Genomic DNA, 57,671 nt, shown 5'->3' on the forward strand with positions numbered 1-57,671 from the left:
CCGCAGGCTCCGGGCCGCCGCGAGGGCCCGTTCCCCGGTCTCCGCCTCGCCGACGACGGTCATGTCCTCCTGGGCGTCGACGACGGAGCGGATGCCCAGCCGGATCATCGACTGGTCGTCGACGACGAGCACGCGGATCACGAAGCAGCCCCTGGTGCGGCCGCCACGTCGTGGTCGGGCAGGTCGCTCGCGACGGGGACCTCCGCCGCCAGCGGCAGGTGGGCATCCACCTGCCATCCGCCACCGGGTACGGGGCCCGCGCTCGACCAGCCACCCAGCAGCGCTGCGCGTTCGCGGATGCCGATCAGCCCGTGGCGAGCCCGGGTGGGGTCGCGGAGGTCCATGCCGGGACCGGGCGGAACGACCGGGGAGGCGGTCGGTGGGTTGGTGACCGTCAGCTCGATCGCGGGTCCCTCCGGTGCGAGCCGGACGTCGACCGTCGCCGACGCACCCGGGGCATGCCGGACGACGTTGCTCAGCGCCTCCTGGACCACCCGGTACGCCGCCGCCTGCACGATCTCCGGGACCTCCCGGGTCGCCAGCGCCGGGTCCACCGTCAGCCGGGCCGCCGTTCCGCCGCGCGCCGTTCCGGCGACCAGCTCGGGCAGGTCGGCCAGTGTCGGGGTCGGCGTGACCGGGGCGTTCGCCCCGTCGTCCCGCAGCACGCCGAGCAGCTGGCGCATCTCCGCCATGGCGGCCTTGGCCGAACCTGCGATCTGCTGCAGCTCGGCGGCCGCCTCCGGGCCCAGGTCGGGAAGCCGGAAGCGTGCGGTGCTGGCCTGCATGTGCACGACCGACATCGTGTGCGCCACCACGTCGTGCAGCTCCCGGGCGATCCGGGTGCGCTCCTCCACCAGTGCCCGCCGAGCCTGCTCGACCGCCACGTCCCGCTGGGCGGCCGAGAGCTCACCGGCCAGCCGGGACCGCTGCTGCCACACCGACCCGGCCATCAGCACGAGCAGGGCGCTGGCCGCGTAGACCGCGACGGTGATGTCGCCGGCGGTCTCGCTGCCCCACTCCCCTACCTGGACGGCCATCAGGCAGGCGAGGCCCAGCAGCGAGGCGCCCCAGACCAGGGCAGCCGGCCGCCAGCCGCGGGAGACCGCCAGCAGCCCGACGTGCGCGACGAGGAGCAGGACACCGGGGACGGTGAGCGGCCAGGCATGCCCGTCCACGGGGTCGACCGCCAGGGCGGTGGCCGCCGCCGCCACGAACTGGACGGCGGTGGCGAGCAGTGGACGGCGCAACGCGAGCGGGAGCGCGAGGCCCTGCGGCAGGTGGATCAGCAGCGCGGCGGTGAACGGCAGCCCGTAGACACCCGTGGTGGTGGGCAGCTGCAGGAGCACCAGCAGGATCCCGGCGATCGCCGTTCCGGCCGTCCAGGCCCTCGCCGTGGCACGGTCGTCCGGCCGGGTCACCGCCATCCGTCGTCCACCTGCCGCTCCTCCGTCGTCCGGACGGGCACCGGCCCGCCGGCGATCCCCTTCCGCGGGCTCGCCTGCATGCACGCTAGAGCGTCGCGGAGGGACCGTCGTCCCTCTCCCGAGCGGGGAGACCCCCTACCGCGGTACGGGTCCGCGCCCCTGGTGCAGCCACCGCGGAGCCATGCCGAACAGCTCCGCAGGCCGACGACCACGGCGTCCTCGCCGTCCTAGCTTCTCCTCGCCGCCGGACGGTCCGGCGGTTGGTCCGCTCCATCGCCCGGGGCGGGTCGGGAGGGAGCAGCGACCAGGTGCAGCCCTATCTCGTCCTGGCGGTGCTGATGCTGCTGGAGGGACCGGCCACCACGGTGGCGGCGGGTTCGATGGTCGGCGCCGGTGTGCTGGCGCTGGTGCCCGTGTGGCTGCTGGCCGTCTCCGCCGACGTCGTCAGCGACAGCCTGCTGTTCGCCCTCGGCCGGAGCGGGCGGCACGGGCGCATGGAGCCGCTGCTCGCGCGGCTCGGTGTCTCCGGAGCCCGCGCCGCGCGGCTCCGGAAGGACGTGCGTCGACGCCTCCCTCGCGTGGTGGTCGGCGCGAAGCTGGTCGACCTCGGCGCCGTCCCGGCCTTCCTCGCGGCCGGCCTGGCCGGCGTGCCCTACCGCCGCTTCCTCGGCTGGGTCGCGTTCACCAGCTCGGTGCGAGCGGCCGTGCTGGTCGCCCTCGGCCTGCTGGCGGGTCCGCACATCGCGGGGATCACCAGCTCGCCCTGGGCCTTCGGCGCGCTCAGCGCGGCACTGGGCGGCTGCGTGCTCGCCGTCTCGCTCATCGCCAAGAAGCTCATCGCCAAGAAGTCGTCCTCCCTACGAACTCGAGGGGTTCTCCCGTGAAGATCCTGATCGCCGCCGACACCTACGCGCCCGACGTCAACGGCGCCTCGTACTTCGCCCAGCGGCTGGCCGCGGGCCTGGCCGCCGAGCACGAGGTGCACGTCCTCGCCCCGTCCCGGAGCCACCACAGCACCTCCGCGCAGGCCACCGGAGGCGTCACCGAGCACCGGGTGCGTTCCCTGCCGGTGCTGGTCCGCCGCGGCTTCCGGGTGTGCCCCCCGGCCGGGCTGCAGCGCCGGGTCCGGGTGGTGTTGCAGGCGGTCCGGCCGGACGTGGTGCACATCCAGAGCCACTTCCTGATGGGCCGGGCGGTTCTGCGTGCGGCCCGCGCGCTGGGCATCCCGGTGGTCGCCACCAACCACTTCATGCCGGAGAACCTGCTGCACTACGTGCCCGGTGGCGCCGCCGTCCGGCGCCGGGCGCATCAGTGGGCGTGGCGGGACGCCGCCGGCGTGCTCGCCCTCGCCGACGTGGTCACCAGCCCCACGCCGTTCGCTGCGGCGTTGGCCGAGTCGGCCGGGGTACCCGGGCCCGTGCTGCCCATCTCCTGCGGGCTGGACCTGGATCGGTTCTCCCCCGAGCGGGACGGTGCCCGGTTCCGCCGCAGGTACGGACTGCCCTCCGGCCCGGTGCTGGCCTCCGTCGGCCGGCTGGACCCGGAGAAGAACGTGCACGAGCTCATCGAGGCGCTCGCCCTGGTCCGGGCGCGGTGGGACCTCCACCTGCTCGTCGTCGGGGACGGTTCGGAGCGCACGAGGCTCGAGGCGCTGGCCGCCGAGCGCGGCGTGGCGGGTGCGGTGACCTTCACCGGCGTCCTGAGCGACGCCGAGCTGCCCGAGGCCTACGCGGCCGCGGACTTCTTCGGCATGGCCGGCACCGCTGAGCTGCAGAGCCTGGTGACCCTGGAGGCGATGGCCACCGGGCTGCCGGTGCTGGGCGTCGACGCCGGTGCGCTGCCGCACCTGGTGCACCACGGGCGGACCGGCTGGCTCTACCGGCACGGCGACGTCGAGGAGCTCGCCGAGCGGCTGACCGCCCTGCTGGACGACCCGGCCTCCGCCCGGCGGATGGGCCGGCGCGCCCGGGCCGTCGCCGCAGAGCACGACCTGGGCGCCACGCTCAGCGCGTTCGTCGGCCTCTACGACGCCTGCCTCCGCTCCCGCACGGCGGACCAGCCCCGCCGTGACGTCCTGGTGCCGACATGACCGCGCTCTCGGCGCCGCCACGACCCGGGCCCGCGACGGCCGTCGTCCACCCGGTCCCGGGCACGGACAGCCGGTCCGCGCCGTGGTTGCCGGTCGTCCTGCTCGGGGTGGCCGTCGCCGTCCTGGCCGGGATCGGCACCGACGTCGTCGGCGGGAACGCCCTCGATGGAATGCTCAGCGACGCCGTGCACCGGCCCGCCGGCGGCTGGTGGCTCGCGGGGTGCATCGTGGGGCTGGAGATCGCGGCGGCCGGTACGGCCCTCGGGGTGCACCGCCGCCTCGGGGCCGGTGCCCGGCGGACCGCGGTGCTCGGACTGCTGGCGCTGTGGTCGGTCGGCCTCGCCGCGGTGGCCGCGTTCCCCACCGACCTGCCCGGGCTCGACACGACGGCGTGGGGACGGGTGCACCAGGTGGCGGCCGCCCTGGCGACGGTGGTGCCGCCGGTCGTCGGGCTCCTGGTCGCGGCGACCTGCTCGCCCCCGGCTCGCCGCGCCCTGCGCGGTGCGGCGGTCGGCCTCGGCGGGCTGGGCGCGTCCTTCCTGGCCCTGCACGTCCCCGTCGTGTTCGCGGGCGCCGATCCGGTGCAGGGCATCGGGCTGGTCGAGCGGCTGCTGCTGGCCGGCACGGCGGCCACGGCGGTGCTCGTCGCCACGGGCCTGGCCGGCATCGGGGCTCCGCCGCCCGCCGCCGAGGGAGGTCTCCGGTGACCTGGCTGACCGACCTGGTGCGACCTCGAAGACGGTCGCTGGGCAGTCCCGAGCAGGGAGGTGCACGGTCGCTGGCCGGCAGAGTTCCGCGGCCTGAGCAACTGACCTGGCCCGCGCGCAGGCGAGGCGTCGATGCCCCACGGCGAGGGGCACACGACCTCGACCAACGTCTCCGGTCAGTACAGCGACGCCGAGGTCGCTCATGGCCAGGGCGTGCCTCATCCGTGCCTTGAGCACTGGCCAAGGCCCGTGGTCAGTGCTCGACGGGGGTCACACCGTCAGAACGCAGGAGCGGCGCCACAGGCTGGCTGAGCTTCACGAACGGGGATCCGAGCTGGTCAGGACGTGGAGCGGGTGACCGGGATCGAACCGGCATGGCCAGCTTGGAAGGCTGGGGCTCTACCATTGAGCTACACCCGCATGCTTACCGCGCCAGCCTATCCCGTGCCCGCGCGGCGCTGTCCGCAGGCCGTCGGCCTAGACTCGCCGGTGGCCACGGGGTGTAGCGCAGCTTGGTAGCGCACCTGCTTTGGGAGCAGGGGGCCGCAGGTTCAAATCCTGTCACCCCGACACTGCCGCGAGGTCTGGAAGACTCGCGGGCACGATCGGCCGCCGTCCGCGCGGAGGCCACGCCCATCCCCGTCGTACCTGAGGAGCACGCCGCTGTGAAGAGCACCATCGAGAACCTGGGCCCGACCCGGGTCCGGCTCGCGATCGAGGTGCCGTGGAGCGACCTGGACCACGCCTTCGGTGAGGTCTACAAGGAGCTGGGCAAGCAGGTGCGCGTTCCCGGCTTCCGCCCCGGCAAGGTCCCGAACCGCGTCCTCGACCAGCGGGTCGGCCGCCCGGTCGTGCTCGAGCAGGTCGTCCAGCACGCCGTCCCGGAGGTCTACTCCGAGGCGATCCGGGAGAACCAGGTCCGCGTCATCAGCCAGCCGGACGTGGAGGTCACCCGCATCGACGACGGCGAGGCCCTCGCCTTCACCGCCGAGGTCGACGTCGCCCCCACCCTCGAGCTGCCCCCGCTGGACTCCCTGGCGGTGACCGTCGACGACGTCGAGGTCACCGACGAGGAGATCGACCAGCAGATCACCGTCATGCGCGAGCGCTTCTCCACCCTCTCCGGTGTCGAGCGGGCGGCCGAGGACGGCGACTTCGTCTCCATCGACCTGGAGGCCACGCTCAACGGCGAGGTGCTCGAGGACGGCAGCACCACCGGGATGTCCTACGAGGTCGGCTCCGGCAACCTGATGAACGGCCTGGACGAGGCCGTGCGCGGGCTGTCCGCCGACGAGAGCGCCACCTTCTCCACGGAGCTGCTCGCCGGTGACCAGGCCGGTGAGATGGCCGACGTGACCGTCACCGTCCGGTCGGTCAAGGCCAAGGAGCTGCCGGAGCTGGACGACGAGTTCGCCTCGATCGCCAGCGAGTTCGACACCCTGGCCGAGCTGCGCGAGGACGTCCGCACCCGGCTGGCCCGCACCAAGGTGCTGCAGCAGGGCGCGCAGGCCCGCGACAAGCTGGTCGAGCACCTGCTGGAGACCATCGAGGTCCCGGTGCCGGAGAAGCTGGTCGAGCAGGAGCTCAGCTGGCGCAGCCAGGCCATGGAGCGCGAGCTCCAGCAGGCCGGCATGGACTGGGACGCCTACTTCTCGATGACCGAGGTCGAGAACCGCGAGGCCTACGACGCCGAGATGCGGGAGAACGTCGAGAAGGCGGTCAAGACGCAGTTCGTGCTCGACTCGATCGCCGACGCCCGCGAGGTCACCGTCGACAACGAGGACCTCTCCGCGCAGATCATGGCCCAGGCCCAGCGCAACCGGGTCAGCCCCGAGCAGTACGCCCAGCAGCTCCAGCAGGGCAACAACATCGCCGAGTTCGTCGCCGACGTGCGGCGCACCAAGGCGCTGGCCCAGCTGCTCGAGGAGACGACGATCACCGACGAGTCGGGCAACGTCGTCGACCTGGAGGCGCTGCGTCCGCGCACCGTCGCCGCCGACTCGGCCGACGCCGAGGACGCCGAGGACGCCGACGCGGCTGAGGTCGCCGAGGCCGACGCAGTCGAGGCAGACGCCGCCGAGGAGACCGACACCGAGGCGACGGCCGACAAGGCCTGATCCACCCCGGCACACCGCGCCGCCCGTACCCAGCTGGGTACGGGCGGCGCTGCCGTTCCCGAGGCCCTGGCCACGGCGTCGCTGCGCCCACGGCGAACACCGGCCCGCGCCGGGAGGAACCGGTCGGGGGTGCGCGTTAGGGTCGACGTGACACTCAGGCACCCCTGAAGGACGACCACACGAGGCCGCACTGACGACCGGCACCGAGGGTCGTCCGCAGCGTCGTCGGTCGCCCCCGACCACCGGCCAACCCGTTCCACGAGACCGACTGCACCGCAGTCCTACGGAGGTCACCGCACCCGTGAGCAACTCAGACCTGATCACCGCCAGCGCGCCGCTGATGCGCGCCGGCGGCTCGATGATGAACCTCAACGACTCGGTCTACGAGCGCCTGCTGCGTGAGCGGATCATCTTCCTCGGCAGCCAGGTCGACGACGTCATCGCCAACCAGCTGGCCGCGCAGATGCTGCTGCTGTCCGCAGAGGACCCCAAGCGCGACATCCACCTCTACATCAACTCGCCCGGCGGCTCCGTCACCGCCGGCATGGCGATCTTCGACACGATGCAGTTCATCGACTGCGACGTCGCCACCTACGCGATGGGCCTGGCCGCCTCGATGGGCCAGTTCCTGCTCACCGCCGGGACGAAGGGCAAGCGCTACTCGCTGCCCCACACGCGGATCCTGATGCACCAGCCCTCGGCCGGCGTCGGCGGCACCGCCTCCGACATCGCCATCCAGGCTGAGCTGTTCCGCAACACCAAGGCCCAGCTCAACGAGCTGCAGGCGCAGTTCACCGGGCAGACGGTCGAGCAGATCGAGAAGGACTCCGACCGCGACCGGTGGTTCACCGCGCAGGAGGCCCTCGAGTACGGCTTCGTCGACCACGTGGTGACCCGCGCGGAGTCCATGACCTCGACCGACAACCCGGTCACCGACGGACCGGAGAAGTGACCATGTCTGATTTCCCGCTGCCGCAGAGCAAGAGCGACTTCCAGATGCCGCAGAGCACGAACAGCGTCGAGATGCCCTCCAGCCGGTACATCCTGCCCTCCTTCGTGGAGCGCACGAGCTACGGCATGAAGGAGTCGAACCCGTACAACAAGCTCTTCGAGGAGCGCATCATCTTCCTCGGGGTGCAGGTCGACGACGCCTCGGCCAACGACGTCATGGCGCAGCTGATCACGCTGGAGTCCAACGACCCCGACCGTGACATCACGATGTACATCAACAGCCCCGGTGGCTCGTTCACCGCGCTGACGGCCATCTACGACACGATGATGTTCGTCCGCCCCGACATCCAGACCGTCTGCATGGGCCAGGCGGCCTCCGCGGCCGCCGTCCTGCTGGCTGCCGGGACCAAGGGCAAGCGCCTGGCGCTGCCGTACTCCCGAGTGCTGATCCACCAGCCCTCCGGCGAGGCCGGTGGCCAGGTCACCGACCTGGAGATCCACGCCCGGGAGATCGAGCGGGTGCGGGTGCAGATGGAGCAGATCCTGGCCCGGCACACCGGACAGACCCAGGAGCAGGTCCGCAAGGACATCGACCGGGACAAGATCCTCACGGCCCAGCAGGCCATGGAGTACGGGATCGTCGACCAGGTCATCCAGAGCCGCAAGCTCAACGCGCTGCCGCCGGTCTGATCCGGTGACAGGACGGGCCGAGAGCGCGCGTGTCGCGCTCTCGGCCCGTACCGTTCTCCCATCCTCCGTTCCGGCGGTCTCCCGAGGACTCCGCCGGGTCACGGGGGAGGGCCGGGGCAGGTGGTGCGGGCCGGGCGACCCGGGTGAGTTCCTGCCTGGGAACGTCGGATCGGCCGGGTAGGTTCGGTGAACGCCCGATTCCCCGGTCACGACCGCAGGGACACCGAACGCCAGCAGGACGGGCGTCGACAAGGGCATGACACAGCACGAACCAACGGGACCGCGGCAGCGCTGTCCCATTCGAGGTGGAGGTCAGCCAGGTGGCACGTATCGGTGAGAGCGGCGACCTGCTCAAGTGCTCGTTCTGCGGGAAGAGCCAGAAGCAGGTCAAGAAGCTCATCGCTGGCCCTGGGGTGTACATCTGCGACGAGTGCATCGACCTCTGCAACGAGATCATCGAGGAAGAGCTCTCGGAGTCGTCGGACCTCAAGTTCGACGAGCTGCCCAAGCCCAAGGAGATCCACGACTTCCTCGAGCAGTACGTCATCGGCCAGGACCAGGCCAAGCGCACGCTCGCCGTCGCCGTCTACAACCACTACAAGCGGGTGCAGGCCGGCGGCACGGACCGGGGCCGGGACGAGGGCGTCGAGCTCGCCAAGTCCAACATCCTGCTGATGGGCCCGACCGGCTGCGGCAAGACGCACCTGGCGCAGACGCTGGCCCGGATGCTCAACGTGCCCTTCGCGATCGCGGACGCCACGGCGCTCACCGAGGCCGGCTACGTCGGCGAGGACGTCGAGAACATCCTGCTCAAGCTGATCCAGGCAGCCGACTACGACGTCAAGCGCGCCGAGACCGGGATCATCTACATCGACGAGGTCGACAAGATCGCCCGCAAGAGCGAGAACCCGTCGATCACCCGCGACGTCTCCGGTGAGGGCGTGCAGCAGGCGCTGCTGAAGATCCTCGAGGGCACGACCGCGTCGGTGCCCCCGCAGGGTGGGCGGAAGCACCCGCACCAGGAGTTCATCCAGATCGACACCACCAACGTGCTGTTCATCGTCGGTGGCGCGTTCGCCGGGCTGGACCAGGTGATCGAGGCCCGCACCGGCAAGCAGGGCATCGGTTTCGGTGCCGAGGTCCGCGGCAAGGCCGAGATCGAGGAGGCCAACGCCTTCGCGCAGGTCATGCCCGAGGACCTGCTGAAGTTCGGCATGATCCCCGAGTTCATCGGCCGGCTGCCGGTGATCACCAGCGTGCAGAAGCTCGACCGCACGGCGCTGATGAACATCCTCACCGAGCCGAAGAACGCCCTGGTGCGCCAGTACCGGCGGTTGTTCGAGCTCGACGGGGTGGAGCTGGAGTTCACCGACGACGCGCTCGAGTCGATCGCCGACCAGGCGATCCTGCGGGGCACCGGTGCCCGTGGTCTGCGGGCGATCCTGGAGGAGGTGCTCCAGTCGGTGATGTACGACATCCCCAGCCGCGAGGACGTCGCCACGGTCGTCATCACCCGCGAGGTCGTGCTGGAGCACGTGAGCCCCACCCTCGTGCCCCGCAAGCCCGCCCGCGCCCCCCGCGAGAAGTCCGCGTAGCTCACCCGGGCCGCGAGACGGCCCGCTCCCCTCCGGGGGAGCGGGCCGTCTGCGTTCCAGGAGTCGGCGTGCGTGGACTGACAGCTGGCAGCTGCCCGACTGACAGTCCGCGCCCGCCGTCCACAGATGCTCGGCGCGGCTACGGCGCCCAGGCCGGGCGCGCCAGGCTGTCGGGGTGCGGCACGACGTCGAAGGCCTGGTCGGACCGCGAGGATGGACCACGTGGGCGCAGTTGACGGCGCAGGTGAGCCCGACGACCGTCCGCTCCTGGGTCGCGAGTGGCCGGCTGCTGCGTCTCGGTGGTGGCTGCTACGCGGTGCCGGGGTCGACGACCGACTGGCCGGTCCGGGTGGCTGCCGCCGTCCGGTCGCGGGAGGCCGTGGTCAGCCACGCCACCGCCCTGGCGCTCTGGGGCCTCGTCGCGCCGCCCGTTGGTCCCGTCCACGTCACCGTGGCGCCGGGCCGCAGTGGTCGTGGTGCTCCGGGAGTCGTGCTGCACCGGGTGGCCGACGTGGACTGGCACGTGCGGCCGGTCGGCGGGTTGCCGGTGACGTCGGTCGAACGTTCGGTCGTCGACGCGTGGGCTGACCCCTCCGGTGCCGGGCGCCCCGCTGTCCGCGCAGCAGCGATCACCGCGGTCCGCCGGCGGCTGTGCACGGCGCGACAGTTGGCCGATGAGCTGGCTCGACGTCCCCGGTTGCCCGGGCGAGCTGCCTTGACCGAACTCGTCCGGTTGCTCGCCGACGGGTGCCAGAGCGAGCTCGAGATCTGGGGTTGCCTGCAGGTCCTGCGTGCTCCGGGCATGCCAGCGTTCGTCCAGCAGCGTCCGATCACGGTGGCGGGGGAGCGCTTCCTCCTCGACGCCGCCTGCGAGGACGTGCTGCTCGCCGTCGAGATGGACGGTGCCGCCTGGCACGGCTCCCGCGAGCAGCGAGAGCGGGACATCCGCCGAGATGCCCTGGTGGCCACGGTGGGGTGGCAGACGCTCCGGTTCAGCTACCGGAGGCTCACCGCCGAAGCCGCCGCCTGCCAGAGAGAGATCCTGACCGTCCACGCCGCCCGGCGTCGCCTCTTCGGGCTCGACGTCGTGCGCTGAGTGCCAGGTCCAGCGTCGGCACCTGGCACTCAGCGCACACGGTCAGGCCTCGGGCGTCTCGGCGAGGACGACGTCGACGTGGAGCGGGCCGTCGCCGGCGACCACGGTCAGTTCTGCGATCCGGCCGGCGTCCACCAGGTCACCCCGGGCGGCCTCGACCGCGGCCATCCGCGCCTCGGAGACGGTCACCGTCGTCGTCGCGACATCGGTGCGCATCGACGTCTTGGCGTCGGACTTCGCCTTGCGCACCAGCGACAGCACCTCGGCCGCCGCCGACACCACCGCCGGGTCGCCCCCGGCCGGCAGCTCGCTCGCGGTCGGCCACAGCGCCCGGTGCACCGAGCCGGTCTGCCACCAGGACCAGACCTCCTCGGTCACGAACGGCAGCACCGGGGCGAGCAGCCGCAGCTGCACCGAGAGCGCCAGCGCCAGCGTGGCCTGGGCGGAAGCAGCCCCAGGGCCAGAGCCGTAGGCCCGGGTCTTCACCAGCTCCACGTAGTCGTCGCAGAACGACCAGAAGAACGACTCGGTGACCTCGAGCGCCCGGGTGTAGTTGTAGGCCTCCATCGCCGCGGTCGCCTCGTCGACCACCTGCGCCAACGAGGCGAGCAGCCCGCGGTCGATCGGCTCGGTGACCGCCTCGGCCGTCAGGTCGGGAGAGGCGCCCAGCCCCAGCACGAACTTGCCGATGTTGAGGACCTTCATGGCCAGCCGGCGGCCGACCTTCATCTGCGCCTCGTCGAACGGGCTGTCCGCCCCCGGCCGGGCGCCGGCGGCTCGCCAGCGCACCGCGTCGGTCCCGTAGCGCTCCAGCACGTCGATCGGGGTGGTCGCGTTGCCCTTGGACTTCGACATCTTCTTGCGGTCGGGGTCGACCACGAAGCCGGAGATGGTCGCGTGCGTCCACGGCACCGTGCCGTGCTCGAAGTGCGCCCGGACGACGGTGGAGAACAGCCAGGTGCGGATGATGTCGTGCGCCTGCGGCCGCTGGTCCATCGGGAAGACGTGCGCGAACAGCTCCGGGTCGGTCTCCCAGCCCGAGGCGACCTGCGGCGACAGCGACGAGGTGGCCCAGGTGTCCATGACGTCGGGGTCGGCCATGAACCCGCCCGGCACGCCCCGCTGGTCGGCGGTGAACCCTTCCGGGACGTCGGAGGACGGGTCGACCGGCAGCACCGACTCCGGCGCCAGGATCGGGGCGGAGTAGTCGGGCTCGCCCTCGGAGTCCAACCGGTACCAGACCGGGAACGGCACGCCGAAGAAGCGCTGCCGGCTGATCAGCCAGTCGCCGTTGAGGCCCTCGACCCAGTTGTCGTAGCGGTGCCGCATGTGCTCGGGCACCCACTGGATCTCCCGCCCGCGGGCCAGCAGGGCGTCGCGCAGGTCGCCGTCCCGCCCGCCGTTGCGGATGTACCACTGCCGGGTGGTGACGATCTCCAGCGGGCGCTCGCCCTTCTCGAAGAACTTCACCGGGTGGGTGATCGGCTTCGGGTCGCCCGCCAGGTCGCCGGACTCGCGGAGCAGCTCGACGATCCGCTGCTGCGCACTGAAGGAGGTCTTGCCGGCCAGCTCGCCGTACACGGCGGCGGGCACGTCGGCCGGCGGCTCGGCGAGGAAGCGGCCGTCCCAGCCGATGACGGCGCGGGTCGGCAGCTGCAGCTCCCGCCACCAGGTGACGTCGTTCAGGTCACCGAAGGTGCAGATCATCGCGATGCCCGAGCCCTTGTCCGGCTCGGCCAGCCGGTGGGCGACCACGGGGACCTCGACGCCGAACAGGGGAGTGGTCACCGTCTTCCCGAACAGCGGCTGGTAGCGCTCGTCGTCGGGGTGGGCGACCAGGGCGACGCACGCCGGCAGCAGCTCCGGGCGGGTGGTCTCGATGAACACCGGGTCGCCCGAGGGCCCGCTGAAGCCGATCCGGTGGTAGGCGCCGGGGCGCTCCCGGTCCTCCAGCTCGGCCTGGGCGACCGCGGTGCGGAAGGTGACGTCCCAGAGGGTCGGCGCCTCCTGGGCGTAGGCCTCACCGCGGGCCAGGTTGTGCAGGAACATCTTCTGCGCGGTGGCCCGGGAGGACTCCGAGATCGTCCGGTAGACGCCTCCCCAGTCGACCGAGAGGCCGACCCGGCGCCACAACTTCTCGAACTCGGCCTCGTCGACCGCGGTCAGCCGCTCGCACAGCTCGACGAAGTTGCGCCGGGAGATCGGCTGCTGGTCCTTGCCCGCCTTCTCCGGCGGCTGGAAGTCCTCGTCGTAGGGGAGCGAGGGGTCGCAGCGCACGCCGTAGTAGTTCTGCACCCGGCGCTCGGTGGGCAGGCCGTTGTCGTCCCAGCCCATCGGGTAGAAGACGTGCTTGCCGCGCATCCGGTGGTACCGGGCGACGATGTCGGTGTGGGTGTAGCTGAAGACGTGGCCCACGTGCAGCGACCCGCTCGCCGTCGGCGGCGGGGTGTCGATCGCGTAGGTCTGCGCGCGGGGTGCGGACAGCGCGGCGTCACGGTCGAAGGCGTAGGTGTCGCCCTCGGCCCAGCGGGCCACCCACTTCTCCTCCAGCCCGTCGATCGAGGGCTTCTCGGGTACGCCGCCGGTGCTCCCCGGGGGAGTGCTGTCCAGGGATCGGGTGTCGGCAACCATGACTGGCATCCTAAGAGCGATGAGCACCTCCCTTTCCCGTGACCTGGCCCGGGTCGAGCAGGCGCTCCTGGCGCGGTGGCCGGAGAACCGGCTCGAGCCGTCGCTGACCCGCATCTCCGCCCTGGTCGACCTGCTCGGCTCCCCGCACCGGGCGATGCCCGTCGTCCAGGTGACCGGCACCAACGGCAAGACGACGACGGCGCGGATGGTCGACGAGCTGCTGCGCGGCTTCGGCCTGCGCGTCGGCCGGTTCACCAGCCCGCACCTGGAGTCGATGCGGGAGCGGATCGTGCTCGACGGCGAGCCGCTGCCGGCCGAGCGCTTCGTCGAGGTCTACGACGACGTCGCCCCCTACGTGCAGATGGTCGACGCGGGCAGCGACGTCCCGATGTCCTTCTTCGAGGTGATGGTCGCGATGGCCTACGCCGCCTTCGCCGAGGCGCCGGTGGACGTCGCGGTCGTCGAGGTCGGCATGGGCGGCACCTGGGACGCGACCAACGTCGCCGACGCCCGGGTCGCCGTCGTCACGCCCGTCTCGATGGACCACGCCGAGTACCTGGGGCCCGACGTCGCCACGATCGCCACCGAGAAGGCCGGGATCATCAAGCCGGCCACCGGGGACGGCGTGCTGCCCGACGGTCGCCCGGACGGCGGTGTCGTCGCGGTGCTCGCCCACCAGCCGGCCGGCGCGCTGGAGGCGCTGGTGCGGCGGGCGATCGAGGTCGACGCGACCGTCGCCCGCGAGGGCACCGAGTTCGGCGTGCTCGAGCGCCGGGTCGCCGTCGGCGGCCAGCAGGTGCGGCTGCAGGGGCTGGGCGGTGAGTACGACGAGGTCTTCCTTCCGTTGTTCGGCGCGCACCAGGCGCAGAACGCCGCCGTCGCGCTGGCCGCGGTCGAGGCGTTCCTGGGCGCGGGGTCGGCCACCGGCCCGGTCGCCCAGGACGTCGTCCGGGAGTCCTTCGCCTCGGTGCGCTCGCCCGGGCGGCTGGAGCGGGTGCGCACCTCCCCGGCGGTGCTGGTCGACGCGGCGCACAACCCGGCCGGCATGGCGGCGACGGTCGAGGCGGTCCGCGAGTCCTTCGACTTCACCCGGCTGGTCGGCGTCGTCGGCTGCGTCCAGGGCAAGGACGTCAGCGGCATGCTGGCCGAGCTGGAGCCGCTGTGCGCCGAACTGGTGGTCACCCAGAACAGCTCTCCGCGGGCGATCCCGGCCGACGAGCTGGGGGCGCTGGCCGTCGACGTGTTCGGGGCCGACCGGGTCAGCGTGCACCCGCTGCTCACCGACGCGCTGGAGTCGGCGATGGAGCTGGCCGAGGCCGGTCCCGACGACGCCCTCGGTGGGTCCGGCGTGCTGGTGACCGGCAGCGTGATCACCGCGGGGGAGGCCCGCAGCCTCCTCGGCGGCAAGCGGTCGTGACGGCACCCGACCCGGTGCGCGCCGGCAAGGCGCTGGGGGGAGCTGCCGCCGCGATCCTGCTGATGGAGGGGATCGCCGTCCTCTTCGTGCCGCGCGGCATCGCGCAGAGCGGGGAGGGGCTGACCAGCACCCGGCTCACGGTCGTGCTCGTCCTGGCGGTGTTGCTGATCCTGGCCAGCGGGGTGCAGCGCCGCCCGCAGGGTCTGTTCGTCGGCACGGCACTACAGGTGCCGCTGCTGCTCACCGGGCTGATCAGCGGGGCGATGTGGTTCGTCGGCGGCGTGTTCCTGCTGATCTGGCTCTACCTGCTGCAGGTCCGCAAGGAGCTGCTCGGCACGCCCTTCGGGTCGCCGCCGACCGCACCCCCGGGGCCGCCCGCCGGCTGACGGGAGCTCACGCGGCCGAGGCGTCCCCGAGCTGCCCGCGCAGCCGGTCGGCGTCGGTGCCCAGCTGCTGGAGCACCCGCTGCACCACCGGATCGCCGACGGCGAGCAACCCGGCCAGCAGCGCACCGCTGTCGATGACCCGCGCCCGGCGGCGGAGCCTGGACCGCAGGACGTGGCGCAGTGACTCCTCCAGGGCGCGCTTGCTCCCTTCGGCGAAGGGCAGGTGACCAGACGGGTCGCGGCCGCCGCGGTCCAGCGCGCCCTGGCCGAAGGCGGACTCGGCGGCAGCTCGCACCTGGTCCAGGTCGATGCCGATGGCGGCCAGTGCGTCGGCGTCCAGCGCGCCGTTCGAGCGTGCCAGGGCCGACTCGACGGATCCCAGGTCGACGCCGGTCGCCCGCAGCACCTGGCCCCCTCGACCGGGGTCGGCGGTCAGGGCCAGCAGGAGGTGCACCGGTTCGATCTGCTCGGCGCGCAGCCAGCGAGCCTGTGCCTGCGTCATGACGACCACCTGACGGGCCTCTCGGGTGAAGCGCTCGAACACGTCAGCGGTCCCTTCGTGAGGTGGCGTGCTTCTTGTGGACGGCCTGCTTGCTGACGCCGAGGGCGTCGGCGATCTGTTGCCAGGACCAGCCGCGCGCCCGGGCGTTGCCGACCTGCAGCACCTCCAGGCGGTCGGCGAGGTCGCGGAGCGCACGGATGGCACGGAGCCCGGTGTCCGGGTCGTCGGCCGCGGCGGCGGTGGTGACGTCGGTGGGGGAGGCCATGCCGTCAACCTAGATTGACGAATTTCCCTTGTCAACCGGAGTTGACGGGAACCGTCCCGTACGCTCCCGGCCGTGTCTGCACCCACTGCTGAGCGTTCGCTGGTCCTGATCAAGCCCGACGGCGTGGCCCGGGGCCTGGTCGGCCAGGTCATCGCCCGCCTGGAGGCCAAGGGCCTGCGCCTGGTCGCCGCCGAGCTGCGCACCCTGACCGCCGACGTCGCCGAGGAGCACTACGGCGAGCACCGCGAGCGGCCGTTCTTCGGCTCGCTGGTCGAGTTCATCACCGGGGGCCCGCTGCTGGCCCTCGTGGTCGAGGGCCCGCGCGCCATCGAGGCGTTCCGAGCGCTGGCCGGCGCGACCGACCCGGTGAAGGCCGCGCCCGGCACGATCCGCGGCGACTTCGCCCTCGAGGTGCAGGCCAACATCGTGCACGGCTCCGACTCGCCCGAGTCGGCCGCGCGCGAGATCGCGCTCTTCTTCCCCCAGCTCTGAGGAAGGGCCCCCTCGCCCCCCACCGCTCGCGAGCTCGCGGTGGGCCTCTGCCAGGGGGCCTGATGCCGAAGTCGCGACTTCGGCCCCTGGCGGAGCGGCTACCCTGGGCGGGTCATGACTGTCGAGTCTCTATACCCCCGCCTCGAGCCCCTCCTCGCCCAGGTCCAGAAGCCCATCCAGTACGTCGGTGGCGAGCTCAACGCCCAGGTCAAGCCGTGGGACGACGTCGCCGTCCACTGGGCGCTGATGTACCCGGACGCCTACGAGGTGGGCCTGCCCAACCAGGGCCTCATGATCCTGTACGAGGTGCTCAACGAGCGCCCCGACGCCCTGGCCGAGCGCACCTACGCCGTCTGGCCCGACCTCGCCGGGCTGATGCGCGAGCACGGGGTCGGCCAGTTCACCGTCGACGCCCACCGCCCGGTGCGGGAGTTCGACCTGCTCGGCGTCAGCTTCGCCACCGAGCTCGGTTACACGAACCTGCTCGAGGCGCTCGACCTCGCCGGCGTCCCGCTGCACGCCGTCGACCGCGACGAGAGCCACCCGGTGGTCGTCGCCGGCGGGCACGCCGCCTTCAACCCCGAGCCGGTCAGCGACTTCGTCGACTGCGCGGTGCTCGGGGACGGCGAGCAGGTCGTCGGGGACATCACCGACGTCGTCGCCGCCTGGAAGGAGCAGGGCCGCCCCGGTGGGCGGGTCGAGCTGCTGGCCCGGCTCTCCCGGGTCGACGGGGTCTACGTGCCCCGCTTCTACGCGGTCAGCTATGCCGCCGACGGCACGATCGCCGAGGTGCGCCGCACCCGGGACGACGTCCCGGCCCGCGTCGGCAAGCGCACGGTGATGGACCTCGACGAGTGGCCCTACCCCAAGCAGCCGCTGGTCCCGCTGGCCGAGAGCGTGCACGAGCGGATGAGCGTGGAGATCTTCCGCGGCTGCACCCGTGGCTGCCGCTTCTGCCAGGCCGGGATGATCACCCGCCCGGTCCGCGAGCGCACCATCACCGGCATCGGCTCGATGGTCGACGCCGGGCTCAAGGCCACCGGCTACGAGGAGGTGGGCCTGCTCTCGCTGAGCAGCGCCGACCACTCCGAGATCGGCCAGCTGGCCAAGGAGCTCGCCGACCGGTACGAGGGCACCAACACCGGCCTGTCGCTGCCCTCCACCCGGGTCGACGCCTTCAACGTCACCCTGGCCAACGAGCTCTCCCGCAACGGCCGCCGCTCCGGGCTGACCTTCGCCCCCGAGGGCGGCAGCGAGCGGATCCGCCGGGTGATCAACAAGACCGTGTCCAAGGAGGACCTGGTCCGCACGGTCACCACGGCCTACGCCAACGGCTGGCGCCAGGTGAAGCTCTACTTCATGTGCGGCCTGCCCACCGAGACCGACGAGGACGTGCTGGAGATCGCCGAGCTGGCGGTCGAGGTGATCCGCGCCGGCCGGGAGGCCAGTGGCAGCAAGGACATCCGCTGCACCGTCTCCATCGGTGGCTTCGTGCCCAAGCCGCACACCCCCTTCCAGTGGGCCGCCCAGGCCAGCGCCGAGACGATCGACCACCGGCTGCGGATCCTGCGCGAGGCGATCAACGCCGACCGCCGGATCGGTCGCTCGATCGGCTTGCGCTACCACGACGGCAAGCCCGGCGTGATCGAGGGGCTGCTGTCGCGCGGCGACCGCCGGGTCGGTCGGGTCATCGAGCGGGTCTGGCGCGACGGCGGGCACTTCGACGGCTGGAGCGAGCACTTCTCCTACGACCGATGGCAGACGGCCGCGGCCGAGGAGCTCGCTGCGTTCGGGCTCGACCTGGCCTGGTACACCACCCGGGAGCGCACCGAGCACGAGGTGCTGCCCTGGGACCACCTGGACTCCGGGCTGGACAAGGAGTGGCTCTGGGACGACTGGCAGGACGCGATCAGTGAGGACGAGGTCGGCGACTGCCGCTGGACCGGCTGCTACGACTGCGGTGTCTGCCCGACGATGGGCACCGACATCCAGATCGGGCCCACCGGGCGCAGCCTGCTGCCCCTGACCCCCGTCAGCCGGTAGTGGCACGCACCCCGGACGGCCCGCCGCCGCCGCCCACCGTGCAGAAGCTGCGGCTCCGCTACACCAAGCGCGGACCGCTGCGGTTCGCCTCGCACCGCGACCTGGCTCGCGCCCTGGAGCGTGCGCTGCGTCGTGCGCAGGTCCCGATGGCGTTCTCCGCCGGGTTCAGCCCACACCCGAAGATCTCCTACATGGGGGCGGCGCCGACCGGTGCCGCCTCGGAGGCGGAGTACTTCGAGATCGGGCTGTCCGCGCGGCGCGACCCGGAGCAGGTGCGGGCCGCGCTGGACGCCTCGTTGCCGCCGGGGATCGACGTCCTGGAGTGCGTCGAGGCGGTCGAGGGCAGCGGTTCGCTGGCCGACCGGCTCAACGCCACCCGGTGGCGGATCGACCTGCCCGGGGTGGACGCGGACGAGCTGTCCGCCGCCGTGCAGACCTTCCTCGCCCAGGAGGTGGTGCTGGTCGCGAAACGGACCAAGAACGGCACCAAGGACGTCGACGCGCGGGAGGCCGTCGTCTCTGCTGCGGTCGCTGTTGAGGCAGGTTGTGCCATACTGCTCGTGGTCGTACGGCAGCTCACGCCGACCGTGCGACCGGATGACGTGATGGCCGCTCTGGCTGCCGTCGCCGACCTGCACCCGCCGTTGCCCGCCAGGGCCGTGCGTGAGGCGCAGGGCCGGCTCGACGACAGCGGTGACGTCGCCGATCCGCTCGGGCCCGACCGCGTGGCCAGTTCCCGCTGCCAGGGGGAGCCGGCTCAGGTCTGATCCGGTCGGACCCGGATGCGCCCGGCGTCGCCTGCGCCACGTCTGCCAGCCGTGGCGCTGCACCACCCGAACTCGGCACCACCTGATCTTTCGGACCACCGCACCACCCGTGTTCAGCACGCTGCACCACCGGGCCCCAGCCGCACCGGCCGGGGCGCGGACCAGACTTCGCGGGCCGGGCAGAACCGCCGCTCCCAGTGGCCGCCCGACCCGCCCAACCCACGTTCCTGCGCGGCCGCCAGTCGGAGACGATCGGCGCCCGGGGACGCACAGGAGGCGAGCCCTTCGTGGCCGACCACTACGACAACGAGAACAGCACCGACCTCAGCACCGCGGAGGGATCGACGCCTCTCGCCGAGCTGCTCGGCGGTCCGGTGGCTGACCCGGCCGAGGGTGAGGCCCTGCTCGGTGAGCCGGACGCCGAGCCGACCGCCGAGGACCTCTCCGAGGAGCCGGTCGAGACCCCGGTGGCCGAGGCGGTGACGCCCCAGCCGGAGCACGAGCTCCCGAGGTTCGGCGCACAGTTCAGCTCACCCGAGCCCACGACCGTCACCGCCCGGCCCCGCCGTCGCGCGACCCGGCCGGCCGTGACCGCCGACCCCGACTCCGTCGAGCCCCCCGCGCCGCAGCTCTCGCACGTCGCCCCCGCCTTCATCAGCTTCGTGGCCCCCGAGCCCGAGGTCGCTGCGCCGCGCCGCCGCAGCCGCCGTCCCCAGGCCGAGTCGCCGAGCGAGTCGACCGAGACCGACACCAGCCGGACCGACGACCGCCCGGCCACCGACGAGCGGGACGCCGAGGAGGCGCCGCCGCGGCGTTCCCGCAGCCGTCGCCGCAGTGCGGCCGAGAGCGAGCCGGTCGAGGTCGAGGAGACCGAGACCGACGAGCGGGACGCCGAGGACTCCGACGACCGCGACGGCGAGGACGGCGGTTCCTCGGGCAGTCGTCGCCGGCGCCGGGGGCGTCGGGGCCGCGGCCGCGGACGCACCGGTGAGGACGCCACCGACGGCGACCGCGAGGACGAGGACACCGACACCGACGTCGAGACCCCGGTCGGCGCCGACGAGTCCGGCGACAGCAGCGAGCGCGATGCCAGTGAGCGCGACGGCCAGGACGACGACACCGAGGACGACGACGCTGCCGAGGGCGGCTCGGGGTCCAGCACCCGCCGTCGTCGCCGTCGCCGTCGCCGCGGCACCAGCGGCGAGAGCGGCAGCGACGACACCGCCGAGGACGCCGATGACCGGCCGGAGCGCGCAGGACGCAACGGCCGTACCTCCAGCGACGACGACGTCCGGGGCGTGGCCGGCTCCACCCGGCTCGAGGCCAAGCGCCAGCGCCGCCGTGAGGGCCGCGACGGTGGCCGTCGCCGCGCGCCGATCCTGTCGGAGTCGGAGTTCCTGGCGCGGCGCGAGGCCGTGGACCGGGCGATGGTCATCCGGCAGCACGGCGAGCGCACCCAGATCGCCGTTCTGGAGGACGACGTCCTCGTCGAGCACTACGTCACCCAGACGCAGGCGACCTCGTTCGCGGGCAACGTCTACCTGGGCCGCGTGCAGAACGTGCTGCCCAGCATGGAGGCCGCCTTCATCGACGTCGGCAAGGGCCGCAACGCCGTCCTGTACGCCGGTGAGGTCAACTGGGACGCCGCCGGCCTGTCCGGCAAGTCCCGGTCGATCGAGACCGCGCTCAAGTCCGGCGACAAGGTCCTGGTCCAGGTCACCAAGGACCCGATCGGCCACAAGGGCGCCCGGCTGACCCAGCAGGTCAACCTGCCCGGCCGCTTCCTGGTCTACGTGCCCGGTGGCTCGATGACCGGCATCAGCCGCAAGCTCCCGGACAAGGAGCGCCAGCGGCTCAAGGACATCCTGAAGAAGATCGTCCCCGAGGACGCCGGCGTCATCATCCGCACCGCCGCGGAGGGCGCCTCGGAGGAGGAGCTCACCCGCGACGTGGCCCGGCTCCAGGCGCAGTGGGAGGTCATCCAGACCAAGGCGTCCTCGACCAGCAACGCGCCGACGCTGCTCTACGGCGAGCCGGACCTGGCGATCCGGGTCATCCGCGACGTCTTCAACGAGGACTTCAAGCGGCTGGTCGTCCAGGGCGACGACGCCTGGGACACCGTCGAGGCCTACGTCGCGCACGTCTCCCCGGAGCTGTCCGAGCGGCTGCAGCGCTACACCGGCACCGGCGACGTCTTCCGCGACCTGCGGATCGACGAGCAGCTGATGAAGGCGCTGGACCGCAAGGTCTGGCTGCCCTCGGGCGGCTCGCTGGTCATCGACCGCACCGAGGCGATGACGGTCGTCGACGTGAACACCGGGAAGTTCGTCGGGTCCGGCGGCAACCTGGAGCAGACCGTCACCCGGAACAACATCGAGGCCGCCGAGGAGATCGTCCGTCAGCTCCGGCTGCGCGACATCGGCGGGATCATCGTCATCGACTTCATCGACATGGTCCTGGAGAGCAATCGCGACCTCGTGTTGCGGCGGCTCACCGAGTGCCTCGGCCGCGACCGCACGAAGCACCAGGTCGCCGAGGTGACCTCGCTGGGCCTGGTGCAGATGACCCGCAAGCGGGTGGGCCAGGGTCTGCTGGAGGTCTTCTCCGAGCCGTGCGAGCACTGCCGCGGCCGGGGTGTCCTGGTGCAGGTCGACCCGGTGGACGACAAGAAGCGGTCCAGCGGGAACGGCAGCGCGGGCAACGGCGCCGGCAACGGTGGCGGCGGCAACGGTGGCGGCGGCCGCAACCGGGGTGACTCGGGCAACGGCCCGGGCGCTCCGGGCAGTGGCTCCGGCACCGCGTCGGGCTCCGGTCGCGACAAGGGCCGGAACGACCGGGCCAAGGACGCCGACGTCGTGACCCCCGAGGTCGAGGAGGCGGCACCCGCGACGGAGCGGGAGGCCACCCCGACGCCGCCGGCGCTCGAGGCACCGGAGACCGACGGGACCGAGACCGGCGGCGGTCGCGGCCGGCGCAGCCGAGGCGGCCGGGACCGTGGTGCCCGGGACGGCGGCACCAAGGACCGTGGTCCCGCGGGCACCGGTGCGCCGGACGCCGCTCCGCAGGAGGAGCAGGGCGCAGCGGTGACCGAGACGCCGGAGACGGTGGACGGGGGCACCACGACCTCACGTCGCGAGGACCCGGCCGCCGGCTGGGACGTCGCGGACGCCATGGCGCTGCAGGGCGGGGCGTCCTTCGACGAGCCGGCCGCGGCGGAGCAGGCTGCCGAGCCGGACGCCGAGCCGACCCCTGAGCCGGAGAACGAGCCGGTCGACGAGGGTCGCGGTCGCCGCAGCCGGGGTCGCCGCGGACGCGGGCAGTCTTCCGAGGCCCGGGCGGCCGAGGACGCTCCCGTCACCGAGGCTCCCACTGCCGAGGCGCCTGTCTCCGAGGCGCCTGCCGCCGAGGAGCCGACGCCGGACAGCGTCCTGGCGGCGGCGGTGGCCCCACCGGCCGAGCCGGAGGCCACGGCTGCCGCCGAGGACCGGTCGGGGCCGACCGTCGTCGTGGCACCCCAGCCGGTCGCCGAGCCCGCGGCCGTCCAGGACGTCCCGGCGGCCCGGCCGCGGCGCCGCAGGGCCGCCTCACGGCCCGCAGGCCCGCCGGCCTGATCGAGCGGGCCCGGTGCCCCCACCGCGGGTGAGCTCGCGGTGGGGGCACGGGGCCGACCGGGTCGGCCGAACGCGGTTCGACCCGGGCACGATGCCTCGGGTACGCTGGACGGGTTGCTCCACCACGGGCCGTGCACTCCGGTGCCGCCTGGGAGGCGCGAGCAGCACGTCCAGCACTCGGCCCTCGTGGCGGTCGTGCGCGCAGGACAACAGTGCTGGACACATGGAATCGATCGAGGAGTCAGTGGTGTACGCAGTCGTCAAGGCCGGTGGAGCGCAGCACAAGGTGGGTGTCGGTGACACGTTCACCATCAACCGCCTGAGCGGGGAGGCCGGTGACACCGTCACCCTTCCGGCCATCCTGCTGGTCGACGGCGACACCGTCACCTCCGACGCTCAGACGCTCGCCGGTGTCACCGTGACCGGCGAGATCGTCGAGCACGGCAAGGGCCCGAAGATCCACATCCACAAGTTCAAGAACAAGACGGGCTACCACAAGCGCCAGGGGCACCGTCAGCCCCTGACCAGCGTCGTGGTCCGCGACATCACGAAGGGCTGACGACATGGCACACAAGAAGGGCGCATCGTCGTCCCGTAACGGTCGCGACTCCAACGCCCAGCGCCTGGGCGTCAAGCGCTTCGGTGGTCAGGTCGTCAAGGCCGGCGAGATCATCGTCCGCCAGCGCGGCACCCACTTCCACCCGGGTCTCGGCGTCGGCCGCGGCAAGGACGACACCCTGTTCGCCCTCGTCCCCGGCGCGGTGACCTTCGGCTTCCGCCGCGGCCGCCGCGAGGTCGCCATCACCGCCGTCGGCGCCCCGGTGGCCGTCCGCGAGACCGTCTCGGTCTGAGCACCACCCAGTTCCACCAGCTCTGACTGGGTGGCGGCGCCGGAGTCCGGCGCCGCCACCCGTTTCCCTTTCCGGACAGTTCGGCCGTAGCGCAGAGAGGCGGCGATCATGGCCGCTTTCGTCGACCGCGTGACGGTCCACGTCTCGGCAGGCAAGGGTGCCAACGGGGTCAGCTCCGTGCACCGGGAGAAGTTCAAGCCGCTGGGTGGTCCCGACGGGGGCAACGGCGGGGACGGCGGGGACGTCGTCCTCGAGGTCGACCCGAGCGTGCACACCCTGCTGGACTTCCACCACCACCCGCACCAGAAGGCCGGCAACGGCAAGCAGGCGGCGGGTGACTACCGCAACGGCGGGCGCGGGGCCGATCTGGTCCTCGGCGTCCCCTCGGGCACGGTCGTGAGCGTCGACGGCCAGGTCGTCGCCGACCTGGTCGGGGCCGGTGCCCGGCTGGTGCTCGCCCGCGGCGGCAAGGGCGGGCTGGGCAACGCCGCGCTCGCCAACGCGCGCCGCAAGGCCCCCGGCTTCGCGCTGCTCGGTGAGCCCGGCGACGCCGTCGACGCCGTCCTCGAGCTGAAGAGCATCGCCGACGTCGGCCTGGTCGGGTACCCGTCGGCCGGCAAGTCCTCGCTCGTCGCCTCGATGTCCGCGGCCCGGCCCAAGATCGCCGACTACCCCTTCACCACGCTGGTCCCGCAGCTGGGCGTGATCCGCTCCGGCGACACGACCTACACGATGGCCGACGTCCCCGGCCTTATCCCCGGCGCGTCCGTGGGCAAGGGCCTGGGTCTGGAGTTCCTGCGGCACGTCGAGCGCTGCGCCGTGCTGGTGCACGTGGTCGACATGGCGACGATGGAGCCCGGTCGCGACCCGGAGACCGACATCGAGGCCCTCGAGCACGAGCTGCGCGAGTACGGCGGCGAGGAGCTCGACCTGGTCGGCCGGCTGCGGATCGCCGTGCTCAACAAGATCGACGTCCCGGACGGCCGCGAGCTGGTCGACCTGGTGCGCACCTCGCTGGAGGCGCGCGGCCTGCAGGTGTTCCCGATCAGCGCGGCCACCGGGGAGGGCGTGACCGAGCTGGGCTACGCGCTGGCGGCCGCCGTCGAGGAGCACCGGGCCTCGCTGCCCGACCTCCCGTTGGCACCGATCACCATCACCCCGCGCGCTGTCGACGACGGCGGCTTCACCGTCGAGCCCGACCCCCGCACCGACGGGTGGGTCGTGCTCGGGGTTCGCCCGGAGCGCTGGGTCCGGCAGACGGACTTCAACAACGACGAGGCCGTGGGCTACCTCGCGGACCGGCTCAACCGGCTGGGCGTGGAGGAGGAGCTGGCCAAGGCCGGCGCCGTCCCCGGGGACGCGATCACGGTCGGCGACGTCACCTTCGACTGGGAGCCCACCCTCCCGGCCGGCACGCTCACCATCGAGGAGACCGCGGGCCTGGGTGGTCGGGGCACCGACACCCGGCTCGAGGACAACTCGCGGCCCTCGGCCGACGAGCGGCTGCTGGCCAAGAAGGCCCGCCGGCTGCCGTACGAGGTGGCCGAGGGGGACGGCTGGGTCGACGCCGACCTCCTCGACGACACCGACCGGTGACTGCCCGCGCGGAGATCGCCGCCGCGCAACGGGTGGTGGTCAAGGTCGGGTCCTCGTCGCTGACCACGCTGCCCGGCGGGCTGGACGAGACCCGGCTGCGGGCGCTGGTCGACGTCCTCGGCGCGCTCCGCGCCGCCGGCCGGCAGGTCGTGCTCGTCTCCTCGGGCGCGATCGCCGCCGGGCTGGCGCCGCTGGGGCTGGCCGGCCGCCCCCGCGACCTGGCCACGGCGCAGGCAGCCGCGAGCGTCGGGCAGTTGCGGCTGGTGCAGACCTACGCCGACGCCTTCACCGCCCACGACGTGACCGTGGGCCAGGTGCTGCTCACCGCCGATGACCTGACCCGGCGCAGCCACTACCGCAACGCGCAGCAGACGATCGAGCGGCTGTTGGCCCTCGGTGTGCTGCCGATCGTCAACGAGAACGACACGGTCGCCACCGAGGAGATCCGGTTCGGCGACAACGACCGGCTCGCCGCGCTGGTCGCCCACGTGGCCATGGCCGACGCCCTGCTGCTGCTCTCCGACGTGGACGGCGTCTACGACGGCGACCCGCGCACCGGGCCGGCCGCGCTGGTCGACACCGTGCGCAGCCCGGCGGACCTGGCGGCGGTCACGCTGGGCTCGGCCAGCCGCAACGGCGTCGGCACCGGCGGGATGGCCACCAAGGTGGAGGCCGCCCTCATCGCCTCGGCGGCGGGGGTGCCCGTCGTGGTCACCTCCACCGCCCAGGCGGCGGCCGCGCTGGCCGGCGAGCGGGTGGGCACCCTGTTCGCCCCGACCGGCCGGCGTCCCTCTGCCCGGCAGTTCTGGCTCCGCTACGCCAGCCGCCCCCGGGGCCGGGTGCTGCTGGACGAGGGGGCCGTGCGCGCCGTCCGTGAGCGGCACGCGTCGCTGCTGGCCGCGGGCATCACCGGGGTGACCGGGGAGTTCCTCGCCGACGACCCGGTGGAGCTGGTCGGCCCGGACGGCGAGGTGGTCGCCCGTGGCCTGGTCGCCTACGACGCCCGCGAGCTGCCGGCGCTGGTGGGCCGCAAGACCGGTGACCTGGACCCGGAGCACCGCCGTGAGGTCGTCCACCGCGATGAGATGGTCCTCGTCGGGCGCGCCACCCGAGGCTGAGAGACTGGTGCGGTGACCGTTCGCCCCATCCGCGAGATCGGCGACCCGGTGCTGCGCACCCCGGCCGACCCGATCCGCGCCTTCGACAAGGACCTCGCCGCGCTCGTCCGCGACCTGGAGGAGACCGTCGACCACCCCGGCCGGGCCGGGGTGGCGGCGACCCAGATCGGGGTCGGCCTGCGGGTCTTCTCCTACAACGTCGACGGCGTCATCGGGCACATGGTGAACCCGGTGATCACCGAGCGCAGCGAGGAGACCCAGGACGACGACGAGGGCTGCCTGTCGATCCCGGGGCTCTACGCGCCGACCGTGCGGGCGATGCACTGCGTGGCCGAGGGCTTCGACGTGCACGGTGAGCCGATCCGGATCGAGGGCAGCGGACTCATGGCCCGCTGTCTGCAGCACGAGGTCGACCACCTCGACGGGAAGCTGTTCGTCGACCGGCTGACCGGCGATGCGCGCAAGCAGGTCCTCCGCGCCCTCCGCGCCTGAGGGCTCCGCCAACCCAGGCGTAGGAAGCTGTTCACCCGGTCTAGGCTCCGGAACCGGGTGAACAGCCTCCTGTGCCTCCTCGGGCCGCGCGTAACCTCGACGCGTGTCCGACGTCGAGTTCCCGCTGATCGGGGCCGCCGCGGCCCGCGCCCGCGAGGCCGCCCGCGTGCTCCGCACCCTGCCGACCGAGACCAAGGACGCCGCGCTGGCCGCGATGGCCGACGCGCTGGTCGAGCGCACCGACGAGGTGCTCGCGGCCAACGCCGTCGACGTCGAGGCCGCCGCGGCCGACGGGACGCCGGAGTCGGTGCTCGACCGGCTGCGCCTGGACCCCGGCCGGCTCTCCGGGGTGGCCGACGCGCTCCGGCAGCTGGTCGCGCTGCCCGACCCCGTGGGCGACGTCGTCCGCGGGTCCACGCTGGCCAACGGGTTGCAGCTGCGGCAGGTGCGGGTGCCGCTCGGTGTGGTCGGGATCGTCTACGAGGCCCGGCCCAACGTGACCGTCGACGCCGCCGGGCTCTGCCTGAAGAGCGGCAACGCCGCGCTGCTGCGTGGGTCCGGCTCCGCGCACCGCACCAACACGGCACTGGTCGCCGTGCTCACCGAGGCCGCCGAGAAGGCCGGGCTGCCGGCCGGGTCGATCGCGCTGCTGCCCGCGGACCGCGCCTCGGTCGGTGAGCTGCTCAGCGCCCGCGGGCTGGTCGACGTCGTCATCCCGCGCGGTGGGGCATCCCTGATCAACCGCGTGGTGCGGGAGGCGACCGTGCCGGTGATCGAGACCGGCGTCGGCAACTGCCACGTCTACGTCGACGCCTCCGCCGACCCGGCCATGGCCGAGGCCATCGTGCTGAACGCCAAGACCTCCCGGGTCAGCGTGTGCAACTCCGCGGAGACCCTGCTGGTGCACCGGGACGTCGCCTTCCTGCCCCGGCTGCTGGCCGCGCTGGCCGACGCCGGGGTCACCCTGCACGGCGACGAGGCCGCCGCCCGGGCGCACGAGGGCGTCGTCCCGGCCACCGACGAGGACTGGGCCACCGAGTACCTGTCGCTGGACATGGCCGTGCGGGTGGTGGACGACCTCCCCAGCGCCCTGGACCACATCAGCCGGTGGGGGAGCGGGCACAGCGAGGCGATCGTCGCCGACTCCGCCCGGGCCATCGCCGAGTTCACCGCCGGCGTCGACGCCGCGGCGGTGCTGGTCAACGCCTCCACCCGGTTCACCGACGGCGGCGAGTTCGGCTTCGGCGCCGAGATCGGCATCTCCACCCAGAAGCTGCACGCCCGCGGCCCGCTCGGGTTGCCGGAACTCACCTCCACCACCTACGTCGTCACCGGCAGCGGCCACACCCGCTGACCTGGCCCGCCCACAGGCGCGGGCGCCACCCCGCACGCTCAACGAGGAGCCGCATGTCCCGCACGCCCACCCACGCCGCCCAGTTCGCCGACGTGGCGGACGTGACGACGCGGCTGACGGCCGCGGGGTACCTGCCCGACGCGCAGATCGCCACCACCGTCTTCCTGGCCGACCGGCTGGGCAAGCCGCTGCTGGTCGAGGGTCCGGCGGGGGTGGGCAAGACCGAGCTGGCCAAGGCGATGGCCGCCGCGACGGGGTCGGAGCTGATCCGGCTGCAGTGCTACGAGGGCCTGGACGAGGCGCGGGCGCTGTACGAGTGGAACTACAAGAAGCAGCTGCTGCGGATCTCCGCGGCGGGCACCGGCGGTGCCGACTGGGACACCGTGCACGACGACGTCTTCGGTGAGGAGTTCCTGCTCGCCCGGCCGCTGCTGACCGCCATCCGCCGCACCGAGCCGACCGTGCTGCTCATCGACGAGACCGACAAGGCCGACGTCGAGGTGGAGGGCCTGCTGCTGGAGGTGCTCAGCGACTTCCAGGTCACCATCCCCGAGCTCGGCACGATCACCGCCACTCGCCGACCGCTCGTGGTGCTCACCTCGAACGCGACCCGCGAGTTGTCCGAGGCGCTCAAGCGCCGCTGCCTGTACCTCGCCCTGGACTACCCGAGCGCCGAGCGGGAGCGGGAGATCGTGCTGTCCCGGGTCCCCGACCTCGCGCCGGGCCTGGCCGACCAGCTGGTGCGCACGGTGCGGGCACTGCGTGCCCTGGAGCTGAAGAAGTCGCCGTCGATCTCGGAGACGCTGGACTGGGCGCAGACGCTGCTGGCCCTGGGCCTGGACACCCTGGACGAGTCGGCGATGCGCTCGACGCTGGGCGTGGTGCTCAAGCACGCCAGCGACCAGGTGCGCGCCGCCGCCGAGCTCCGGCTGAACTGATGCCGCCGGGAGCCGCCGTCGAGCCGGGTGGGCTGGTCGGGCACCTGGACGGCTTCGTCCGCGCGGTCCGGGAGGCCGGCGTGCCGGTCGGGATCAGCCAGGCCGTGGACGCCGCCCAGGTGCTCACCGTCGTCGACCTGCTCGACCGGGACCAGCTGCGGCACGGACTGGCCGCGGTGCTGCTCCGCCGGGCCGCCCAGCGCGAGGTCTTCGACGTGCTGTTCGACCTCTGGTGGCCGCTCACCGACCGGCCGCTGCCGGTCGCCGACGACGATGCCCCCGGGGACGGCGACGAGGGCGGCGAGCCGGGGGCCGACGGGCCGCTGCCGGTGGGCGACCCGGGTGCGCTGGCCGAGGCGCTGCGCGCCGAGCTGCTGCGGCTGCTGCTGGACGGGGACTGGGAGGCGCTGCGCCGGTTCGCCCGGCTGGCCGTCGATCAGCTCGGTGCCGGGGCACCCAGCCCCTCGGGGCAGTCGTTCTTCAGCTACCGGGTGCTGCGCGCGCTCTCGCCGGACACGCTCGTGGCGCAGCTGCTGGCCGGGATGCTCGGCGGCGGTGAGACCGGGGGGCTGGCCGAGCAGGTGGCCCGGTCGACGGCGAGGGAGCGGATCGCGGCGTTCCGGACGGCGGTGGAGGCCGAGGTCCGGCGGCGCACCGCGGCGGAGAAGGGGCGGGACAAGGTCGCCCGCAACGCCGTCCGCCCGATGGCCGACCAGGTCGACTTCCTCCGCGCCCAGCAGGCCGACCTGGCGGAGCTGCGTCGCACCGTGGCCCCGCTGGCCCGGCGGCTGGCCGTCCGGCTGTCGGCCCGCCGGCGGCTCGGCCGGGCCGGGCGGCTGGACTTCCGTCGCACGGTCCGCGCCTCCCTGGCCACCGGCGGGATGCCGCTGGTGACCCACCACCGGCCGCGAGCGGTGCACAAGCCCGAGCTGGTGGTGCTCTGCGACGTCAGCGGCTCGGTGGCCGGCTTCAGCCACTTCACCCTGATGCTCACCCAGGCGCTGCGCGAGCACTTCAGCGGCGTCCGGGCGTTCGCCTTCGTCGACTCCACCGACGAGGTGACCCGGTTCTTCAGCCCCGGCGCCGACGTCGTCGACGCGATCGCCCGGATCGGCCGGGAGGCCGACGTGGTGAGCTTCGACGGGCACAGCGACTACGGCAACGCCTTCGAGGTCTTCGCCGAGCGGTGGCCCGCTGCCGTCGGCCCGAAGACGTCGTTGCTCGTCCTCGGCGACGGCCGCACCAACTACCGGAACCCGGGCCTGCCGACGCTGGCCGACCTGGTGCGGCGGTCGCGGTCGGCGCACTGGCTCAACCCGGAGCCGCGCCGGTTGTGGGGCAGCGGCGACTCGGCCGCCGACCGGTACGCCGAGGTCCTCCCGATGGTCGAGGTGCGCACGGCGGCCCAGCTGGCCGACTTCGTCACCACCCTCTGAGGACGCCTCCTCCATGACGACACGCCGACGGAATCGTTCCCACGGGCCTGCCTCCTCGCGCGGCCGCCAATGGGACGGCATCGTCCGGTTCAGGCACGGCGGCGGGGTGGAGGACGAGTTGCAGGAGTGGGTGCCATGACCACCCGGCGGACTCACGCCCGCGACCGGCGGCACGGGGGAGCCGGTCGCCAGCCCGAGGGGGCAGGGACCACCCGGCCGTCGTGCCCCTCCTCCTGGCCCCCGGAACCGGTGGTCGGACGACCGGCTCCGGTCGGGCCGGGCTAGGCTCGGTCGGTGGCAGGACGTCGACTCGGGGTGATGGGCGGGACCTTCGACCCCATCCACCACGGGCACCTGGTGGCCGCCAGCGAGGTCGCCGGACGGTTCGGGCTGGACGAGGTCGTGTTCGTGCCGACCGGTCAGCCGTGGCAGAAGTCCGACCGGGGCGTCAGCCCCGCGGAGGACCGCTACCTGATGACCGTGATCGCGACCGCCTCCAACCCGCGGTTCTCGGTGAGCCGGGTCGACGTCGACCGGGGCGGGCCGACGTACACCATCGACACCCTCACCGACCTGCACCGCCTGCACCCCGACGCCGAGCTCTTCTTCATCACCGGTGCCGACGCGCTCGCCCAGATCGTCGGCTGGCGGGAGACGGACAAGCTCTTCCAGCTGGCCCACTTCGTGGGCGTCACCCGGCCCGGGTACCAGCTGGCCGACGCCGACCTGCCGCACGGTGCGGTCAGCCTGGTCGAGGTGCCGGCGCTGGCGATCAGCTCCACCGACTGCCGCGACCGGGTGCGCCGCGGGCGGCCCGTCTGGTACCTCGTGCCCGACGGTGTGGTGCAGTACATCGAGAAGCGCGGGCTCTACCACCCCGGCACCGGGGCCGACGAGCTGCTCGATGGCCCGCGGACCGGTGGGTTCCCGGCCGAGCGGCGGGTGGCCACCGACCACCGCGAGACCGCGGCCGCCGTACCCGGCCCGACCCTGCGCGACGACCCCGTGCGCGACGAACCCCTGCGCGACCCCGACCTGAACGACACCCCCATCACCGGGGACGACCCGTCCCCCGACCTGCAGGAGATTCCCCGATGACCGCCTCGGACGAGGCACGCGAGACCGCGCTGATCGCAGCGCAGGCCGCCGCCGACAAGCTCGCCACCGACGTCTCCATCGTCGACGTCAGTGACCGCCTGGCGATCACCGACGCGTTCGTCCTGACGTCGGCGCCCAACGAACGCCAGGTCCAGTCGATCGTCGACGGGGTGGAGGAGCGCCTGCGCGAGCACGGCGTGAAGCCGGTCCGCCGCGAGGGTGTGGCCGAGGGGCGGTGGGTGCTGCTCGACTTCGTCGACGTCGTCGTGCACGTCCAGCACGCCGAGGAGCGCGCCTACTACGCCCTCGAGCGGCTCTGGAAGGACTGCCCGGTGATCCCGTTCACCGACGGTGCGGTCCCGGCCGCCCCGACGCCGGCCGAGGAGGACGCCGCCGGTGACGAGGGCGGCCGCGCCGAGGACGCCGCGGGCGAGTCCGGCCGGTGACGGGGGGCCCCGACGCCCCGGCGGTGTCCCGCCTGCTCGTGTGGCGGCACGGCCGTACCGAGTGGAACGCCGCCGGACGCTTCCAGGGCCAGCTCGACCCACCGCTGGACGCCGAGGGGCGGTCCCAGGCTGCGCGCACCGCACCTCACCTGGCCGCCCTGCTGAACGGTCAGGAGACGCTGCTCGTCTCCAGCGACCTGCAGCGTGCGGTCGACACGGCCGGGGCGCTCGCCCCGCTGCTGGGTGTGCCGCTGCGCATCGACGAACGGCTGCGCGAGCACGGGTTGGGCAGCTGGGAGGGCCTGACCCGCCACGAGGTGGCGGACCGGCACCCGGGCCAGTACGCCGACTGGATGGCCGGCCGGCCGGTGCCCGATCGTGGCGGGGAGGCGCAGGCCGACGTCGCCGCCCGGGCGCTCGCCGCTGTGGCGGACCTGCCGCCGGCGGCCACGGCCGTGCTGGTGACCCACGGCGGCACGGCCGGCCGGCTGATCGAGGCGCTGCTGGGGCTGGGCGCGGAGCACAAGCGGGTCTTCGGGCCGCTGGGCAACTGCCACTGGAGCGAGCTGTCCTTCCAGGCCTCGGGGTGGCGGCTGATGCGGCACAACCTGTCGGCCCTGGCAGCTGAGCGCATGGAGGGCGGCGTGCGACCGCCCGGTGACCGCGGACCGTTCCCCGAGCTCTCGGCCACCGACGCCCCCGACGCACCGCGGGCGGGAGCCAGCCCCGAGGAGGGTGCGCCCGTGACCGACGCCGACGCGGGCTGACCGCCCGCCCCCGCACCGCTGCGTTGCACGCGGCTAGCCTCGCGCCATGTCCGTCGCCGTGGTCACCGACTCGACGGCCTACCTGCCGGCCGACGTCGTCGAGCACTACGGCATCGAGGTCGTGCCGCTGTACGTGGTGCTCGCCGGGCGTTCGGGTCGGGAGGGCAGCGACGTCACCTCCGCCGAGGTCGCCCGATCCCTCTCCGTGCGGGGCGGGCACGTCAGCACGTCGCGCCCGACGCCGGGGGACTTCGTGGCCGTGTACCGCCGGCTGCTGGACGGCGGTGCCGACCGGCTGGTGTCGGTGCACCTGTCCGGGGAGCTGTCGGGCACCTGGGATGCCGCCCGGGTGGCGGCGGCGCAGGTCGGTGAGCACCTGGTGACCGTGCTGGACTCCCGGTCGGCCGCGATGGGCACCGGGTTCGCCGTGCTCGCCGCCGCCCGGGCCGCCGCCGGAGGTGCCTCGGCCGCCGAGGTGGCCGACGCGGCCCGGGAGACGGCGGCGGCGACCCGCACGTTCTTCGTCGTCGACACCCTGGAGCACCTGCGGCGGGGTGGGCGGATCGGCGCCGCCGCCGCGCTGCTCGGCAGTGCCCTGGCGGTGAAGCCGGTGCTGCACGTGACCGATGGCCAGGTGGTCGCCTTGGAGAAGGTGCGCACGTCCGCCCGTGCGCTCAACCGGCTGGTCCAGCGCGCGGTCGACGTGGCCGGCGACGCCCCGGTGGCCGCCGCGGTGCACCACCTCGCCGCCCCGGAGCGCGCCCAGCGGCTCGCCGACCAGCTGGCCGCCCGGCTGCCGGCGCTCACCGAGCTGTACGTGAGCGAACTGGGGGCGGCCGTCGGGGCGCACGTCGGGCCGGGGGCGGTCGGTGTGGTCGTCGACCCGACCCCGCGTCCGGGCGCGGAGGCAGGCCAACGGGGTGAGGACGGGCCACCGCCGTCGCCGGGCCCGTCGGAGCAGGTCCAGGACTGAGGTCGGGAGGTCGGGCACCCGGTCACGGTCGGGCGGATCCGGCACTCGACGGGCGCCGCCGTCCACAACGGTGCGCTTCGTCCACAACCCGGTCGCGGCCCTCGTCGGGGGCGGAGCCGGCTCCCTAGCGTCCGTGTCGTGCGCCCTCCTGCCCGTCGCAGCGACGACTCCGACGTGATCCGGGCCCGGCTGCGGGCGCTGCTGGCCGAGGGGCAGCGCGGGAGGGGCTGGGTCCCCGACACCGACGAGCCGGACGAGCTCCCCGGTGAGGACGACGCCTGGCCGGCCGACGAGGACGACCGCACGACCCAGCCCGTCGAGCCCGTCCACCTGCCCGCCGGTCTGGGCCGGCACCGCGCACCCGGGCGGGCCGCCCGCGTCGACCCCGGTCGCCCCGGCGCCTCGGCGTTGTGGACGGTCGCGGTGGTGGCGGCCGTCGTGGTCGTCGGCTGGACGTGGATCGGCCGCCCGGTCGTCGACCAGGTGCCGGCCGCTGCGTCGGATGCTCCGGTCGCGTCCATCGCTCCGTCGCCGACCACCTCGGCCGGCCGCCCGCCCGCGGTGGGCGGTCCGGAGGGTGCGAGCACGGTCGTGGTGTCGGTCGTCGGGCTGGTCGGCGCCCCGGGCCTGGTCACCCTGCCGGCCGGCGCTCGCGTGGCCGATGCGCTGGCGGCGGCCGGCGGGCTGTTGCCCGAGGCCGACCCGGCGTCGGTGAATGCCGCGGCGGTGGTCAGCGACGGTCAGCAGATCGCCGTCGGGATGCCCGGGGCGGTGCAGGGCACGGGCGGCCCGGAGGCGGGGGGAGCAGCCGGCGCCGTGCTCGACCTGAACACGGCGACCGTGGCGGAGCTGGACGCACTGCCGGGGATCGGCCCCGTGCTCGCCCAGCGGATCGTCGACCACCGCTCCACCCACGGGCCGTTCACCAGCGTCGACCGGCTGGACGACGTCAGCGGCATCGGTCCGGCGATCTTCGCCGAGCTGGCCGAGCGGGTGCGGGTCTGACGATGCCACCGCCCGGCGCGGGACGGCCGGTCCACCGCGTGCAGACGACCGACCGGTGGTCCTGGCTCGACCTGCGCCTGGTCCCTCCTGCGCTCACCGTGTGGGTGCTGACCCTGCTGGCACCCCACCTGCCCACCCGCCTGCTCCTCGCCCTCGCGGCTGCCTCGGCCCTGGGCGCCGCCGGCCTGCTGCTGGCCGGCCGGTCCCACCGGGCGGGCGCGCTCCGGCAGGTCGCGGCGCGCGGGGTGGTCATCGGCTGCCTGGCCGCGGTCACCGTCACCGGAGCCACCGCGGCGGTCCGGGCCCAGGCGCGGGCGGCCGCCCCGCTGCTGGCGTTCGCCGACCGCGGGTCGGTCGTCGAGGTGCTCCTGGAGCTGACCGACGACCCCCGGCCGGTGGCCGGCGCGGGAGCGGCCCGGGTGCTGGTCCACGGCACCGCCTCCCTGGCCGGGGACGAGACGGGCGGCGATGACCCGGTGCTGCTCTTCGGTGCCGCCGAGGAGTGGGCCGGGCTGCTGCCCGGTCAGTCGGTGCGGCTCCACGTCCTGGTGCGGCCGGCGGAGCCGCGGGACGACGTCGTGGCGGTCCTGTCGGCGCGCTCGCCACCCGCGCCGGTGGGTGGGCCCGGCGCGGTCCAGGACGTGGCCGGGTCCCTGCGCACCGGGCTGGCCGAGTCGGCTGCCCGGACCTTGCCCGACCGCGCCGCCGGGCTGCTCCCCGGCCTGGTGGTGGGGGACACCCGCGCCATGGACCCCGCGCTGGTCGAGGAGTTCCGGCGGGCAGGTCTGGCCCACCTGACCGCCGTCTCCGGGGCCAACGTGGCGATCGTGGTCGGCCTGGTGCTGTGGCCGCTCCGGGCCCGGGCCGTCGACCGGCGGTGGCAGGCGCTGGCCGCGGCGCTGGCGATCGCGGGGTTCGTCGTCCTCGCCCGCCCGGGGGCCAGCGTGCTGCGGGCAGCGGCCATGGGCGCGGTGGCGGTGCTGGCGCTGGCCTCCGGCCGGGCCCGTGCCGCGGTGCCGGCGCTGGCGGTCACCGTGCTGGTGCTGCTGCTCCTCTCACCCGGGCTGGCCAGCGACGTCGGGTTCGCCCTGTCGGTCTCTGCCACGGCGGCGATCGTGCTGCTGGCCCCGGGGTGGTCCCGGGCGCTCCGCCGGCACCGCGCGCCCCGCCCCGTGGCAGACGCCGTGGCGGTCAGCGCCGCCGCCGGCCTGGCCACCGCACCCCTGGTGGCCGGCCTCGCCGGGCTGGTCAGCCTGGTGTCCCTGCCGGCCAACCTGCTGGCCGCACCCGCCGTGCCACCGGCGACCGTGCTGGGCGTGCTGGCCGCCCTGGTGTCGCCCGCAGCGCCCTGGCTGGCCGACGTGCTCACCTGGCTGGCCGGCTGGCCGGTGCGCTGGCTGGTCGTCGTGGCCGAGCGCGCCGCGGCGGTGCCCGACGGCACCACCGGCTGGCCGGCCGGCACCCGGGGCGCGGTCCTGCTCGCGGCGCTCCTCGCCGTCGCGGTCTGGGCGCTGTGGCGGTGGCCCCGGCTGCGCTCGCTGGCGTTGGCCGCCCTGGTGGGCGTCGTGCTGATCGGCTGGCCGTTGCGCCAGGTCGGCCGGGGGTGGCCGCTGCCCGACACGGTCGTGGTGGCCTGCGACGTCGGCCAGGGCGATGCGCTGGTGTTGCCGACCGGTCCGGACGAGGCGGTGCTGGTCGACGCCGGCCCGGATCCCGCGCTCGTCGACGGCTGCCTTCGCCGGCTGGGGGTCGACCGCCTGCCACTGGTCCTCCTCTCGCACCTGGACGCCGACCACGTGGGCGGGCTGGCCGGTGCGCTGGCCGGGCGGCACGTCGGGGAGGTGGCCACCGGGGCGTTGACGCCCGACGACGAACGGGTGCCCCGGCTGGACCGGGCGGTGGCCGAGGCGGCTGCGCGGCACGTGGTCCTGCGGCCGGGGGACCGGCGCACGGTGGGCAGTGCGGGCTTCGAGGTGCTGGCCCCCGATCCGGCCGAGGCCGTCGCCGGGGCCGAGCCCAACGACCTCAGCCTCGTCGTGCGGGCCACCCAGCGCGGCGTGCGGGTCCTGCTCACCGGCGACCTCGGCGCGGGGGCGGAGGCGCGCCTGGTGGCGGCCGGCCTCGACCTGGGCGCCGACGTGTTCAAGGTGCCGCACCACGGCAGCGCCGACGCCGATCCGGGCTTCCTCGCTGCCAGCGGGGCGGCCGTCGCGCTGATCTCGGTGGGCGCCGACAACAGCTACGGCCACCCGACCCGGCGGCTGCTGGACTGGGTGGCCGACGCGGGGATGCGCACCTACCGCACCGACCGGCACGGGGACGTCGCGGTGGTGGGCCGGGCGGGGGAGTGGGGAGTGGCGGTGCGGGGACCGGACGCCGTGCTGCGCGCCGATGCCGATGCCCCGCCGCCGGAGGCAGGCCCGGCGGGGGCACGGCCAGCGGGTGTGGTGGTGAACCGGCGTCGGCGCCCCGGTCCGGTCGGTGCCCCGTGGCAGCATGGGTGCGTGGCAACCGCAGCGCCTCCGGCACCGACCTCCCGGCTCCGGGTCGTGGTGGGCGAGGAGGAGCTGCTGCGCGCCCGAGCCGTCTCCGCGGTGCGCGCCGCGGTCCGCGAGAACCACCCCGACAGCGAGGAGCACGAGCTGCCCGCGGCCGGCTTGGCCGTCGGCCAGCTGGCCGACGTGCTGGCGCCCTCCCTGTTCGGCGGGCACCGGCTGGTCGTCGTCACCGGGGCGCAGGAGTCCGCGGCGGCGCTGGCCGAATCGCTGGTGAGCTACACCAAGGAGCCCGACCCGGAGCTCACGCTGGTCGTCGTCCACTCCGGCGGAAAGCGCAACGAGGCGCTGCTGAAGGCGTTCAAGGCAGCCGGGGCGGCGGTCGACGAGTGCCCGAAGATCAGCTCGGCGGGGGAGCGGGTCGCCTTCGTGCGCAACGAGGTGCGGTTCGCCGGCGGCAAGATCACCCCGGACGCGGTGACCGCGCTGCTGGAGGCGGTGGGCAACGACCTCCGCGGGCTGTCCGCGGCCGCCAGCCAGCTCGTGTCGGACTTCGGTGGGGTCATCGACGCCGACGCCGTCGCGCGCTTCCATCGGGGCCAGGCCGAGGTCACCGGGTTCACCGTCGCCGAACGGGTGCTGGTCGGGGACATGGCCGGCTCGGTCGAGATGCTGCGCTGGGCGCTGGACCGCGGGGTGGCCCACGTGCTGATCGCCGATGCGCTGGCCGACGGGGTCCGCACCGCCGCCCGGGTCGCCTCGCTGAACACGACGAACATCGGCGAGCTGGCCCGCCAGCTCAAGCTCCCGCCGTGGAAGGTGAAGAAGGCGCAGGCTCAGGCGCGGGGCTGGAGCATCGACGCGCTGCAGCAGGCGATCGGGGTGGCCGCCGACCTCAACGCCGACGTGAAGGGCGCCGCCGCCAGCGCCGACTACGCGCTGGAACGAGCGATCCGCCGGATGGTGGACATCCGCGCGGCCGCGGCGGGCGGGCGGGCTCGCGCCCTCCGCTGACGCCCCGACGGCCTCATGGATCCGACCGGATCACCAGACCGGCCGCACCACGGACCCCGGCCGGCTCGGTGGAGAACCTCACCGGATGTGCTGCGCGGGACGGGCACAGACGCGACGAGCCCCCTCCCGTGTGGGAGGGGGCTCGTCGCGGAGCGGTGCGCAGCTCAGAGGCTGGCGACCTTCTTGGCCAGCGCCGACTTGCGGTTGGCGGCCTGGTTCTTGTGGATGACGCCCTTGCTGGCGGCCTTGTCCAGGGCCTTCGAGGCGGTCGCGAGGGCGGCCTCGGCCGCTGCCTTGTCCCCGGCGTCGGCAGCCGTACGGAAACGCCGGACCTGCGTCTTCAGGGCGGAGCGGACAGCGACGTTGCGCTGACGAGCGATCTCGTTCGTCTTGATCCGCTTGATCTGGGACTTGATGTTCGCCACGCGTGAGCCTCGGATGTGTCGCAGGGAGGTGTACTTCTGACAGTGCGTCCACGGCACAACGAAGCGCAGCGCGGACCGGCTTGCAAAGATACCAGCACGCCGCCCCACACCCCAACCGGTGCAGGTCCGGTCCGGCCCGGCAGAACCGCGCGCGACGTCGTCGCCGGGCGATCGTCCTGTCCGGGCGCAGTCCGTGGGACGATGGGCGCACTGTGACGACTCCTGCATCCACCGATCCCGCCCGGATCCGGAACTTCTGCATCATCGCCCACATCGACCACGGCAAGTCGACGCTGGCCGACCGCATGCTCGAGGTGACCGGGCTCGTCGAGGGGCGCAACATGCGCGCCCAGTACCTCGACCGGATGGACATCGAGCGCGAGCGCGGCATCACCATCAAGGCGCAGAACGTCCGCCTGCCCTGGACGCCCCGGAGCGGCGAGGACACGAGCACCGAGTTCGTCCTCGACATGATCGACACCCCTGGTCACGTCGACTTCACCTACGAGGTGTCCCGCTCGCTGGCCGCCTGCGAGGGCGCCGTCCTGCTGGTCGACGCCGCCCAGGGCATCGAGGCCCAGACGCTGGCCAACCTGTACCTGGCGTTGGAGAACGACCTCGCGATCATCCCGGTGCTCAACAAGATCGACCTGCCCGCGGCGCAGCCGGAGAAGTACGCCGCCGAGATCGCCCACATCATCGGCTGCGACCCCGACGACGTGCTCCGGGTCAGCGGCAAGACCGGCCAGGGCGTGCCGGAGCTGCTCGACCGGATCGTCCAGGAGGTCCCCGCGCCGACCGGTGCCGACGAGGGCCCCGCCCGGGCGATGATCTTCGACTCCGTCTACGACATCTACCGCGGCGTCATCACCTACGTCCGGGTCGTCGACGGCCGGATCTCCGCCCGCGACAAGATCAAGATGATGTCGACCGGAGCCACGCACGAACTGCTGGAGATCGGCGTCATCTCCCCGGAGCCCAAGCAGGTGGACAGCCTGGGCGTCGGCGAGGTCGGCTACTTCATCACCGGGGTGAAGGACGTCCGCCAGTCCCGCGTCGGTGACACCGTCACCCTCCAGCACAAGCCGGCCGCCGAGTCGATCGGCGGCTACCGCGACCCCAAGCCGATGGTCTACTCCGGCCTCTACCCGATCGACGGCAGCGACTACCCGCTGCTGCGCGAGGCGCTGGACAAGCTGCTGCTCAACGACGCGGCGCTGACCTACGAGCCGGAGACGTCGGCGGCGCTGGGCTTCGGGTTCCGGGTCGGCTTCCTCGGCCTGCTGCACCTGGAGATCGTCCGCGAGCGGCTGGAGCGCGAGGCCGGCATCAGCCTCATCTCCACCGCGCCCAACGTGGTCTACCGGGTGATCATGGAGGACGGCTCCGAGGTCACCGTGACCAACCCGAGCGACTGGCCCAGCGGCAAGATCGGCACGATCTACGAGCCGATCGTCAAGGCCACGATCATCGCGCCGAGCGACTACACCGGCGTGATCATGGAGCTCTGCCAGGGGCGCCGCGGGCAGCTCGGCGGGATGGACTACCTGTCGGAGTCGCGGGTCGAGCTCCGGTACACCCTGCCGCTCGGCGAGATCATCTTCGACTTCTTCGACGCGCTGAAGTCCCGCACCCGCGGCTACGCGAGCCTGGACTACGCCGAGGCCGGGGAGCAGGAGTCGAAGCTGGTGAAGGTCGACATCCTGCTGCAGGGCGAGGCCGTCGACGCATTCTCCGCGATCGTGCACACCGACAAGGCGTACAGCTACGGCGTGCTGATGGCCGGCAAGCTGCGCGAGCTCATCCCGCGCCAGCAGTTCGAGGTGCCGATCCAGGCCGCCGTCGGCTCCCGGGTGATCGCCCGCGAGACGGTCCGTGCGATCCGCAAGGACGTGCTGGCCAAGTGCTATGGCGGTGACATCACCCGCAAGCGGAAGCTGCTGGAGAAGCAGAAGGAGGGCAAGAAGCGGATGAAGATGGTCGGCCGCGTCGAGGTCCCGCAGGAGGCCTTCGTGGCCGCGCTCTCCACCAACGAGTCCACCGCCAGCAAGCCCAAGTGAACGGGCGGGTCACCGCGGTCTGCGTCTCGGGTGCGGACCTGCTGCCGCTGCCCGACAAGCGCCCCAACCGCTCCGGCATCCGGAAGTCGCCGGTCGAGGGCCGGGTCGCCGTCCACCCGCTCGGGCTGGAGGGCGACGTCCAGGTCAACAAGAAGCACCACGGTGGTGAGGGCCAGGCCGTCTACGCCTACGCCCAGGAGGACGCCGACTGGTGGGTGACCGAGCTGGACCGGGAGCTGCCCCCCGGCCGGTTCGGGGAGAACCTGCGGACGGTGGACCTGGACCTGGTCAACGCCGTCATCGGTGAGCAGTGGCGGGTCGGGACGGCGCTGGTCCAGGTGACGGCCTGGCGCACCCCCTGCGCCAACTTCGCCCGCTACTGGGGCGTGCCGGACCTGGTGAAGCGCTTCTCCGCCCGCGGTGCCACCGGCGCCTACCTGCGGGTGCTGGAGACCGGTGAGGTGGGTGCCGGTGACGCCGTCACGATCGTGTCCCGCCCCGACCACGGCATCACGGTGGCCGGCGCGTTCCGGATCGTGATGACCGAGAAGTCGCGGCTGCCCGAGCTGACGCCCGTGCTCCCGTTCCTCGCGGACAAGGACCGGCCGGTGCTCGCCGCCAAGATCGATCGGGTCACCGCCCGGGCCTGACTCAGACCGTGAAGACGATCTTCCCGGCGGTGCGGCCCTCGAGCATCCGGGCGAAGCCGTCCCGGGCCTGGGACAGCGGCAGCTCGACGTCGATCTGCGGCCGCACCCCGGTGATCCGGCACATCTGGATCAGGTCGTCGAGCTCGTCCCGGGTGCCCATCGTCGAGCCGATCACCGAGAGCTGGGTGAAGAAGACCCGGTTCAGCTCGGCGCCGGGGTTGAAGCCGGTGGTCGCCCCGCAGGTCACCACGACGCCGCCGGGCTTGAGCGACTTGATGCTGTGCGACCAGGTGGCCTCGCCGACGGTCTCCATCACGCCGTCCACCCGCTCGGGCAGTCGGGCGCCGGTCTCGAACGCCTGGTCCGCGCCGAGCGCGAGCGCCGCCGTCCGCTTCTCCTCGGTGCGGCCGGTGACCCACACCCGGTAGCCGGCCGCGCTGCCCAGCTTGACCAGGGCCGTGGCGACCCCGCCGCTGGCCCCCTGCACGAGGATCGTCGACCCCGGCCGCAGTCCGGAGCGGACGAACAGCATCCGGTAGGCGGTCAGCCAGGCGGTGGGCAGGCAGGCGGCCTCGGCGAAGGAGAGCTCGGCCGGCTTGGGGACGACGTTGCGCCGCGGCACGACGACCTGCTCGGCGAGCGTCCCCTGGTGCACCTCCGACAGCAGCGAGCGCTTCGGGTCCATCGTCTCGTCCCCGGTCCAGCCGGGAGAGGTGAGGACCGCGTGCACGACCACCTCGTTGCCGTCGGCGTCGATCCCCGCTGCGTCGCAGCCCAGGATCATCGGCATCCGCTCGGCGGGCAGGCCGACTCCCCGCAGGCTGAACAGGTCGTGGTGGTTCAGCGAGGCGGCCTTCACCTGGACCGTCGTCCATCCCTCGGGGGCCTCCGGCTCCGGTCGGTCACCGACCTCCAGCACGGAGAGCGGGTCCTCGGGGGCGGGGGTGGAGACGAAGGCAGCGAGCATGAGCGGACGCTAACCGAGTACCGCCGCCGCTGCGACGCGGGTCACCCCCGCCCCTGCGAGGAGCGGGCTCAGCAGGCCGTCCGTTCCTGCCGGATGTCGGCGTCGTCCTCGCTGTTGAGCGTGAGCACCGCCGTGCCGACGCCGGGGACCACGGCGAGCATGCCGCCGGTCACCCGGGCCGGGCGCACCTGCAGGGTGACGGTGCACCCTGCCTCGTCGGTCCAGGACTGCTCGGTGACCTCGCCCTGCCCTGTCCAGCGCAGGTGCACGATCGCGTGGCCGCGCACCGTGCCCTCCGCGGAGCCGCACTCGTAGCTGAGCCAGCCGGTGGCCCGGGCGGACTCCAGCCCGGTCACCCGGGCCGGGACCGAGTCGTCGGTCAGGCACTCGTAGCCGCCGATGAACACCTCGCCGCGGCCGAACGCCGGTACGCCGGCCGGGGCGTAGACGCCGAACAGGCTCTCCGCGCCACCCTCCCCGGTCCGGTTCTCGCCGTACAGCAGGGCGTTGGCGTAGCCGGTGGCGCTGTCGGGCGGCCCGCTCCCGGAGTCCGGCGCGGGTGGTGCCGCCGCGGCCGGGCCGGCACCCAGCAGGAGCAGCGCCAGCCCGGTGCTGCCGCAGATCCAGGATCGTGTCGTCGTCCGCATGACCTGTCCTCCTCGACGGGCCGGTCGATCAGTCGGCCGCCTCGTCGCGGCCGCTGGCCCGCCCGGAGGATGGCAGCGGACGGGGCCCGTCGGGGACGGCGTCCGGCGCGCTGGTGACCGGCCGCCCGGCGCGTCGCACCAGACACGCTGGGAGGCGCGTCAGCGGACGACGACGGCGTGCTCCTGCTGCGCCACGAACTCGCCGATCACCGGGGCGCCGGGCACCTCGCCGCCGAGCAGCAGCCCGCCGGAGGTCTGCGCGTCGGCCAGCAGCAGCGCCTCGTCCTCGCTGACCGCCGACAGGTCGGCGTGCGGGCGCACCCAGTCCAGGTTCCGCCGGGTGCCGCCGGAGACCCAGCCGTCGGCCAGCGCCTGCCGGGCCCCGGCGAGGTAGGGGACGGCGGCGGCGTCGACCACCGCGGTGACCCCGCTGGCCCGGGCCATCTTGTAGAGGTGGCCGAGCAGGCCGAAGCCGGTGACGTCGGTGCCCGCCCGGATGCCGGCGGCGACGGCGGCGATCGAGGCCTCGGCGTTGAGCGCGGTCATCGAGGCGACCGCCTCCGCGGACACCTCGCCGGTGTTCTTCTGCCGGCTGTTGAGCACGCCCACGCCCAGCGGCTTGGTCAGCGACAGCGCCGTCCCGGCGACGGCGGCGTCGTTGCGGATCAGCCGGTCGAGGTCGACCAGGCCGGTGACCGCCATCCCGTACTTGGGCTCGGGGTCGTCGATGGAGTGCCCGCCCCCGACGTGGCAACCGGCCTCGTGCGAGACCTCCAGCCCGCCGCGCAGCACCTCCGCGGCCAGCTCGACCGGCAGCACGTCCCGCGGCCAGCCCAGCAGGTTCACCGCCATGACCGGGGTGCCGCCCATCGCGTAGACGTCGGAGAGCGCGTTGGCAGCGGCGATCCGGCCGAAGGTGTACGCGTCGTCGACCACGGGGGTGAAGAAGTCGGTGGTGAGGACCAGCCCCTGGCCGCCGGCGATCCGGACCACGGCGGCGTCGTCACCGTCGTCCAGGCCGACGACCAGTTCGGCCGCCGGGTTCCGGGGGCCGGTGTGGGTGAGGCCGGCGACCACCGCCTCGAGCTCGCCGGGCGGGATCTTGCAGGCGCAGCCGCCGCCGTGCGCGTACTGGGTCAGCCGGACGGTCGAGGTGGTGGTGGTCACGTCGAACCAATCTAGATGGCCCGCCGGACGGCCGGCCGGACACGATGCAGGGCCGGTGCCGACACCGGGGGAGTGCCTCGTCCGGGGGTCCCCGGGGGTCGTGGGCTGTGGCAGTCTCCCGGAGGACCAGGGCGGCGAGCCCGGGGAGACCCCCGATCCGCCGAGGCAGGCGCCGGACCCTGGTCGCAACGGGAGGAGCACACCGGACGTGGCCGCCACACTGCACGACGTGGCCCGCCTTGCGGGGGTCTCCTTCAAGACGGTGTCGAACGTGGTGAACGACTACCCGCACGTCCGCCCCAGCACCCGGCAGCGCGTGCAGGAGGCCATCGCGGAGCTGGGGTACCAGCCGAACCTCTCCGCACGCAGTCTCCGGTCCGGCCGCAGCGACGCGATCAGCCTCGCCGTCCCGGAGCTGCGGCTGCCGTACTTCGCCGAGCTGGCCGACGAGGTGATCCGCGCGGCCGAGCGCCGGGGCCTGGTCGTGCTCATCGAGCAGACCAACCGGGACCGCAAGCGGGAGCTCGACCTGCTGGGCAGCGCCCGGCTGCGGATGGTCGACGGCCTCCTGTTCAGCCCGCTGGGGCTCACCGCCGAGGACGCCTCGGTGGTCGAGATCGACACCCCGTTGGTGTTGCTGGGTGAACGCCTCTTCCACCCCGCGGTCGACCACGTGACCATGCAGAACGTGGCCGCGGCCCGCGCTGCCACGGAGCACCTCCTCGCCCGCGGTCGACGGCGCATCGCGGTCGTCGGCTCGCACCCCGGTGAGGTGATCGGGTCGGCCGGGCTGCGCCTGCAGGGATACCGTGCGGCGCTCGACGCGGCGGGCATCCCGTTCGACGAGCGCCTGCTGGGCCCGGCCGAGCTGTGGCACCGCCGGGAGGGTGCCGAGGCGGCGCAGGCGCTGATGGCCTCCGGGGTGGACTTCGATGCGGTGTTCGCGTTCAACGACACCCTCGCCCTGGGTGCCATGCACGCGCTGATCGCAGCCGGCCGGCGGGTCCCCGACGACGTCGCGGTGATCGGCTTCGACAACACCGACGACGGCATGTTCTCCCAGCCGACGCTCACCACCGTCGACCCGGGGCGCCGGGAGATCGCCGAGCGGGCGGTCGAGACGGTCGTGCAGCGGATCGCCGACCGGGGGATCGCCCCGCAGCACGTGGAAGTGGGCTACTCGATCGTCCAGCGCGAGTCCACCTGAGGCCTCGGCCACGGGTCCGTCCCCGTCGCCGAGCCTGCCGCGGAGCGGTTCGCCGACGACTCGCCGAGCACGGCGCCGCGTTCTGCCGAGCCCTCTTGACACCGGTCGTGGGATGGACCACATTGCTCTTCACAACGTTGTAGAAGGTGCTCCACGGCACAGTCGCCAACGTGTGCGGCGCTCCGGCGCCTCCTCCCGGTCACCACCCAGCGACCGGGTGGACCTGCGCGCGGCGCTGGGCGACACCCTCGCCCACTGCAGCTCGTCGCACCTCGCTCCACCGGGGGCCGGACGTGCAGCCGGCTCCAGCCACCGACGACGGCGTCCGTGGCCGTCACTCCGAGAGGGACCTCCCGTGAACAAGAAGATCATGACCGCACTGTTCGGTGCGGGGACCGTGATGACCAGCCTCACCGCCTGTGGCGGAGGTGGTGACGGCGAGGCCGCCGCCAGCGGCGGCGGCGGGTCGTGCAGCGTGCCGATCGCCAACGAGGAGGCGCCGGTCGTCTCCGTGTGGGCGTGGTACCCCAACATGAAGACGGTGGTGGAGAACTTCAACGACACCCACACCGACGTGCAGGTCTGCCTCACCAACGCCGGCCAGGGGGCCGACGAGTACGCCAAGTTCCAGACCGCCGTCTCGGCCGGCCGCGGCGCCCCGGACGTGATCATGCTGGAGACCGACACCATCCCGGTCTTCGCCCTGCAGGAGGCGCTGGTCGACCTGAGCGAGTACGGCGCCAGCGAGGTCGAGGGCAACTTCGGAGAGGGTGCCTGGCGCGACGTCTCCAGCGGCGACGCGGTGTACGGCATCCCGATCGACGGTGGCCCGATGGCGATGATGTACCGCCAGGACATCTTCGACCAGTACGGCATCACCCCGCCCACCACCTGGGACGAGTACCGGGCCGCGGCGGAGAAGCTGAAGGCCGCCGGTGGGCCGCTGATGGGCGACCTCCCGGCGAACGTCCCGGCCCCCACCGTGGCGCTGATGCAGCAGAACGGCGCGGAGCCGTGGACGTACGACTCGGCGAACCCGACCGAGCTGGAGATCGATCTCAACAGCCCGGAGAGCAAGGAGGTGCTGGACTACTGGGCCGGCCTGGTCGAGGACGGGCTCATCGGCACCCAGGACCAGTTCACCACCGAGTACATCTCCGGTGCGATCAACGGCGACTACGCCACCTACATCTCCGCCGCCTGGGCGCCCGGCTACCTGACCGGCGCCGGTGCGGGTGAGGGCGCGGACGCGGGCACCTGGCGCGTCGCCCCGCTGCCGCAGTGGGACCCGGCCGACCCCGTCTCGGTCAACTGGGGTGGTTCGGTCCTCGCGGTGACCAGCCAGGCGGAGAACCCGGAGCTGGCCGCGCAGGTCGCGAAGGAGCTGTACGCCGACGAGCCGTCGCTGACCGACGGGTGGACGTCGCAGACGATCTTCCCGCTGAACCAGTCGGTGCTGAACTCGCAGGAGTTCATCGACCACGAGTCGGAGTTCTTCGACGGCCAGACCGCCAACAAGGACGTCTACATCCCGGCGGCCAACGCCTACGAGGGGTCGACCTACAGCCCCTTCGGCACCACGTTCTACGCCCAGTTCACCGAGGAGATCGCCGCGATCAACGCCGGTGAGAAGACCGGTTCGGAGGCGCTGGACGACCTGCAGGCGGAGATGGAGGCCTACGCCGAGCAGCAGGGCTTCACGCTCAACTGAGCCTGCCGGCCGAGCCGGACGACTCCGTCCGGTCGCGGGGAGGGAGCACCGCCCTCCCCGCGACCGGGCACCCCCACCTCCCCAGAACGAGAGCGAGACGGTGATGGCAACGCTGGACACGGCACCGCGGCCGGTGTCCCCCGCGGCAGGGGCCACGGCGGCCACCGGACGGCGGGGCACCCGCCGACGCAAGCGGCGCGGCAACGGGCTGGTCGGCTGGCTGTTCCTGGCCCCGTTCGCGGTGGTCTTCCTGCTGTTCCTGGTCGGCCCGCTGATGTACGCCTTCTACCTCAGCCTCTTCACCAACGGGCTGGCCACCGGTGAGGAGTTCGCCGGCCTGGCCAACTACAGCCGGGCCTTCACCGACCCGGCGTTCCTGTCCGGTGTCTGGTTCGTGGTGCGCTTCGCCGTCGTGGTGATCCCGGCCCAGATGCTCGTCGCCCTGCTCGCCGCGCTGGTGCTCGACTCGCTCACCACCCGCTTCGCCAAGTTCTCCCGGCTCATGATCTTCGTCCCCTACGCGATCCCCGCCGTCATCGGCGCGGTGCTGTGGGGCTTCCTCTACAGCCCGAACTTCGGGCCGCTGGAGCAGCTGTTCGGGGAGAGCGCACCGTTCCTGCTCAGCCCGGACAACCTGTTCTACGGGCTGACGAACGTGGTGACCTGGCAGTGGGCCGGCTACTACATGATCATCATCTACGCGGCGCTGCAGGGGATCGACCCGGCCATCTACGAGGCGGCCCGGATGGACGGCGCGAAGGCCTGGCAGATCGCCACCCGGATCAAGATCCCGATGATCAGCTCGGCGCTCGTCCTCATCCTGGTGTTCGCCGTCATCGGCACCCTGCAGTTCTTCACCGAGCCGCAGGTGCTGCTGCCGATCTCCAACGGGTCGATCACCACCGACATCACCCCGAACGTCTACGCCTTCAACCTGGCGTTCCGGTTCGCCCAGTTCAACTACGCCTCGGCCATCTCCTTCGCCCTGGGCATCGTGGTGTTCATCGGCGTCTACCTCTTCCTCTTCCTGACCCGCAAGCGTGGGGGGTTCCTCAAGTGAGCGTCCTGTCCAGCCCCGTCCGCGCCGACGACGCGGTCCACGCCCTCCGGGAGGGCCGCCGTGCCCGACGCCCGCGACGGCGTCGTACCGGCTCGCACCTGTTCCTTGCCTTCCTCGTCCTCTACTTCGTGCTGCCGCTGTGGTTCCTCATCGTGGCCAGCACCAAGAGCCCCGGCGGGCTGTTCAACTCGCCGAACGGTGCGCTGTGGTTCGGGGAGGAGTTCGCCCTCTTCGACAACCTCTCGACGCTGTTCACCTACAACGACGGCATCTACCTCAGGTGGCTCGGCAACTCGCTGCTCTACGCCTTCGGTGGCGGCATCGGGGCCACCGTCCTGGCCGTGCTCGCCGGGTACGCCTTCGCCAAGTTCGACTTCCCGGGCCGCCGGATCTCCTTCGCGCTGCTGCTCGGCGCGGTCATGGTCCCGATGACCGCCCTGGTCATCCCCACCTTCGTGATGCTGTCGGAGGTCGAGCTCACCAACACCGCGTGGGCGGTGATCCTGCCGTCGATGCTCAGCCCGTTCGGCGTGTACCTGATGCGGGTCTACACCGCCGACGGCGTGCCCGACGAGCTGCTGGACGCGGCCCGGATGGACGGCGCGGGGGAGTTCCGCACGTTCTTCCAGGTCGCCCTGCCCCTGATGCGCCCGGCGATCGTCACGGTCCTGCTGCTGTCGGTCGTGGGCACCTGGAACAACTACTTCCTGCCCCTCGCCGTCCTGTCGGACTCCGAGCTCTTCCCGATCACCGTGGGGATCAACCTCTGGCAGGGGCTCGCCGGGGCCAACAACGGCGGCGGCGTCTCCCTGTACACGCTCATCGTCGTCGGCTCGCTGGTGTCGATCATCCCGCTGATCGCCGCCTTCCTCGGCCTCCAGCGGTACTGGCAGGGCGGCCTGTCCATCGGCAGCCTCAAGTAGCTCCCCGGCGGCCCGCCACCGGCGTCGGGCCCCGGCCGGTGCGGCGCACGTCCTCGTGCTGCCCGCCCACCTCCCTCTGACGGACCTGTTGCAGGCCCGTCACCCCATCGCGCGGCCCGGCCGCCCCCACGTCGAGGAACCCTCATGTCGACTGCACACCTGACGCTCGACCCCCGCTTCACCATCGGCGCCGTCCACCGGCGGGTCTTCGGCTCCTTCGTCGAGCACCTGGGCCGCTGCGTCTACGACGGCCTCTACGAGCCCGGTCACCCGACGGCCGACGAGGACGGCTTCCGCGCCGACGTGCTCGAGCTGGTCCGCGAGCTCGGGGTCTCCACGATCCGCTACCCCGGCGGCAACTTCGTCTCCGGCTACCGGTGGGAGGACGGCGTGGGGCCGCGGGAGTCCCGGCCCAAGCGCCTGGACCTGGCCTGGCACTCGCTGGAGACCAACCAGGTCGGCCTGCACGAGTTCGCCCGCTGGAACGACAAGGCAGGCAGCGAGCTCATGCTGGCCGTCAACCTCGGCACCCGCGGCGTCCTGGAGGCCCTCGACCTCCTGGAGTACAGCAACGTCCGGTCCGGTTCGGCGCTGTCGGACCAGCGGATAGCCGACGGCACCACGGAGCCCTTCGGCGTCACGATGTGGTGCCTGGGCAACGAGATGGACGGCCCGTGGCAGCTGGGGCACCGCAGCGCGGAGGACTACGGGAAGATCGCCGCCCAGGCCGCCAAGGCCATGCGCCAGCTGGACCCGTCGGTCGAGCTCGTGGTGTGCGGCAGCTCCAACTCCGCCATGCCGACGTTCGGCGCGTGGGAGCGCACCGTGCTGCAGCACACCTACGAGGACGTCGACTACATCTCCTGCCACGCCTACTACGCCGAGCGGAACGGCGACCTGGCCGGCTTCCTCGCCTCCGCCGTCGACATGGACCACTTCATCGAGTCCGTCGTCGCCACCGCGGACCACGTCAAGGCCGAGCTGCGCAGCGCCAAGACGATCAACATCGCCTTCGACGAGTGGAACGTCTGGTACCAGGAGCGCTTCCACGCCGAGGACCAGATCACCGACATCGAGCAGTGGCCCTACGCGCCCCGCCTGCTCGAGGACGCGTACCACGTCGCCGACGCCGTCGTCGTCGGCAGCCTGCTCATCTCGCTGCTCAAGCACGCCGACCGGGTCACCTCCGCGAGCCTGGCGCAGCTGGTCAACGTCATCGCGCCGATCATGACCGAGCCCGGCGGCCCGGCCTGGCGGCAGACGACGTTCTTCCCCTTCGCGCTGACGTCCCGGCTGGCCCGGGGCACCGCGTTGCGGGTCGAGCTGTCGAGCGAGACCTACCGGACGACCGAGCACGGCGACGTCCCGCTGGTCGACGCGGTCGCCACCCACGACCCGGAGACCGGCGCCACGGCGGTCTTCCTGGTCAACCGGGCGATCGAGGGGCCGACGACGGTGACCGTCGACGCCCGCAGCCTGGGCGACGTGCGGGTCCTGGAGACGCACACCCTCGCCGACGACGACCCCTACGCGGTCAACACCCTGGCCGAGCCGACCCGGGTGGCCCCGGGGGCCAACAAGAGCGCCCACCTGCAGGACGGCGTCCTGACGGTGGAGCTGCCCCCGGTGTCCTGGACGGCGATCTCCCTTGGCTGACCCCCAGCCCGCCTGCACGGCGGCCCGGCCCGCCGCGCAGCCGATGACCCCGCGTCCGTCCGTCCTGTCCGGATCCCCGGCATCCCCGACCACCAGGAGTGCGCCCGATGGCGACCGTCACCTATGACCGAGCGACCCGGCTCTACCCCGGCAGCGACAAGCCGGCGGTCGACCAGCTCGAGCTGCAGATCGAGGACGGCGAGTTCCTGGTGCTCGTCGGCCCCTCCGGGTGTGGCAAGTCCACCTCATTGCGGATGCTGGCCGGCCTGGAGGAGGTGGACGGCGGCGCGATCCGGATCGGGGAGACCGACGTCACCGACGTGGCCCCCAAGGACCGGGACATCGCGATGGTGTTCCAGAACTACGCGCTCTACCCGCACATGAGCGTCGCGGACAACATGGGCTTCGCGCTGAAGATCGCCGGGATGGGCAAGGAGGAACGGCGCACCCGGGTGGAGGAGGCGGCCCGGCTGCTGGACCTGGAGCCCTACCTGGACCGCAAGCCGAAGGCGCTCTCCGGTGGCCAGCGGCAGCGGGTGGCGATGGGCCGGGCGATCGTGCGCAAGCCGCAGGTGTTCCTGATGGACGAGCCGCTGTCCAACCTGGACGCGAAGCTGCGGGTGCAGACCCGCACCCAGATCGCCTCGCTGCAGCGCCGGCTGGGCATCACCACCGTCTACGTCACCCACGACCAGGTCGAGGCGATGACCATGGGGGACCGGGTCGCGGTGCTCAAGGACGGCCTGCTCATGCAGGTCGGCGCCCCCCGTGAGCTCTACGACCGCCCGGCGAACGCCTTCGTGGCCGGGTTCATCGGCTCCCCGGCGATGAACCTCTTCGAGGTGCCGGTGACCGACGGGGGCGTCCGCTTCGGGGACCGCGTCCACCCGGTGGCGCGGCAGTCCCTCGCCGCCAGCCCGGGCGACACGATGACCCTCGGCGTCCGTCCCGAGGACTTCGAGGTCGCCGACTCCGGCGCGGTGGTCGAGGTCGACGTGGTGGAGGAGCTCGGCGCCGACGCCTACCTCTACGGACGACTTCTCCACGGGGCCACCGAGCCCCTCGTCACGGTCCGCGTCGACGGCCGGCAGCCACCCCGCCGGGGGGAGCGGATCCACGTCGTGCCCCGGGCCGGCCACGTCCACCTCTTCGGCAGCGACGGGGCCAGGCTCCCCGGCTGACCCCGGGCGGGTGGGAGCTGCCGGTCCGGCCGCCGGGACGTAGGGTCGGCGGCGGAGACGTCAGGGTGTCTGGTGGCCCCCGCGGCCTCTAAAGCCGACGTGGCCGAGCAACTCGGTCAGGCGGGTTCGATTCCCGTCCGTCTCCGCCAGCCGCTCCGCGGAGCCGGCCCTCGGGCCGGCTCCGCGACGGCCACCTACGCTCGGCCGCGATGACCACGGACGCCACGACCACCGCCGCGACCACCGACCCGCGCCGGCGCGTGCCCCGGACCGACACGGTGCTCGCCGACCCGGCCGTGGCCGCTGCCGTGCAGCGACTGGGCCGGGAACTGGTGAAGCGCGCTGTCCAGGTCGCGCAGCAGCGCGTCCGGGCGGGGGACCTGCCACCGGACGACGTCGTCGCCGCCGTGCTGGCCGGGCTGCCCGGCACCGCCAGCAGCCTCTCGCCGGTGCTCAACGCCACCGGCGTGCTCGTGCACACCAACCTGGGCCGGGCACCGTTGTCCGGCGCGGCCGTGGCTGCGGTGGTGGCGGCCAGCGGCACCACCGACGTCGAGCTCGACCTCGGCACCGGCCGCCGCGGCCCGCGGGGGGAGGGGGCGCTCTCGGCGTTGCTGGCCGCCGTGCCCGCCGCCGAGGCCGCGCTGGTGGTCAACAACTGCGCCGCCGCGCTGGCGCTGGTGGCCACCGCGCTCGGCGGGGAGCTGGTCATCGCCCGCGGGGAGCTGGTCGAGATCGGCGACGGGTTCCGCATCCCCGACCTGCTGGTCAGCACCGGCGCCCGGCTGCGCGAGGTCGGGACGACGAACCGGGTCTCGCTGGCCGACTACACCGACGCCCTCGGCCCGGACACCGGCGCGGTGCTCAAGGTGCACCCCTCCAACTTCGTCGTCCGCGGGTTCACCCGGTCCGCCGACGTCGCCGAGCTGGCTCCGGCGCTGGCCGGCGCCGGGGTGCCGCTGGTCGCCGATGTGGGCAGCGGACTGCTCCGCCCGCACCCGCTGCTGCCCGACGAGCCGGACCTGCAGACGACGCTGGCGGACGGCGCGGACCTGGTGCTGTGCAGCGGCGACAAGCTGCTCGGCGGGCCGCAGGCCGGGATCGTGCTCGGCTCCGCAGCGCTGGTCCAGCGGCTGCGGCGGCACCCCCTCTACCGGGCGCTGCGGGTGGACAAGACGACCCTCGCGGCGCTCGAGGCGACGCTGCGCGGCCCGGTGCCACCGGTCCGGGAGATGCTCGACGCCGACCTGGATGGTCTGCAGGCCCGCGCCGCCGCGGTCGCCGCCGCGTTGCAGGCTCGGGGGATCGAGGCCGTTGCCGTCCCGTCGACCGCGCGGGTCGGCGGTGGGGGAGCGCCGGAGTTCGAGCTGCCCAGCGCCGCCGTCGCGCTCGACCCGCGGTTCGCCGAGCCGCTGCGGCGCGGCGAACCGCCGGTGGTCGGCCACCTGGACGGCGACCGCACCCTCCTCGACCTGCGCAGCCTCCTCCCCGCCGACGACGAGCGGCTGATCGCCGCCGTGACGGGGGTGGCCCGCCGGTGGAGCTGACCCCTGCCGCCCGGATGGACGTCCTGGCGACCGCCGGCCACGTCGACCACGGCAAGTCGACGCTGGTGACGGCCCTGACCGGGATGGAGCCGGACCGCTGGGAGGAGGAGCGCCGGCGCGGGCTCACCATCGACCTCGGCTTCGCCTGGACGACGCTGCCCTCCGGCCGCCGGCTCGCCATCGTCGACGTCCCCGGGCACGAGCGGTTCGTGGGCAACATGCTCGCCGGGGTCGGGTCGGTGCCCGCCGCCCTGGTCGTGGTCGCCGCCGACGACGGGTGGTCCGCGCAGACGGCGGAGCACGTCGCCGTCCTCGATGCCCTCGGGGTGCGGCACGGGCTGCTCGCCGTCACCAAGTCCGACCTCGCCGACCCCGCCCCGGTGCTCGCCGACGCCGCCGAGCGGCTGGCCGGGACGTCGCTGGGCCGGGTCCCGGCCGTGGCGGTCAGTGCCCGCGCCGGCACCGGGCTGTCGGAGCTGGCCGGCGCGCTGGAGCAGGTGCTGGCCGGCCTGCCCGCCCCGGAGCCGACCGCGCCGGTGCGGCTGTGGATCGACCGGGCCTTCACCATCCGGGGCGCCGGCACCGTCGTGACCGGCACCCTGGCCGCTGGGACCGTGACCACCGGCGACCGCCTGGACCTGGGCGGGCGTGCGGTGACCGTGCGCGGGCTGCAGTCCCTGGGCGCGCCGGTGGACTCGGCCTCGGCCACCGCCCGGGTGGCGCTCAACCTGCGCGGTGTGGCGGTCGAGGAGCTGTCCCGCGGTGACGCCCTGCTCACCCCTGATGCGTTCCGGCGCACCGCCGACCTCGATGTGACCCTGGTGCGGCCGGTCGAGGAGAAGCTGCCCGCAGAGCTGGTCGTGCACATCGGGTCGGCGACGGTCGCGGCCCGGGTGCGGCCGCTGGACGGGTCGGCGCTGCGGCTGCGGCTGGCCACCGAGCTGCCGCTGCGGGTCGGCGACCGACTGCTGCTGCGCGACCCCGGTGCCCGCCGGGTGCACGGCGCCGACGTGCGCGACGTGGACCCGCCGGAGCTGCGCCGCCGCGGCGCCGCCCGCAGCCGCGCGGCCGAGCTGGCCGAGCAGCCGACGGGTGAGGCCGGGGCGCGGGCGGACCTGGTGCGGCGACGGTTCGTGCGCCGGGCGGACTTCATCGCGATGGGCTGGCCGGTGCCCGCGGATGCCACCGTCGTGGGCCCCTGGCTCCTCGCGCCGGGCCTGGCCGACGAGCTGGCCGCCCGGGTGCCACAGGTGGTGGCCCGTTACCGGCAGCTGCGCCCACTGGAGCCCGGTCCGCCGACCGCGGTGCTGCGGTCGGCCTTGGAGCTGCCCGACGTGGAGCTGGTGCCCGCTCTCGTCCGGGAGCCCCTGGCGCTGCGGGACGGCCGGGTCGTCTCCGGTGCTGCGGCACTGCCACCGGCGGTGCAGCAGGCGGTGGACGGCATCCGCGCCCGGCTGGCGCAGGAGCCGTTCGCCGCACCCGAGGCCGGTGACCTGGTGGCCGCAGGGCTGGGTCCGCGGGAGCTCGCCGCGGCGGTGCGGGACGAGCAGCTGGTGCGGATCGCCGAGGGCATCTACCTGGCACCCGGCGTCGCCGAGCAGGCCCGCGCCCGGCTGGCGGCGCTGCCGCAGCCGTTCACGCTCAGCGAGGCGCGGAAGGCGTGGGCGACGACCCGCCGGGTCGCCGTCCCGCTGGCCGAGTGGCTCGACGCCCGCGGGGTCACCGTCCGCGAGCCGGACAGCACCCGCCGGCTGCGCTGACCCGGCCCGTCCTCGATCCGTCGCCTCGGCGGTCCGTACCCGTGAGGCGCCGCGGGCTCCGGCGGCCCGACGGCGGGGGGTGAGAGGTGGTCGGCGGATGCTTGTGCTCTGGCCGTGCTGGTGCACCAGAGCACAAGCGTCCGCCGATCACCTGGGTGCCGACGCCCGGCGGGAGCGGCACCGCCCGCAAGCCGGACGGCTCGGTCGCCTGCCCGGACCCGGCGTGGGAGCCGAGCGCGGCCCGGACGGCCCGCTCGCTCAGACCGGGCCGCCACCGGCGGCCAGCTGCCGCAGGTCCACGTGCGCCGGCGTCTCCACCGGCAGCGGGGGGTCGGCGTCGCGGACCTCGACGAGCTGGTCGGGAGTCACCGGCTCCGGGAGCCGGCGGAACTGAGCCCGGGGGTCCACCTGCTCGGTCATGGCCTCAGGGTGCCGCCGTGGGGACGGGCACGACAAGGGGTCGGGCACGCTCGTGCTCTGGCTGCACTGGTGCACCAGAGCACGAGCGTCCGCGGGGCTACTCGCCGGCCGGCACCCAGCGGGCGGGGCGCTTCTCCCGGAAGGCGGCGATGCCCTCCTGGCCCTCCTCGCCCGCGAAGAACCGCGCCGACAGCTCCAGCAGCCCGGGGAACTGCCCGGCCAGGTCGGTCCCCGACCGCAGCAGCCGCTTCGTCTCCGCCAGCGCGGTCGGTGCCCCGGCGGCCAGCGCGGTGACCTGGGCGGCGACGGTGGCGTCGACGTCGTCGTCGGGCACCGCCAGGTCGACCAGCCCGCCGGCGGCGGCGGTCTCGGCGTCGAAGACCTCCCCGGTGAGCATCAGCCGGTGGACGACGTTCGGCAGCATCCGTGGCCGGCACACCGCGGAGATCACCGCCGGGACGACGCCGATCCGCACCTCGGTGAACGCGAAGGTGGCGCCGGCCCCGGCCACCACCACGTCGCAGGCGGCGGCCAGCCCGACCCCGCCGGCGCGAGCCGGTCCGCGGACGGCGGCGAGCACCGGCTTGGGCGCGTGCCAGATCAGCTGCAGCAGCTCGGGGAACTCGTTGACCCCCTGGTCGGCGGCGGCGCCTCCGGTGGCCTCGGTGAGGTCCATGCCGGAGCAGAACACCCGGCCGGTGTGGTCGAGCACCACCACCCGCACGGCGTCGTCGGCGAAGGCCTCGGTGAGGGCGGCACGGAGCTGGGCGCGCATCGCGCGGGAGAGGGCATTGCGGTTGGCAGGGGAGTCGAGGATCAGCCGGGCCACGCCGGCGGACACCTCGACGGAGAGCACGCGGTCGTCATCGGTCGCGGAGGTCACGCCGCCATCTTGCCGGGGGCGGTCACACTGGGAGCAGCGATGACCACGACTCTCCCTCTCCTCGGCCAGACCCCGGCGCTGCCCGCGGACCCCTCGATGCTCCCGGCGTCCGCCCGCGAGGGGCTGTCGACGACGCCGTTCGGGCTGTACGTGCACGTGCCGTTCTGCGCGACCCGCTGCGGTTACTGCGACTTCAACACCTACACCTCCGACGAGCTGGGCCCCGGCGCCAACCGCAGCGAGTACGCCGGCACCGCGATCGCCGAGCTGCGGCTGGCCGCCGAGGTGCTGGGGCCCGACCGTCCGCCGGTGCAGACGGTCTTCGTCGGTGGGGGCACGCCCACGCTGCTGCCGGCGCAGGACCTGGTGGCCGTCATGGACGCCGTCCGTGAGCTCTTCCCCGTGGCCCCGGACGTCGAGGTGACCACGGAGGCCAACCCCGAGTCGGTGACGCCGGAGTCGCTGGCCACCCTGCGGGCCGGTGGCTTCACCCGGATCAGCCTGGGCATGCAGTCCGCCGCCGAGCACGTGCTCGCCGTGCTGGACCGCCGGCACACCCCCGGCCGGGCGGTGCAGGCCGCGCACGAGGCCCGCGCCGCCGGCTTCGACCACGTCAACCTCGACCTGATCTACGGCGCACCGGGGGAGACCGACGCCGACTGGCAGGCCTCGCTCGACGCCGTCCTCGCCGCTCCGGTCGACCACGTCAGCGCCTACGCCCTGATCGTCGAGCAGGGCACCCGGCTGGCCCGGCGGGTCGCCCGCGGTGAGCTGCCGATGCCCGACGACGACGTGCTCGCCGACCGCTACGAGCAGGCCGACCGGGCGTTCGGCGGAGCCGGGCTGGGCTGGTACGAGGTGTCGAACTGGGCCCGTGACCGGGCGGCGCGCTGCCGGCACAACGAGCTCTACTGGGCGAACGCGAACTGGTGGGGCATCGGGCCGGGCGCGCACTCGCACGTCGGCGGGCTGCGCTGGTGGAACGTCAAGCACCCGGCCGCCTACGCCGACCGGCTCGCTGCCGGGCTGCACCCGGCCGCC

At 73.5% G+C, this 57,671-nt stretch carries 50 protein-coding genes and 3 tRNA genes (2 of these 53 running past the window's edge); 41 read left to right on the plus strand and 12 right to left on the minus strand.

From position 1 onward, the window contains the following. Both O2W18_RS06055 and O2W18_RS06060 read right to left on the minus strand, forming a co-directional pair. Positions 1-141: the beginning of a response regulator gene (locus O2W18_RS06055; protein ID WP_269186640.1), read on the minus strand. 537 nt of this gene lie to the left of the window's left edge; only the first 141 of its 678 coding nucleotides appear in the window; its start codon is at positions 139-141; the stop codon falls past the left edge of the window. Further along, the gene (locus O2W18_RS06060; protein ID WP_269186641.1) at positions 138-1,424 is read right to left on the minus strand and encodes a sensor histidine kinase; all 1,287 of its coding nucleotides are present in this window, start codon (positions 1,422-1,424) and stop codon (positions 138-140) included. Before O2W18_RS06060 ends, O2W18_RS06055 begins: the two co-directional genes overlap by 4 nt. Before the next feature lie 260 nt (positions 1,425-1,684). Here O2W18_RS06060 and O2W18_RS06065 point away from each other — a divergent pair, with 260 nt between their 5' ends. The 3 genes from O2W18_RS06065 to O2W18_RS06075 are packed head-to-tail and all read left to right on the plus strand — an operon-like array spanning position 1,685 to position 4,220. Further along, the gene (locus O2W18_RS06065) at positions 1,685-2,308 is read left to right on the plus strand and encodes a DedA family protein (protein ID WP_269186642.1); all 624 of its coding nucleotides are present in this window, start codon (positions 1,685-1,687) and stop codon (positions 2,306-2,308) included. Then, positions 2,305-3,513 carry a glycosyltransferase gene (locus tag O2W18_RS06070; RefSeq protein ID WP_269186643.1) on the plus strand — a complete coding sequence of 403 codons (1,209 nt, stop codon included), beginning with the start codon at positions 2,305-2,307 and terminating at the stop codon, positions 3,511-3,513. Before O2W18_RS06065 ends, O2W18_RS06070 begins: the two co-directional genes overlap by 4 nt. Further along, positions 3,510-4,220 carry a DUF998 domain-containing protein gene (locus O2W18_RS06075; RefSeq protein WP_269186644.1) on the plus strand — a complete coding sequence of 237 codons (711 nt, stop codon included), beginning with the start codon at positions 3,510-3,512 and terminating at the stop codon, positions 4,218-4,220. The genes O2W18_RS06070 and O2W18_RS06075 overlap by 4 nt, the downstream gene beginning before the upstream one ends. 346 nt (positions 4,221-4,566) lie before the next feature. Here O2W18_RS06075 and O2W18_RS06080 read toward each other — a convergent pair. Further along, positions 4,567-4,640 (minus strand) — tRNA-Gly (locus O2W18_RS06080). A 76-nt stretch (positions 4,641-4,716) separates the two neighbouring features. On the opposite strand from O2W18_RS06080, the gene O2W18_RS06085 reads away from it, so the two are divergent. From O2W18_RS06085 to O2W18_RS06110, 6 genes are all read left to right on the plus strand, one after another. Further along, positions 4,717-4,790 (plus strand) — tRNA-Pro (locus O2W18_RS06085). Between the two features lie 95 nt (positions 4,791-4,885). Beyond that, positions 4,886-6,337, plus strand: a complete 1,452-nt coding sequence (gene tig / locus O2W18_RS06090; RefSeq protein WP_269186645.1) for a trigger factor — start codon at positions 4,886-4,888, stop codon at positions 6,335-6,337. Between the two features lie 301 nt (positions 6,338-6,638). Next, positions 6,639-7,289, plus strand: a complete 651-nt coding sequence (locus O2W18_RS06095) for an ATP-dependent Clp protease proteolytic subunit (RefSeq protein WP_442929123.1) — start codon at positions 6,639-6,641, stop codon at positions 7,287-7,289. A gap of 2 nt (positions 7,290-7,291) precedes the next feature. Continuing rightward, positions 7,292-7,978 (plus strand): ATP-dependent Clp protease proteolytic subunit, encoded by a 687-nt coding sequence (locus tag O2W18_RS06100; RefSeq protein ID WP_442929124.1) that lies wholly within the window; start codon positions 7,292-7,294, stop codon positions 7,976-7,978. 320 nt (positions 7,979-8,298) lie between these two features. Continuing rightward, on the plus strand, positions 8,299-9,573 hold the full coding sequence (gene clpX / locus O2W18_RS06105) for an ATP-dependent Clp protease ATP-binding subunit ClpX (protein ID WP_269171385.1): 1,275 nt from the start codon (positions 8,299-8,301) through the stop codon (positions 9,571-9,573). A gap of 244 nt (positions 9,574-9,817) precedes the next feature. After that, complete coding sequence (locus O2W18_RS06110; RefSeq protein WP_269186646.1) at positions 9,818-10,669, plus strand: DUF559 domain-containing protein; 852 nt, start codon at positions 9,818-9,820, stop codon at positions 10,667-10,669. A 42-nt stretch (positions 10,670-10,711) separates the two neighbouring features. Here the strand turns inward: O2W18_RS06110 and valS are convergent, their stop codons facing one another. Further along, positions 10,712-13,300 (minus strand): valine--tRNA ligase, encoded by a 2,589-nt coding sequence (gene valS, locus O2W18_RS06115; protein ID WP_269186647.1) that lies wholly within the window; start codon positions 13,298-13,300, stop codon positions 10,712-10,714. Positions 13,301-13,319: 19 nt separating this feature from the next. On the opposite strand from valS, the gene O2W18_RS06120 reads away from it, so the two are divergent. Together O2W18_RS06120 and O2W18_RS06125 are read left to right on the plus strand one after the other, a co-directional pair. Beyond that, positions 13,320-14,717, plus strand: a complete 1,398-nt coding sequence (locus O2W18_RS06120; RefSeq protein WP_269186648.1) for a bifunctional folylpolyglutamate synthase/dihydrofolate synthase — start codon at positions 13,320-13,322, stop codon at positions 14,715-14,717. Continuing rightward, on the plus strand, positions 14,714-15,103 hold the full coding sequence (locus O2W18_RS06125) for a DUF4233 domain-containing protein (protein ID WP_269186649.1): 390 nt from the start codon (positions 14,714-14,716) through the stop codon (positions 15,101-15,103). Before O2W18_RS06120 ends, O2W18_RS06125 begins: the two co-directional genes overlap by 4 nt. Positions 15,104-15,110: 7 nt before the next feature. Here the strand turns inward: O2W18_RS06125 and O2W18_RS06130 are convergent, their stop codons facing one another. Beyond that, the gene (locus O2W18_RS06130) at positions 15,111-15,605 is read right to left on the minus strand and encodes a Clp protease N-terminal domain-containing protein (RefSeq protein WP_269186650.1); all 495 of its coding nucleotides are present in this window, start codon (positions 15,603-15,605) and stop codon (positions 15,111-15,113) included. Between the two features lie 43 nt (positions 15,606-15,648). After that, positions 15,649-15,870 (minus strand): helix-turn-helix domain-containing protein, encoded by a 222-nt coding sequence (locus O2W18_RS06135; protein ID WP_036336706.1) that lies wholly within the window; start codon positions 15,868-15,870, stop codon positions 15,649-15,651. A gap of 72 nt (positions 15,871-15,942) precedes the next feature. Between O2W18_RS06135 and ndk the strand changes: the two genes are divergently transcribed. From ndk to holA, 18 genes are all read left to right on the plus strand, one after another. Then, complete coding sequence (gene ndk / locus O2W18_RS06140; protein ID WP_269186651.1) at positions 15,943-16,362, plus strand: nucleoside-diphosphate kinase; 420 nt, start codon at positions 15,943-15,945, stop codon at positions 16,360-16,362. Between the two features lie 114 nt (positions 16,363-16,476). Then, the gene (locus O2W18_RS06145) at positions 16,477-18,405 is read left to right on the plus strand and encodes a TIGR03960 family B12-binding radical SAM protein (protein ID WP_269186652.1); all 1,929 of its coding nucleotides are present in this window, start codon (positions 16,477-16,479) and stop codon (positions 18,403-18,405) included. Next, positions 18,405-19,172, plus strand: a complete 768-nt coding sequence (locus O2W18_RS06150; RefSeq protein ID WP_269186653.1) for a TIGR03936 family radical SAM-associated protein — start codon at positions 18,405-18,407, stop codon at positions 19,170-19,172. The genes O2W18_RS06145 and O2W18_RS06150 overlap by 1 nt, the downstream gene beginning before the upstream one ends. 287 nt (positions 19,173-19,459) lie before the next feature. Beyond that, positions 19,460-22,783: an Rne/Rng family ribonuclease gene (locus O2W18_RS06155; RefSeq protein ID WP_269186654.1), complete on the plus strand. Its 3,324-nt coding sequence runs from the start codon at positions 19,460-19,462 to the stop codon at positions 22,781-22,783. Between the two features lie 223 nt (positions 22,784-23,006). Continuing rightward, the gene (gene rplU, locus O2W18_RS06160; protein ID WP_442928894.1) at positions 23,007-23,342 is read left to right on the plus strand and encodes a 50S ribosomal protein L21; all 336 of its coding nucleotides are present in this window, start codon (positions 23,007-23,009) and stop codon (positions 23,340-23,342) included. Positions 23,343-23,346: 4 nt separating this feature from the next. Beyond that, positions 23,347-23,634 carry a 50S ribosomal protein L27 gene (gene rpmA / locus O2W18_RS06165; protein WP_269186655.1) on the plus strand — a complete coding sequence of 96 codons (288 nt, stop codon included), beginning with the start codon at positions 23,347-23,349 and terminating at the stop codon, positions 23,632-23,634. Positions 23,635-23,742: 108 nt separating this feature from the next. Next, positions 23,743-25,230, plus strand: a complete 1,488-nt coding sequence (obgE, locus tag O2W18_RS06170) for a GTPase ObgE (RefSeq protein WP_269186656.1) — start codon at positions 23,743-23,745, stop codon at positions 25,228-25,230. Then, positions 25,227-26,348, plus strand: a complete 1,122-nt coding sequence (gene proB / locus O2W18_RS06175) for a glutamate 5-kinase (protein WP_269186657.1) — start codon at positions 25,227-25,229, stop codon at positions 26,346-26,348. Before obgE ends, proB begins: the two co-directional genes overlap by 4 nt. A 12-nt stretch (positions 26,349-26,360) precedes the next feature. Continuing rightward, positions 26,361-26,840: a peptide deformylase gene (def, locus tag O2W18_RS06180; RefSeq protein WP_269186658.1), complete on the plus strand. Its 480-nt coding sequence runs from the start codon at positions 26,361-26,363 to the stop codon at positions 26,838-26,840. Positions 26,841-26,943: 103 nt separating this feature from the next. Then, the gene (locus O2W18_RS06185) at positions 26,944-28,194 is read left to right on the plus strand and encodes a glutamate-5-semialdehyde dehydrogenase (protein WP_269186659.1); all 1,251 of its coding nucleotides are present in this window, start codon (positions 26,944-26,946) and stop codon (positions 28,192-28,194) included. Between the two features lie 53 nt (positions 28,195-28,247). Continuing rightward, on the plus strand, positions 28,248-29,132 hold the full coding sequence (locus O2W18_RS06190) for an AAA family ATPase (protein ID WP_269186660.1): 885 nt from the start codon (positions 28,248-28,250) through the stop codon (positions 29,130-29,132). Next, on the plus strand, positions 29,132-30,568 hold the full coding sequence (locus O2W18_RS06195; protein ID WP_269186661.1) for a vWA domain-containing protein: 1,437 nt from the start codon (positions 29,132-29,134) through the stop codon (positions 30,566-30,568). Before O2W18_RS06190 ends, O2W18_RS06195 begins: the two co-directional genes overlap by 1 nt. A gap of 294 nt (positions 30,569-30,862) precedes the next feature. After that, positions 30,863-31,666: a nicotinate-nucleotide adenylyltransferase gene (gene nadD, locus O2W18_RS06200; RefSeq protein WP_269186662.1), complete on the plus strand. Its 804-nt coding sequence runs from the start codon at positions 30,863-30,865 to the stop codon at positions 31,664-31,666. Next, positions 31,663-32,112, plus strand: a complete 450-nt coding sequence (gene rsfS, locus O2W18_RS06205; protein ID WP_269186663.1) for a ribosome silencing factor — start codon at positions 31,663-31,665, stop codon at positions 32,110-32,112. The genes nadD and rsfS overlap by 4 nt, the downstream gene beginning before the upstream one ends. Positions 32,113-32,135: 23 nt before the next feature. Beyond that, positions 32,136-32,879, plus strand: coding sequence for a histidine phosphatase family protein (locus O2W18_RS06210; RefSeq protein WP_269186664.1), 744 nt, complete (start codon positions 32,136-32,138; stop codon positions 32,877-32,879). A gap of 46 nt (positions 32,880-32,925) precedes the next feature. Continuing rightward, the gene (locus O2W18_RS06215) at positions 32,926-33,852 is read left to right on the plus strand and encodes a DegV family protein (RefSeq protein ID WP_269186665.1); all 927 of its coding nucleotides are present in this window, start codon (positions 32,926-32,928) and stop codon (positions 33,850-33,852) included. Positions 33,853-33,990: 138 nt separating this feature from the next. Then, positions 33,991-34,857 carry a ComEA family DNA-binding protein gene (locus O2W18_RS06220; protein WP_269186666.1) on the plus strand — a complete coding sequence of 289 codons (867 nt, stop codon included), beginning with the start codon at positions 33,991-33,993 and terminating at the stop codon, positions 34,855-34,857. 38 nt (positions 34,858-34,895) lie between these two features. Next, on the plus strand, positions 34,896-38,366 hold the full coding sequence (gene holA, locus O2W18_RS06225; RefSeq protein WP_269186667.1) for a DNA polymerase III subunit delta: 3,471 nt from the start codon (positions 34,896-34,898) through the stop codon (positions 38,364-38,366). Between the two features lie 164 nt (positions 38,367-38,530). Here the strand turns inward: holA and rpsT are convergent, their stop codons facing one another. After that, the gene (rpsT, locus tag O2W18_RS06230) at positions 38,531-38,791 is read right to left on the minus strand and encodes a 30S ribosomal protein S20 (protein WP_036336679.1); all 261 of its coding nucleotides are present in this window, start codon (positions 38,789-38,791) and stop codon (positions 38,531-38,533) included. Positions 38,792-39,003: 212 nt separating this feature from the next. Here rpsT and lepA point away from each other — a divergent pair, with 212 nt between their 5' ends. Then, a complete protein-coding gene (lepA, locus tag O2W18_RS06235; protein WP_269171407.1) occupies positions 39,004-40,851 on the plus strand; it encodes a translation elongation factor 4 in 1,848 nt (615 codons plus the stop codon). Further along, positions 40,848-41,501, plus strand: coding sequence for an MOSC domain-containing protein (locus tag O2W18_RS06240; protein WP_269186668.1), 654 nt, complete (start codon positions 40,848-40,850; stop codon positions 41,499-41,501). The genes lepA and O2W18_RS06240 overlap by 4 nt, the downstream gene beginning before the upstream one ends. A gap of 1 nt (position 41,502) precedes the next feature. Here O2W18_RS06240 and O2W18_RS06245 read toward each other — a convergent pair whose 3' ends face one another. The 3 genes from O2W18_RS06245 to selD form a co-directional block, all read right to left on the minus strand. After that, on the minus strand, positions 41,503-42,468 hold the full coding sequence (locus O2W18_RS06245) for a zinc-binding dehydrogenase (protein ID WP_269171409.1): 966 nt from the start codon (positions 42,466-42,468) through the stop codon (positions 41,503-41,505). Between the two features lie 68 nt (positions 42,469-42,536). After that, a complete protein-coding gene (locus O2W18_RS06250; protein ID WP_269186669.1) occupies positions 42,537-43,115 on the minus strand; it encodes a hypothetical protein in 579 nt (192 codons plus the stop codon). Positions 43,116-43,274: 159 nt separating this feature from the next. Beyond that, positions 43,275-44,282 (minus strand): selenide, water dikinase SelD, encoded by a 1,008-nt coding sequence (selD, locus tag O2W18_RS06255; RefSeq protein WP_269186670.1) that lies wholly within the window; start codon positions 44,280-44,282, stop codon positions 43,275-43,277. Between the two features lie 229 nt (positions 44,283-44,511). On the opposite strand from selD, the gene O2W18_RS06260 reads away from it, so the two are divergent. The 9 genes from O2W18_RS06260 to selB all read left to right on the plus strand — a co-directional run bounded on the left by O2W18_RS06260 (position 44,512) and on the right by selB (position 55,327). Further along, entirely contained in the window at positions 44,512-45,489 is a 978-nt protein-coding gene (locus O2W18_RS06260) for a LacI family DNA-binding transcriptional regulator (protein ID WP_269186671.1), read from the plus strand. A gap of 355 nt (positions 45,490-45,844) precedes the next feature. Next, complete coding sequence (locus tag O2W18_RS06265) at positions 45,845-47,200, plus strand: extracellular solute-binding protein (protein WP_269186672.1); 1,356 nt, start codon at positions 45,845-45,847, stop codon at positions 47,198-47,200. A gap of 103 nt (positions 47,201-47,303) precedes the next feature. Then, positions 47,304-48,260: a carbohydrate ABC transporter permease gene (locus tag O2W18_RS06270; RefSeq protein ID WP_269186673.1), complete on the plus strand. Its 957-nt coding sequence runs from the start codon at positions 47,304-47,306 to the stop codon at positions 48,258-48,260. Further along, complete coding sequence (locus O2W18_RS06275) at positions 48,257-49,183, plus strand: carbohydrate ABC transporter permease (protein ID WP_269157220.1); 927 nt, start codon at positions 48,257-48,259, stop codon at positions 49,181-49,183. The genes O2W18_RS06270 and O2W18_RS06275 overlap by 4 nt, the downstream gene beginning before the upstream one ends. A gap of 144 nt (positions 49,184-49,327) precedes the next feature. Continuing rightward, entirely contained in the window at positions 49,328-50,839 is a 1,512-nt protein-coding gene (gene arfA, locus O2W18_RS06280; protein WP_269186674.1) for an arabinosylfuranosidase ArfA, read from the plus strand. 107 nt (positions 50,840-50,946) lie between these two features. Beyond that, complete coding sequence (locus O2W18_RS06285) at positions 50,947-52,020, plus strand: ABC transporter ATP-binding protein (protein WP_269186675.1); 1,074 nt, start codon at positions 50,947-50,949, stop codon at positions 52,018-52,020. 53 nt (positions 52,021-52,073) lie between these two features. Continuing rightward, positions 52,074-52,169: transfer RNA gene (locus O2W18_RS06290), tRNA-OTHER, on the plus strand. A 60-nt stretch (positions 52,170-52,229) separates the two neighbouring features. Beyond that, positions 52,230-53,567: an L-seryl-tRNA(Sec) selenium transferase gene (selA, locus tag O2W18_RS06295; RefSeq protein WP_269186676.1), complete on the plus strand. Its 1,338-nt coding sequence runs from the start codon at positions 52,230-52,232 to the stop codon at positions 53,565-53,567. Further along, a complete protein-coding gene (selB, locus tag O2W18_RS06300) occupies positions 53,558-55,327 on the plus strand; it encodes a selenocysteine-specific translation elongation factor (RefSeq protein WP_269186677.1) in 1,770 nt (589 codons plus the stop codon). Before selA ends, selB begins: the two co-directional genes overlap by 10 nt. A gap of 258 nt (positions 55,328-55,585) precedes the next feature. On the opposite strand, the gene O2W18_RS06305 is transcribed toward selB, so the two are convergent. Both O2W18_RS06305 and O2W18_RS06310 read right to left on the minus strand, forming a co-directional pair. Then, the gene (locus O2W18_RS06305) at positions 55,586-55,747 is read right to left on the minus strand and encodes a hypothetical protein (RefSeq protein ID WP_269171421.1); all 162 of its coding nucleotides are present in this window, start codon (positions 55,745-55,747) and stop codon (positions 55,586-55,588) included. Positions 55,748-55,844: 97 nt separating this feature from the next. Next, positions 55,845-56,630 carry an enoyl-CoA hydratase-related protein gene (locus tag O2W18_RS06310; RefSeq protein WP_269186678.1) on the minus strand — a complete coding sequence of 262 codons (786 nt, stop codon included), beginning with the start codon at positions 56,628-56,630 and terminating at the stop codon, positions 55,845-55,847. 39 nt (positions 56,631-56,669) lie between these two features. Between O2W18_RS06310 and hemW the strand changes: the two genes are divergently transcribed. Further along, positions 56,670-57,671, plus strand: the 5' portion of a protein-coding gene (hemW, locus tag O2W18_RS06315; protein WP_269186679.1) for a radical SAM family heme chaperone HemW. It continues 231 nt past the right edge of the window; only the first 1,002 of its 1,233 coding nucleotides appear in the window; its start codon is at positions 56,670-56,672; its stop codon lies off the right edge, out of view.

Origin of the sequence: Modestobacter sp. VKM Ac-2983 (genome assembly GCF_026967885.1) — a bacterium.
GTDB lineage: Bacteria > Actinomycetota > Actinomycetes > Mycobacteriales > Geodermatophilaceae > Modestobacter.

Bases quoted from the DNA above. Each gene is read 5' to 3' on its own strand.
- obgE (WP_269186656.1), top strand. From the start codon at position 23,743: ATGGCCGCTTTCGTCGACCGCGTGACGGTCCACGTCTCGGCAGGCAAG.
- valS (WP_269186647.1), bottom strand. From the start codon at position 13,300: ATGGTTGCCGACACCCGATCCCTGGACAGCACTCCCCCGGGGAGCACC.
- O2W18_RS06215 (WP_269186665.1), top strand. From the start codon at position 32,926: ATGTCCGTCGCCGTGGTCACCGACTCGACGGCCTACCTGCCGGCCGAC.
- O2W18_RS06250 (WP_269186669.1), bottom strand. From the start codon at position 43,115: ATGCGGACGACGACACGATCCTGGATCTGCGGCAGCACCGGGCTGGCG.
- O2W18_RS06075 (WP_269186644.1), top strand. From the start codon at position 3,510: ATGACCGCGCTCTCGGCGCCGCCACGACCCGGGCCCGCGACGGCCGTC.
- O2W18_RS06270 (WP_269186673.1), top strand. From the start codon at position 47,304: ATGGCAACGCTGGACACGGCACCGCGGCCGGTGTCCCCCGCGGCAGGG.
- O2W18_RS06120 (WP_269186648.1), top strand. From the start codon at position 13,320: ATGAGCACCTCCCTTTCCCGTGACCTGGCCCGGGTCGAGCAGGCGCTC.
- O2W18_RS06130 (WP_269186650.1), bottom strand. From the start codon at position 15,605: ATGACGCAGGCACAGGCTCGCTGGCTGCGCGCCGAGCAGATCGAACCG.
- O2W18_RS06285 (WP_269186675.1), top strand. From the start codon at position 50,947: ATGGCGACCGTCACCTATGACCGAGCGACCCGGCTCTACCCCGGCAGC.
- O2W18_RS06135 (WP_036336706.1), bottom strand. From the start codon at position 15,870: ATGGCCTCCCCCACCGACGTCACCACCGCCGCCGCGGCCGACGACCCG.
- O2W18_RS06060 (WP_269186641.1), bottom strand. From the start codon at position 1,424: ATGGCGGTGACCCGGCCGGACGACCGTGCCACGGCGAGGGCCTGGACG.
- selA (WP_269186676.1), top strand. From the start codon at position 52,230: ATGACCACGGACGCCACGACCACCGCCGCGACCACCGACCCGCGCCGG.
- O2W18_RS06100 (WP_442929124.1), top strand. From the start codon at position 7,292: ATGTCTGATTTCCCGCTGCCGCAGAGCAAGAGCGACTTCCAGATGCCG.
- rplU (WP_442928894.1), top strand. From the start codon at position 23,007: ATGGAATCGATCGAGGAGTCAGTGGTGTACGCAGTCGTCAAGGCCGGT.
- O2W18_RS06145 (WP_269186652.1), top strand. From the start codon at position 16,477: ATGACTGTCGAGTCTCTATACCCCCGCCTCGAGCCCCTCCTCGCCCAG.
- arfA (WP_269186674.1), top strand. From the start codon at position 49,328: ATGTCGACTGCACACCTGACGCTCGACCCCCGCTTCACCATCGGCGCC.
- O2W18_RS06190 (WP_269186660.1), top strand. From the start codon at position 28,248: ATGTCCCGCACGCCCACCCACGCCGCCCAGTTCGCCGACGTGGCGGAC.
- O2W18_RS06245 (WP_269171409.1), bottom strand. From the start codon at position 42,468: ATGCTCGCTGCCTTCGTCTCCACCCCCGCCCCCGAGGACCCGCTCTCC.
- rsfS (WP_269186663.1), top strand. From the start codon at position 31,663: ATGACCGCCTCGGACGAGGCACGCGAGACCGCGCTGATCGCAGCGCAG.
- O2W18_RS06195 (WP_269186661.1), top strand. From the start codon at position 29,132: ATGCCGCCGGGAGCCGCCGTCGAGCCGGGTGGGCTGGTCGGGCACCTG.
- O2W18_RS06305 (WP_269171421.1), bottom strand. From the start codon at position 55,747: ATGACCGAGCAGGTGGACCCCCGGGCTCAGTTCCGCCGGCTCCCGGAG.
- rpmA (WP_269186655.1), top strand. From the start codon at position 23,347: ATGGCACACAAGAAGGGCGCATCGTCGTCCCGTAACGGTCGCGACTCC.